This window comes from Pseudomonas sp. PGPPP4 (assembly GCF_002256045.1).
Lineage (GTDB): Bacteria > Pseudomonadota > Gammaproteobacteria > Pseudomonadales > Pseudomonadaceae > Chryseomonas > Chryseomonas oryzihabitans.
Window position 1 is genome coordinate 1 of the sequence record NZ_NKID01000018.1, and the last position, 48,161, is coordinate 48,161.

Genomic DNA, 48,161 nt, shown 5'->3' on the forward strand with positions numbered 1-48,161 from the left:
CAGCACCAAACCTGCGGCCTCGCGCTTGAACTCGGGCGTGAAAGAACGACGTTGTTTGCTCATGGAACACCTCTGTGTGGCGATCATCTTCGCCTAAAAAGGTGTCCGGGGTGAGTGGACCACTACAATTGAGCATCGCCTTACCAACGCTTTCTGTGGTCACGATTACTCCAGGTGCGATCCAGCGGACGAGCGAGAGCAACGGTCTGGCCAAGGCGTAAAAATAGCGGTAGGACGGCGTCTTTGAGCGGAGTCCATGGAGCGGTTCAATCACACCTGGGCGAAACAGGTAGACACCTTTGAAAGGAAGTCTCTGCAAGGCGTTCTCCGTTCTGCCTTTCACGCGAGCCCACATGCTCTTCCCCTTTTCGCTACTGTCTGTTCCAGCTCCAGATACGTATACGAAGGTCATCTGGGGATTCAAGCGTGCGAGTAACTCAGCTACATGTATAGTCAACCCATATGTGATCTGGCTGTATTGCTTTTCGTCCATGCCTGAGGACGACACGCCCAGGCAGAAAAAGCAGGCATCGTAACCCTCTAGCTCAGTCGCTCTACGCTCCAGTGTCATCAGGTCAGCTTGCACGAGCTGTCTGAGTTTGGGGACATCCAGTGGAAGCCGCGAGCGGCCGACGGCAGTGACACTGCTGACGTCCGTCGCCAGAAGACTCTCGCGTAGCACCCCCTGGCCTACCATGCCTGTAGGGCCGAAAATCAAGACCTTCATTCTGTAATCACCTTCTGATTTTCTTCACGCCAACTCGCCGGGGTACTGTCTTCCCACTGCCGGAAAGCACGAAAGAATGAATTCTGATCCTCGTAGCCCAGCATGTAGGCCACTTCTACAAGACTCAGCGTTTGGTCAGCCAGGTATTCCAGCGCTAATTGATGGCGTGTCTCGCCAAGTAAACCCTGAAAAGTCACGCCCTCATCGGTTAGCTTGCGCTGCAATGTACGCCCGCTCATGGCTAGTTCGGAGGCGACCGAACGGATGTCGGGACGACCCGCCGTCAGCCTCTTTCGAAGTACCCACTTGGTCTGCTCGGCTAGGCTTGCACTCTGCGAATGTTGCTCCAGACGACGATCTAATTCTGGAAGCAGTATTTCCAGAAGCTCCGCGTTATAACTTACAAAGGGTTTATCAAGATCACTGCCTCGAACCGTAAGACAGTTACGCTTGGCACCAAACCTTATCTTGCACCCATAAAAGCTTTCGTAAATCTCACGAGAGCTCTCGGAGCGCATCAGTTCTACTGATACGGCGTTTAACTTTTGAGCGGTCCCACGCCGCCCTAGCTCAAGCAGCGAGCTTAGTGTGGCGTCAGCTAGAGCAGGAGCTACGTCCCGCTCTTCGGCATGCAGCCAATGCACCTCGATTTCGCAGTTCTGGTCTACCTCCTTGAGCAGCAACTCCTCAGGTGCACACAGGCGTTTGAAGCGTGCAACTCGCTGCAGGGCATCGCGGAAGTCTCGAGCGTGATAGGCCGCAAGAAAAGAAGGTGGCAAGGTGCTACCTACCAAGGCACTGGTAAGTCGCAAACCGATGACAGGGTCACCACTGATGTCTACCAATGCTCGCCAAAGAGCACAGAACTGTGCCGTCAGAATCGGTGCCCCATCGCGGATAGTGGCAATAGGAAGATTTACAGCGCGAGCCACTTCGGCCCGGCCAATTCCAACGGCTTTTAGCCCTACCCACAAGGCTTCGGGAATCTTGATTTTGTCCGGCACAGTATTTTTCATACGATTACTTCGCCTGGAAGCCACCATCCACGTTCAAAACGTGACCGGTCACGAAGCTGGACTCTTGAGCCAGCAGCCAGCAGATCGCGTTGGCCACCTCGTTTGGATTGCCTACTCGCTGCATCGGGTGCATGGCTTCAAGATCGGCAAGGTTATTGTCCAGCTGATCGGCAATGATATCGGTACGGATCGCCCCCGGGGCCACGGCGTTGACGCGAATGCCCTGAGCAGCGTGATCCAGCGCAGATGACTTGGTCAGGCCGACCACAGCATGTTTGGTCGCCGCGTAGGTGCCACCCCAAGGGATGCCATTCAGGCCCGCGATTGATGCCAGATTAACGATGGAGCCGGCACCCTGCTTGAGCATTTGGGCGACTTCAAACTTCATGCAGAAGTACAGGCCCATTACGTTGATGTCGAGCATAGCGCGGAAATTGGCGCTCTCAGACTGATCTACCGTGCTGTATTCGTTGAAGATGCCTGCGTTGTTGACTGCCATGTCTAAGCGTCCGAACTCAGAAACGATGGCCTGAATCATCTCTTTTACAGCGTTCTCGTCGGAGACATCATTACGGATGAACCGCACCTGAGCGCCATTTTGAGCAACTGCGGTGATCTCCGTGACGGCTGCATCCCCAGCTTCTTGGCGACGGCCACTGATGACCACGGTAGTGCCTTGAGCAGCGAGTTTGAGAGCAACAGCCTTGCCGATGCCGGTTGCACCACCGGTAATGAGGGCGACTTGATTTTGCATTTGAGGCTCCATTGAAGTTGTGAGGTAGGTCGCTCCAATCTATCAAAGGCATTCATTGGTGATATGCGCAAGGCGCCAAGACGCATGCAAATCACGCCTCTGTTCTGCCTATAGAACGTCTGTACGGCGCGCTTGAAACGGTTGGCGTTGTCCATGTGCAGTTCCACGCTGTTAAACAAGGCACTACCTGCGGATTCACGTTGGGCCGCGGATCCTGCCTACCCTAGAGTTGATTAGGTAGCCGGGGAGACACGAGGTGGAAGGTGACTCTTCGAGCAGCTTCACGCAGTGGGGCGACTTTTCTGCCATTGCTCGGCCCGGGGCGACAGGCCCACGCTGAGTGGGTCCTGTCTCCCGGCAGCTTCACGCTGAGGGCGGCGAAATTTTTGAGGAGGCCCTAATAGGGGATCTGGTCGTCGAAGTCGTCACCAATTGAGGCTGGAGCGCGGGCAGGCGCCGTGCTGCTCGGGGCCGGTCGCGCCTGACTTTGCCCCGTGCCCTGGCCCAAGGTGATGGATTCGATCCGCTGCGGCAGGAACGCGATCCGGTTGGCCTGGACCTTCATCGCCGCTTGCTCGACACCGTTGCCGTCCTTCCAGGTATCCAGGACCGCTCGCCCTTCGATCAGCACCCGCATTCCTTTCTGGTATAGCCGGCTATAGTTTTCCGCGTCGCGGTGCCAGAGCTCGACATTGGCCCAGAAGCCGCCGCGATCTTCGTAGCTGCTATCGGGCAGGCGGATGCTGTTATCGAAATACACGTTCAGCCGAAGCAGGTGCCGCGGATCCTGATTGTCCTTCTGGAAGCGCTTGTACTCGGGTGCGGAGCCGATGTTGCCTTCCCATACTACTGCTGTGCCCATGTCAGGCCTCCTGTTGGGATGCGGCGTCTTCGCCGCGGGATTGGATGATCTGTTGCAGCTGTTCGGTGTAAACGGCATCGGCCTGGGCCATCTTCTCGGCGCACTCGGCGGCCTGCCGGCCGATGGCATGGACCAGGCTGATCTGCATATTCAAAGCAATACGCTGTAGCTCCATGGCGTGCAGGTCCTGGAGCAGTGTTTCGGTGACCAGGTCGTGGCGGCACAGGTCCGCCCAGAGCCCCACGCCCATCTTTCGTGTCCCACTCTGCTGCCAGCGCAGAAAGACTGTGCCAGCTGAGGTGTGCTGGTGGGTCATCCGGATCGGCAAGAGCGTGAAGGGGAAGCGCTGGGCCTGGGCGAGAATCCGCTCCCGGGCCAGGGTGTTCAGGTCAGCTTCAAGGGAACAGCACTGCTCGGCTAATTGGTCCAGTGCTCCCTTACCTTTAAAGGGTTTTAAAAGCCCTTTGTAGAAGGGAGCGTGTTGCAGGTTCGCGAAGACTTCCTGTTGCAGGGGCTGGAAGGCCGCCTGTTGCAGGTCTGCTTTTTTCGCGCCTTGAGTGGACTGTTGCAGTGCCATAGCGATCAGGCCTCACTCATCTCGGTGACGGGGTGGGCGCTGGCCATAGCGTCCAAATGCTCATCCTCGTCGGCGGAGTCGCCATCGAAGCCGTCGTCTCCACCGCTGGAAGTGGCCGGGGCGTCACCTGGACGCTGAATGGCCGGGGCGAACTTGCTCCGGCGGGTCCCTTCCAGGACGTCCTTGGGCATTTCCAGGAAGCTGTACATCTGCTGGGCATTGATGGCGCGGGCATTGTTGGCGGCGATGTCGTCGCGCGATGCACCGCTGTAGCCCTTGTAGCGTTGGCCGACGCCGTACAGGCGACGAAGCACGGCGGCGCCCTCATCCAGCCAGGCCTCCTTGGAGCCGTTGTCGATCAAGCCGATGTGAGCGGCCAGCAGGATCCGGCGTACCAGCTCGTCATAGCGGGTAAGCAGGTACACGCCCTTAAAGGCCAGCGGCGAATTCAGGTACAGCGGCAGCTTGAGCGGCTGGATTGAGAGATTGGTGCCCACGTCGAGCTGCTTGGGCAACATGGCCATGACCTGGTCCAGTCGCTCATCTATGGCGGTCAGCTGCTGCTCAGCCTCCTCGATCTTGTCCTCAATGATGATGAGGAAGAGATCGGAATAGGGATCGTCCTTGGCGGCGCCGGCGGAGATGCGGTTGATGATGTTGGAGAAGCCGGACAAGCCGATCATGCCGGGCTTATTGTCGGAGCGCTGCCGGCCGAACCAGAGGCGGGAAGCGTGATGGGTATGCAGGGTGAGATTGACGCTCGATCTGAGCGAGCCCAGGTTGAGCTGGAAGGTATCAGCCATGAGAAAGATTCCTTGGGTTGTGAGATGACGCTCGGGCAGGGTGCCGAGACTGGCGCTGGAGGGCAGCGGAAAACCGTATTTGGGTGCGAGGAGGTTGTTGGATAGCTTTATGGATGCCCAGCGGAGGCGTGATCCGCTGACCACCAATTGCCGGAGTGTTGCCAGTGGCAACACCCTGGAGCTTCACGGCCGGAGTGTTGCCAGTGGCAACACTCTGGAGATTCACGGCTGGAGTGTTGCCAGTGGCAACACCCTGGAGCTTCACGGCTGGAGCATTGCCAGTGGCAACACCCTGGAGCTTCACGGCTGGAGTGTTGCCAGTGGCAACGCTCTGGAGCTTCACGGCTGGAGTGTTGCCAGTGGCAACGCTCTGGAGCTTTACGGCTGGAGTGTTGCCAGTGGCAACGCCCTGGAGCTTCACGGCTGGAGCATTGCCAGTGGCAACACCCTGGAGCTTCACGGTTGAAGTGTTGCCAGTGACAACACTCACGGCCGTCGAGGTGAGGGTTTTGCGGATCAAATGATCATTAATCATTCAACGCCTCCACGCCCCATCAGCTTCCTTAGGCCTTTCAGGGCATTACGGCCAGTCTGAGCATCGGCAACAGCCCTTGGCTGGACAGGGGCTGGCTCAAAACGCGGAATTGTTGGCGCCGAAGGGGCCTGGGTTGGCATGGCTGGAGCGGCGGATTGAACTGCGGTTGGCTGCCAATCGGCGTTGAAGTCACCGGTCTGGGCCTTCTGGATGAGTTTCATCAGGTAGCCAAAGGGCTTCGCTACCCCGCCCGAGGCGCAGCGAACGCCCCATTGCTTGACCAGGGGCGCCCGGATGTCAGAGCGAACAGCCAGGATTGCGAGTTGCGCCCGCTTCTGCTGCTCCCAGGTCATCCGCTGATAGGCACTCGGCCACACAAGGTCCACGTCTGCCTGCTCGCGCAGTACAGAGCTTTTAGATACATCAGTATTTGTATTCGTATACGTACTAGATGAGTTCGGATTCCGAACTAAGGGTGAAACCCCCTGATTTGCACTCAGTTCGGAATCCGAACTGAGGCTCAAGACCTGATCAACAGTGCTTTTTTGACTGAGTTCGGAATCCGAACTCAGGTGATTCATAGCTGCCAAGACCGGCGTTCGGAATCCGAACTCTGCGGGAGGTGTCGCTGCACGTGCCGGATCTTCGAGCCCCTGGGCACGAAAGCGCTCTCTGAATACCTCTACTCGAGTGGGCAGGTCCTGGGTCTCGCTGACCAGCATCTCGTCAAAGGTCAGGCCGGCGATCTCGCGGACTGAGGTGTTGGTGTGCTCGAGACCATTAGCCACGAGTGGCAGAAAGTCGTGATCGAGTTGGATGGCCTCGGAGTAGGCCACGGGCTCGTCGTGCAGAATGTAGATATTGCCCTGGACCTGACCGGTAATCGCGTCGCGAACACGGCGGCCAAGGCTCAGCCAGCGAGTCAGGCGCAGTACGGTCAATGCCTTGGCCACGGTCTCACGCGAAGCAGGACGGCCTGGGTTGTTGCCCAGGTAGGGGCGCAGCTGATCGTAGGTCGGGAACGCAGTAACCCCATCACCGTTCATGAGTAGGCGAAACACCTGCCAGGCATTGCGCTCTAGGGGCGAGAGCCGATCATCGAGCAGCAGTCGGCGAGGAACGGTTTCGTGAGGGTTACCACTGAAGACGATGCCGGCGAAATCCTTCGGTAGGTCTTCGCCGGTTTTTTGTTTGTAGTCGCGCTGGGCTTGGACATGGACGTTCAGGTGTGACGCTGCAACGTCCAGGGCGCGACCGAGTAGATGGGAGCCACGTGGAGCAGTGGTTTTCACCTATTGTCGCCTTCTGCCGAATCCAGTTCGATCAAGCTCATTTGCCCAAGGGCAGCGGACTGATCCTGTTCTTGCGCCTGGGGCAGAGCATTGCCGACGGCCTGCTCATCACCGAGTTGCCGATCTCGCCGCTTACGGGCGTCAGAAATCAGCAAGAGCGGCGCCCGGGCGATCTTGGGCGGGTATAGGCCTTCGTTGAGCCAGGTCTGTACGAGATTCCAGATGAGGCCGAGGGTGATCTGGTCGTGCTTGTCCTTAATGGACTCGAATGGACCGTTGAGCTCTTCAGTGATCATCATGCAGATGTCGAGCAGGGCGATAGCGTCCTTGTGATCCACCTCATGAGCGCTCATCAGATCGAGAAAGCGATACCAGACCTGATCGGTATCGTTAAGCCCTGCCACCCGGCCGGATCGGCCGGGGACGTTCAGGAGCTGGCGCACCACGCTGATCTCGCTGGGGGCCATGCCGAAGAACTCGCGGATCATGCCGTTGGTGGCACCCAGCTGGATGGCGCGATGTACGAGGCGGGTCTCGCGCTCATCGCGTTCGCAGTTCTCCAAAAGCTTCTTGACCATGTCGAGATCGATCTGGATTTTGCACCAACGCGCCGGGGCATTTTTCAGGATGCTGTGAGCCTGCGGCTGACGTAGCAGGTTCAAGACTTCAACGTCCAGGCCAATATCTAGGCAGCGCTGGACCTGACCGTTGCGCAGGTGATGGAGGATCAGATCCATCAGCGCCTGGTTCATGGGGTTGTACTTCGTGGACATATGCGACTTCCTAATGCAGGTCCAGAAGGTGACCGGGCTACTGCCCGGCCTCGAGTTCGATCAGCCGGCGGGCGAGACGGATTACCCGGAACAGCTTCACGACGGCGGCATCGGTCATGCGGCCTTCGGTGCTGGCTGGCTTGCTATCGAAAAGGGGATCGCCGAGGAGCAACTGGCCCAGGTTGAGGGCAAACGTCGCGTTCTCTTCCGCAATGCTTGCCTTCAGCTCCTCGGCAGTCTCGGGATCACGCGACACCACGTAGCTGTACATGCCCGTCAAGGACTGCAGGAATTGCCAAGACGTTTTTCCGCGTGCGGTCAGCTCTGACTGAGGGGTAGAAAGCGTGAAGCCGAGTGCGAAATCGGTGGGCTTGAGCAGCTCACCAGGAACGTCGCAAAGCTGGGCAATTTCGAAGACCAGCGCTCGCAGGACCTTACGCAACTCCTCAGTGGTATCAGTGTTGCGCTCGATGTACCAGACATCCGAGATGGCATGCAGGCCGCCGGCCTGGACAGGGATCGCGCGTAGAGCGTCACTGTTGAAGTCAGGCAGGATCTCGCCGTGCTCGGCCGCGATGCGGCGCTGAACGTCCCTTACCTTCTGGCCGATGCCATCGGGCGTGACGATGTGACCGTTCAGGCGAGCGGCACGCTCCTGTTCGGAGAGCTGCTCGGGATCCGGCGGAGTGTGCTGTGGCGGAGTGGTGTCGACTGCGCCGGAGCCACCGGTACGCTCAGGTAGTGACGGTGGTTTGGAAGGGGAGGCAGCTCCCTGCTTCTGCTTGCTGGACGTTACTGGCGGCTGTTCCAGCGTGGGACTGTTGCCAGGGGCTGGAGGTATGACACCGGTTGCAGGAATCTGCGGAGCTTGACCGTCAGGTACCTGAACACCCACAAGCTGCGAGCGGCGGCTGCTGTCCTGATGGTCCAGAACTGCCTTGAGAACTTCCTCATAGCCGACATTTTGAGTCCTTCGGATTTGACCGATCAGTTCGTCCTGGATGGTCTCGAATACGAAGTTGTCAGTGGGGCCGTCGAAGCTGTTGAGGACATCCTGGTAGAGCATCTCGAAGTCAGCTTCATCACCGTTAAAGCTGATCCAAGCTTTGAGAGCAGCACTGCGCAAATTAAGCAGCTTCTCAATTTGCGGCTTACCCAGCCCTGAATAAAGCAGCCCAGGGATTGCCGGCAATAGAGTGCGGAGTGTCTCCTGCATACGGCTGATATGGGAGTTGGAAATCGAGTAACCGTCTTCCTTCAGCAGTCGCGCTAACTCACGTTGGGAGATGTCCTTCCCTGCCTCCTGGGCATAGAGCTCTCGCGCTGCGTCAATGCTGACAGCGCGCTCGATGAACATCAGGTTGCCACGCAAATCATTCTCAGCAAGGTGCCCGGTCAGTGAGACGATCTCGCCACGGTCTGTCCAAGGACGGAACAGGCAATGGATGCGGTAGTAGCGCTCGTCCCTGGTTTCCTTCCAGAGTTCATTGAGGATGGCCAGGCGGGTGTTGCCGCCGGTTCGAATAATGAAGTGCTCTTCACCAGGCCGTCTGGTCACGGGGGGAGGTGTGTCCAATCCCCTAGCCTGGATGGATGCTTTGATCTCATCGTGCTGCGGGTTTCGGGTGGTTCGGGGGTTGCGGTTATAGGGCGCCAGTTCGTCCAGCGTCAGAACCATGGGCGTTTCCTTGATCGGATCTGCCAGACGCGCGACAAGAGCGTTTGATCCGGCAAAGCCGCCGGCCAACAAACGTTGAGTGACTGCTTCGTTGCTGGGCTTGCTCATGCGTGGATCTCCTGAGCAGCACGACTCACCGGCCGGGTGGGCTCATCATTGGCGGCCAGCAGTTGGTCGATGACGCGCTGCAGGCGAAAGACCTCATCTTCGAGCTCGAGCGTGCGGCCCATGCGGCTGATGATCTCGGCGTTCATCGAACGATGAGCCTGCTTGGCGGCCTCGGCGATCTGAGGACGGAGCCCCTTGGGAAAGCGAACGACGAACTTCTCATCCTCTGTTGCAGATTTCCGTACGGATGGCTTGCGCTTGGTTGCGGTAGTCATAGGGTCTGGTCCAATTCGTTCATAGGCTGGGCACGGCGCAGCAGGGCGCGGGCATTGAGGCCGGCGCGGCGATCGCTGGGCGTGAAAGATGTGAAAATGGGGCAGTAGCCGACTTTCAAGAACTTGACGTGGCCGCCCTTGGTACGGGCGACGATCCAGCCCTCGTCCAGAGCGAACGCCACCAGGTCCTGCAGGTTCTTGTTGGCACCACGTAGCGCATGGGCGGGCGTCGTCATATGCGGCTACCCCCTTTCACGTACCCCACTTTGAAAGGCAGGCGATGCGCCCGGGCAAGGGCATGACAACGCTCCAGGGGCTGCTGTAGGCGCTTGGACGCTGTGCGTAGGGTGTCCCCGAGCAAGGCGCGGGCTCGCAGGAGCTGTACCAGGTTCTCATCGGAAACTTCGGTTGCCGGCTCCGCCTCGGCCAGCAGGCGCAGCTCCTCGCGCTGCGCGCTGATGACGAAACTCGGGCCACCGGCGGCGCGCTCGGTCGGCTTCACTTCGACGACCTGGCCACCATTGGCCAGGAAGTCGTTCAGCGCTGCATCCAGCATCCGGCGGTCACGTTCGCGACCGGTATGAGAGGGGAGATCCTGTTCCGGGGTGTGATAGGGGAGCATGTCATTGGCCTCCCGCCCGTTGCTGGAGCTGGTTGCCCGATTCGATGGCGACGATCTCGGCCAGACCATCGTCCTTGAACAGCAGGTCCAGGGTCTTGATCAGCCCTGCCGCGTCATTGCGAGAGCCGGCGACGCGGAATACCACTGTGGTTTCGTGGTAAGGGCCAGGCTCGGGCTGCTCTACAGGCTCCAGGGGCTCTACATCGAACGAATGGCATACGCTGCAGACGAGGAGCTCATCTGGGGTGAGGGAGCGACGGCAAAAGTGATGGCCGCAGTGGCGGCATTGGTGAGTAACCCCAGACAACATTGCTTGCGGGCTCATCGAGCAGCTCCTTGCCGGCTCCCGCCGGCGAACGATCGAGGGGAAGGGCAGGGAAGAGGGTTGCGACTCATCGGTAACGGACCCGAGTGCATAGGTCTGGAGGGTCATGCGTTCATCTCCTGCCAGGCCTGCGCGCTTAGGTTCTCGAAGCGCGTCTGCTTGGCGATGAAGGCGGCACGGACCGTGCCGACTTCGCCGTTGCGGTGTTTGCCAACGATCAGCTCAGCAATGCCCTTGAACTCGGTATCCGGGTGGTAGTACTCGTCGCGGTACAGGAACATGATCACGTCGGCGTCCTGCTCGATCGCACCGGATTCACGCAGATCGGCTAGGCCAGGGCGCTTGTTCGGCCGAGACTCCAGACCTCGGTTGAGTTGGGAGAGCGCGATGACCGGGCACTTCATCTCTTTGGCGAGCGCCTTGAGCGAGCGAGAGATCTCGGCGATCTCGTTGGCGCGGTTCTCTTGGCCTTCGCAGCGCATCAACTGCAGGTAGTCGACCAGGATAAGCGCGGGCGGGCCGAAACGACGCGCGGCGCGACGGGCTCTGGCACGCAGCATCGTAGGGGACAGGCCAGCCTGGTCATCGATGACCAGGCGATCGCCAAAGCCGTTGATGGTGTTGACGGCCATGGTTAGCTTCGGCCAGTCCTCGTCCTCCAACTGCCCAAGCTTGAGCTTCGTGGCATCGATGTGCCCGATGATCGCCACTAGCCTGAGCATCAGCTGTTCAGCCGGCATCTCCAGGCTGTAGACCTGTACCGATTTGCCAAGCGCATGGTGGAGCGCTTTGGTGATGCAGTTGAGCAAGAAGGCGGTCTTGCCCATGGCAGGACGGGCACCAACAATGATCAGGTCGGTGTCCTGCCATCCCGATGTAAGAGTATCGAGGTCGGTAAGACCTGAAGGAACACCCGTCACCGGCGTAGGGTTATTGAAGCGCTCGTCGATAGTGTCGATCAGCTTGCTCAACGTTGCAGTGACGTTGCAGAACTCGGCGCCCTTGCGGTCTTGTCCGAGCGCGAACAGCCGCTGCTCAGTCTGCTCCTGCACTTCGGCAGCATTGGCACCTGGTGTCGAAGCCTCGCGGCTGCTGGCAAAGCCCAGCAGGATCAGGCGGCGCAGGTGCGCTCGCTGGGCGACGATCTCCGCGTACGCGACGATGTTGGCCACCGAGGGAGTGTCCTTGGCCAAGGTCCCCAAATAGGCAAGGCCGCCCACCTCTTCGACGTCGGGCATCACCTCCGCGAGTGTCACGACATCGAAGGGCCGCGACTGCGAGGCGAGCAGGGCGATTCGCCGGAATATGAGCTGGTGGTGCCGGAAGAAGAAGTCTTCCTCCAGCAACACGTCAGCGATCAGGTCCCAGGTGCTGTTGTCGAGCATCAGTCCGCCTAGGACCGACTGCTCGGCTTCTTGGGAGTGAGGCGGGACCAAGCCGGCTGCTACGCGCTCAGCGTCTGAGACATGCACGGTGTGATCGTGGGCGGGGGCTTCCAGGAGCTGAGCGACGCTCATGACCGGCCTCCCAGCGCTACCTGGTCACGGCGCTGGCCAACGCCGCGGTGGAGCTGCGCTTGAGTCCCCAGCTCGTAGCCCTGGTAGCGCGCCCGCACGTCGTGGCCTTTGGCCTCGAGGTGCTCGAGCTCCACGGTGGTCAGGTCCGGATGGTGAACGGCCAGGTAGGCGTCAATGACGCGCTGGGTCTCATCAGGCTTGCCCTTGGCGAACTGGTGGACCTTGACGCTGACTGCTTCGATCCAGCCTTCGGCGAAGACCTGGCCGCGGCGGCGTTTAGTGGCCAGCTTGCAGCGAGTTTGACTGCGGACGAACACCCTGCGCGCGGCCAGGAGCTGCTGGTGGAGCGCGGAATAGGCGTAGCTGGCCATTTCAGGCCCGACACCGATACCAACGAACTTGAAAGCCCAACCCAGGCGCTGATCGCGAAAGGCCAGAGGATCGCAATCGAAGGCCTGGGCACACACCAGTGCGAGCTGGTGAAGCCAATGGCCGGGCGCTTTGCGGGTGCCGGTGGCAAGGACTGACTCGCTGGCCAGCACTGCCTGGACGTCAACGTCCATGAGGTTGTGCTGCTGCATGAGCTTGCGCGCTTGACGCAGCGCGATCTCAGCTTCGTTCGGCGCGGCGCCGGCGTCCTTGGCCAGAGCGAAGCACTTGGCGACGCGTTCCAGGATCTTCTGCTTGTTGACGTCCATTAGGCGGATCCCTCCTGCGAGGAGGTGATAGACGTCGCTGGACCGGAGGCCTGTGCGACTTCCAGCAGCGCTTCGGTCCAGACCCTGATGGTCTCCTGGGCGCTGGGATTCGAAAGTTTTGCCTCCCGTACCTCAGTGATTCGCTTCTTTAGGGACTCCAGCCGCTGAGAAGGAGACTGGTCCACGAAAACAAGGTGATTTTCGACTGAGGATTTCAGGTCTGCGATGAGGCTGGTTACCTGGTCAAGGCGCCATTTCTTGGTGGTTGTCCAGCTTGGAGCTGGAGACTGCATCATGTCGCGAAGGCGACCATCTTCTTTCAGCAGCCAGCCATCGGTGATGGGCCTGATTGTGATGTACAGCCTCAGTACTTCGATCTGCTGCTCGACTGTCGTGGTTGGCAGCGGGAAGTGCTGGGTGACCAGCTGCTTCGCTTGTCGCTCGCGCTGCTCACGAAGCTTGGCGGCAGCCTTCTCCTCGCGCGCCTTCCGTTCCTTGGCGTGCTCGACGTTGTACTTCACCGAGTCCAGTAGGGCAGCAGCGTTGCTCAGCAGCTCGCGCTGCTCGTGGGAGAGCTGTGCACCGAGGCGGCCGAGGAGCGTGTTGTTGTAATGGGTCAGCGCACGAAGCTCGCGGGCAGCGCTGGAGAGCCCGGTCTGCACCTTGCGGAAATCCTTCGCGTCGTAGAAGTTTCCCTGCTCCAGCACCACATCTGCAGTGATGCTTGTGGCCTGGGTCAGATCATGATTTTGGGTCGTGGCCATCTCACTTGCCCTCTCTCACCAGGGCATGCACGACCGACTCATTCATGGCCGTGAAGCGATCAGCCCACTCAGGGAAGAGTTCGATGGCGAGGTCACGTATGACCTGCAGTGCCGCTGGGGCCTTGCGGTCAGAAGGCTGGCGGTATTCAAGGCGATGAGCTGGGATGCCACGAGTCGCGGACTCACGGTAGACGACCGCCTTAGGAATGATGGTGCTCGTGACCTGAATGTCGGGATGATCTCTGAAGGTCTGGCGGATCGTCGCATCCAGCTGGCGAGCGTCTGAGGTGAGATCAAGGCCGTTCACGACGGCCTTGATGGGCGGTATCGGCAGTCCAAGGCGAGCGTAGGGCCGAAGCCCCTCCAACATCTGGAGAGTGCCGCGGTTGAATTCACGGGCGGACAGCATTTCAGGGGGGAGGGGGGAGACGGCGAGATCCGAAGCGAGCATCACCATCTCGAGTAGCACGGTACGGGCGCCCTGCGTATCGATCAGCACCAGGTCGAAGTCATCCTGGAAGATGTCCTTGAGATGAGCCAGGCGAAGCCGGCCATCAGGTGCCTGCAGGAGGAGGTTGATCAGGTGGTTGTGCGGATCGTTGGAATAGATCAGCGACAGGTTCTGGATATTTGTCTTGGAGACAATGCGATCGAGGCGAGTCTCGTTGCTGGCGATCAGCTCGAAGACGCCGCAGGGGGCGGGCTCGACCAGGTCGTAGTACGAGGAAAGGGAAGGCTGGACGGGGTCCAGATCGATCAGTAGGGTGCGGAGCCCGGCATCGGCGCAGAAAGCGCCTAGGTTGGCTACCGACGTGGTTTTTCCGGTACCGCCCTTGCCCGAAATCTTGGATGTAGTTTTCAAATTTGCAGCCTCTAATGGGTTCATTAGAGGCCGCTTGTTTTCACTGAGAGGTGCGTCGCGCCTGGGTGTAGCGGTGGATCAAAAGCAATTGGCTTTTAACCAATTGGTCGTAGGTTCGAATCCCACACGACCCACCATCTTCACCAGAAACCCTCCGCAAGGAGGGTTTTTGCGTTTCAGGCCTATGTCCAGGAAAACTAAAAGGCTCTCCCGGCTGCGAGGAGTCCTTGCCCTGAGGTGTAATCGCCCAGTCAGGCGTGCCGCTGGCCTTGGGTTGTACGCTAGAAGGCCGGGCCTGCTGCCAACGCGGAAACGTATCTCGCACTAGGCGCTCAGAGGGTGCCCCCTCGCCTGGGGTGGAGCGGCTACCGGTACGATAGTCGCCGAGAAGGTGCCCGGCGCCTGAGGGACGGTTGGAGATTGCCGGACAGGCAGCGTCACCTCGGGCGTCTGGACCGGCGCGGATGTCAGCGCCACGCCGGTGGGCACGGATTCGACTGCGACAGGGGAGAGGTGTTCGGTAGCGGAGGCGTCTTGCGCCCTGGCGTCGCGAAAGGTCGGCTTCATATCGGCAAAAAAAAGCCCCCGCGCAGGGCGGGGGCAGATTCAGTCTGAAGCCTTCAGATAAGCCAACCTGAAAGATGAGCTGGAGCACTCTCTTAAGCTGACTGCGCCATCAGTTTACGGTTCAGGCCAGGCAGCCAGGACGTGCGCAGCGTCACTGTTGAATCATGGTGGCCGCCCGCTGCGTCGCTTCGGACGTGCGCGTCGCCAGCTTGCGAACCTCGTCGGCTACCACCGCAAAGCCTCGTCCGGCCTCGCCGGCTCGTGCCGCTTCGATCGCGGCATTGAGCGCCAGCAGGTTGGTCTGGGCGGCGATGCTCTGGATAGAACTGACGATATCGGTAACGTTCTTAAGGTTTTCTTCCATCTCGCGATGCTGGGCCTGCTGAGCATCGCGAAGGGCATTCTGCTCGTAGGTGGCATGGATATCGGTCAGGGCGCCCACCACCCGTATGGGCGTTCCGTCCTGGGCGCGTCGGGTCTGACCCCGTGCCCGGAACCAGCGGTAGCTGCCATCCTTCAGTTTCAGGCGGTAGGTGATATCGAAGCCCGTCTTGCCACTGCGGTCATTGAGGTGGGCACCAAAGGCCTCGATGCTGCGTTGCTTGTCCTCGGGATGCAGACGGGACGCCCAGCTGTCGAGAACATCGGGAAATTCTTCGACTGTCTCGAATCCCAGCAGACGGCGGAACTGGGGCGACCACCAGAAGGGATTCTGCGGATTGACCGGATCGCCCGCTATCACCTCCATATCCCAGAGACCATCGTTGAGCATTTCGCGGGCAAGCTCGAAGCGCGTCAGGGTCACCTCGAGTTCAGCATCGCGCTGGCGCTGATCATGGATGTCCCTGAGAGAGCCTGCCACACGCAGCGGCGTACCCTTGGCGTCGCAGAGGGTCTCGCCGCTCGCACGGAACCAGCGATATTCGCCGCTTCTGGTCGCTACCCGGTACTCGATGTCATAGGGGGTGTTGCCGCTGCGATCATTCAGGTGCCGGGCGAATGCGTCCAGAGTCGGTTTGCTGTCCTCCGGGGGTAGCCGATTGGCCCAGCTTCCCAGCTCGTTCGGGAAGTCCTGCTCGTTGCGAAAGCCCAGCAGGGCACGAAACTGATCCGACCACCAGAACGCATTGCGCGGGTTCACCGGATCTCCGGCGACCACTTCCATATCCCACAGGCCTTCACTGGTAGCGCGATTGACCAGGTCGAAGCGGGTTGCCAGGCGCTCGACCGCGGCCTCGCGCTCGGCGAGGCGAGCGGTCAGCTGTTCGATCTCACCCTGCATCTCGTGCAACTGGGCGTTGAGGGTCCCCTGGCGCGCCAGCAATACCTTCAGGCCTTCAGCTACCCTGCGCACCGGGGCTGGCCCGGTGAGCGAATCAAGCCTGGCTGCGGCCTCGGGTTGCTCGACAGCGGCAGCGATTACGTCTAGGCCCAGCATGATGGACAGGTGCTGAAGGATGGACATGGGGCAGCTCCAGGTAGGTGATATGGCCGGACATGTGATGTCTGTTTGATATCAACTGTTGGCACGAGCGCAATTATCTTTAACGCGATATTCAAACTGGAGGTGCAGGTCGGACGTGTGGCCAAAAGGCAGCAACGGCTGAGCTGCCTGCCAGCTCAGCTAGCTCGGTAAAGGCGATGTTCACTACCCAGGGCAGCAGCTGAGGTTTCTAACGTCCGTTGAAGGCAGATTCGGGTAGCAGGCGGGTACGATTGGTGAGTGCCCTGAACGAGAATGTCGTGGAGTTGACGACATTCCACGTCGACCTGCATAGGCACACGCCGGTCTTGAGGCGAGTGAAGGATGCCGTGTTTCCCAAAGGGACGTACGCCTGGACCTGCAGCGGCGTCACCGAACTGGCATGTGCGAGACTACTCGGAGATAAACCGCATCGCCGTGCAGGGATAAACGTTGCCGCTCCCGGCTGTTCGGCCTGATGGCCCTGCTTTTGCTGGGCCTCGCTCGGCCAAATGTGTTGGGGTTTTAGCGGCTGTGAAAGCGCAGCGGACTTTTCGTGAGGGCGTTCTTTCTTGTCTCCAGCATGGCATCGCCGGCAGAGTGTCGGCTACGCCTTGTTCGGATTGCGGAAACGGATGAAGGGCTGCAGCGCTCAGGATCGGATGGTCAGGTGAGCACTCATGCATTCGCCTCCACGAACCCTGGGTGTAATCTTTTCAACCCATTCAGGAAGCACCGTGATGAAGTCAGATGGTAGCGAAACTTCAGCAGGCTACCTCTTGCTGGGCTACGTCGACGCCCGCCTGTTGGCGCTGTACCAGGCCGGGATAGTGCCCAGTCTCGAACTCGCGCGCACCCAGGCTGCACTGACCGCTACGGGCCAGGGCGACGAAGCGGCGGTCCCTCTGTACATCCCGCAGGGCGCTGCGCACGACGGCCTGCCCAAGTCGGGCCGAGGCGAGTTCGATCACGCGGTTGACGTGGATGAGCCGGCGTCTGTCCCTTCTCTGGACAGCCTGGCCCGCCCTGTCGCCGAGGGGCGCGCCGAGGATGCCGAATGGCATTCCTTCAGTGCACTCGAACAACAGCTGGAGCTGCCGGACGAGGAGGTGGAGGACTACTCCTTGGACGATCGGCTCGAAGCCACCCGCCTGGCGTTGGCGGAGCTCGAGGCGGGAGAGGATGTCAGTGTTCCGCTGCTCAGACAGGTCACAGCAAAGTAATGGCAAATAGCCATGTATAGGGCTAATGTTAATAGTCTTAACCCCAGTCTGTGTCATCCTAAGCACCTTCTCCGCCGTTTCTTGCACTATGACCGCCTCACGAAGACCTCCTCGCGGTGCAGGCCGCACGGCCAAGCCCGATTCCCTCCGCGCTGCTCACGAGCAGATCACCCGCAACAGCGGCACCCTCGCCGATATCGCCAACCTGATCGAGATGGAAGGCAAGTCCAGGCCCGGGCGTGAGCAGCCTGCGCCCGCCACGCGCTCCCGTGCCGACGCCGGCAACCCGGCAGCGGCGCCCAAGGCCAAGGCGGCCGGGCAGACCGACCCTGGCCACTTTCTGGTGCAGCCCGTGCTGGGGATACCGCTAGTGGCGTTGCTGGTCTGCGCCCTGATCCTGGGCGCTGCGGTGGGGGTGCCGCTCGGCGTGGTCACCTACGGGACCGCGCTCTACACGGCGGTCCTGGATAGCCTGGCGATCTTCTAAACGGGCCGGCGGCCGCTCTGTAGGCTGCCGTCTTGGGGTGAGCGGGTGGCCAGCGGCCGTGCCTCAGGCCTCCAGGGACGCCATCAGCTGCAATTGCTGACCGCTCGGCGCGGCCGCGGGCCTGCCCAGCAGATAGCCCTGGGCGAGCCGGACCCCCAGTTGCTGCAGCAGCGCCAGTTGTTCCGGGGTTTCCACGCCTTCGCAGAGCACTTCCAGCTTCATGGCCTTGCCCAGCAGCAACAGGGAGCTCAGCACCTCGCCCCGCTGTTCCTCATCCTGGATCGCCAGGATCCGCCGATCGATCTTGATCAGCTGGAAGGGCAATTCGAGGATGGGGCCCAGGCCGGCGAAGCCACTGCCGAAGTCATCCAGGGCCATGCGAATGCCCAGTAACTGGAGGAGGGCGAAGGACTGGCGGGTCCGGGTGTCTATGACCAGTTCCACCCCTTCGGTGACCTCCAGCACCAGGCGATTGGGCGCCAGGCGCGAGAGTCGGAGGGCCGCGGACACCCGCTCGTGCAGCATGGGATCGGCGAATTGCAGCGGCGAAAGATTGATGGAGACGCTCAGGTGCGGGGGCCATTGACTGGCCGCAAGACAGGCCTCCTTCACCACCCATTCGCCCAGGGCGATGATGAAGTTGCCCTGTTCGGCCAGCGGGATGAACACCTCCGGCGAGACCAGGCCCAGGGTCGGATGCTGCCAGCGCAGCAGCGCCTCGTAACCCGTCACCTGCTTGGGCTCGACGCGGTAGATGGGTTGGTAGTGCAGCAGGAATTCATTGCCCACCAGCCCCTTGCGGACATCTTCCGGCGTGAGCAGCTCGGCATGGTCCAGGGGTGCGCCGAGGATGGCATCGATGCCGCCCTCGAAGACCCGGTCACGGCCATCACGCTTGGCGCGATAGAGGGCACGATCCGCACAGTCCAGCAGGTCTTCCGCGGTACTCAGGCCGGCAAGACCGCTGCGGGCGATGCCGATGCTGACGGTGACCTGGCTCTTGTCATCCTGGCGGCCCTGGTGCGGGATCTGCAGGTCGCGAACGCGCTGCAGGATGTTCTCGGCCACGTCCAGCGCGGTGGCTGGATCGACCCGGTCCAGCAGCACGACGAATTCCTCGCCGCCATAGCGACCGATCCTGTCACCCGGGCCCAACCCGACCGCCAGTGCCCTGGCCACGGTGCGCAGGCAATCATCCCCGGCAAGGTGGCCGTAGTAGTCGTTGTAGCGCTTGAAGTGATCCACGTCGATCAGTAGCACGGCCCCCTGTTCGCCGGCCAGGCGTCGTTGCCAGAAGGCCTCCAGCAGCAGATGCAGCTGGCGCCGATTGGCGAGGCCGGTGAGGGAATCCGTTTCCGAGAGGATTTGCAGGTCCTGGTTGGCCGAATTGAGTGACGCCAGGCGGACTTCTTCACGCAGCTTATAGAGATAGGAGCGACGGCCTTCGACGTTGAGCCAGTAGCTGGCCAACAGCGAAAAGAACGCCATGACGATGGCGTTGGTCATCATCAGCCCACCCACGATCGGTGACACCGGCGCTTCATGGACGGCAAGGGCGATCATCGACAGGGCGAAGCCGTTGAACACCAGGGCCGGCAGCAGCGGACTCTTCATGCAGGTGTTAACGAAGGCCAGCATCAGCGGCCAGGTGAAGATGAACAGCGTCTGATTCATCTCCCTGCCCGGGGGGCCGTTGATCACCATGTTGTAGACCACCACCAGGCCGACATAGAACGGCAGCGACGCCAGGGTTTCGCGCCAGCGCGTCGGCACCACCTGCAGCAGCAATACGACCAGCAGCGCGAAGGGGGTGGCGATCCCCAGCATCTGAGTGGCAGCCCAGGGCAGGGCGTCCTGTAGCAGGAGCCACCACCAGATCAGAAAGCTGTCGTAGCTCAGGGTGCCGATGAGCAGGCAGCGCGTGAGGTGACGGGTGCGCTGCTTGTGGATGTCCAGCTGGAACAGGCGCTCCAGTACCGAGGAGAAGGCAAAGGGCCCTACCGGCTCGGCAAGTGCTTGATCGACGAGCCGACCCAGCTCTGGTGAGGTTTTCATGGCAAGCCCGGGCTGACAGAGTGGGTAACGACGTCCGAAGATAGACGTGTAATGTCAATATGATGGCATTTTGTGACCGCCTTCTCGTTTGGAGATTCGTCCCAGATGACCAGTGGTTGAGTTGGAGAACCTGACGGTCCGAGCCCCTGCCACAGACCGCTATGGCAGGGGGCTCGGGCGTTTTCAGACCTTGAAGCGGGTGGTCTTCTCTTGCAGGCTTACGCCAATGCGGGCCAGCTCCATGCTCGAGGAGGCCGTCCTTTCGCTGGCGCCCGCGGTCTGGTCGGAAATGTCGCGGACATTGATGACGTTGCGACTGATCTCTTCGCCCGCCGCATCCTGCTGTTGCTGCGCGGCGCAGGCGATCTGATCGTTCATCGATTCGATGTCCTTCACCGAGCGGGTGATGCGCTCGAGCATCCGCCCGCCTCACGCGACAGGCCGACGCTGCTGTCGGTCAACTGCACATTGAGTTCGAGCGCCGTCGCCATGCGATCGGTGCTCTGGTGCAGGCCGGTGATGAGCTGGGTGATCTCGTCCGTCGAGGAACGGGTGCGCTGGGCCAGGCCGCGGACTTCGTCGGCGACCACGGCAAAGCCGCGGCCCGCCTCGCCGGCGCGAGCGGCTTCGATGGCCGCATTGAGCGCCAGCAGATTGGTCTGCTCGGAGACGGCCTTGATCACGTCGAGCACGTCGCCGATGCTGTCGGCATGGCGGCGCAGGGTAGCCATGGCCGCCTTGGTGGATGCCGTCTCCTGCGCCAGCAGTTCGATCTGGGCGACGGCCTTGTCGACCGCCTGGTCGCCCTGCTGGGCCTGCTGACTGGCCTCCTGCGCCGAGCGGGCGGCTGCCCCGGCATTGCGCGCCACCTCGTGGGTGGTCGCCGTCATCTCCTGCATGGCGGTGGCGATCTGATCGGTCTCGATCTTTTGCGCCTGTACGCCAGCGCTGGTCTGCTAGGTCACCGCCGACAGCTGCTCGGCGGCACTGGCGACCTGGACGACGCCGTCCTTCATCTCGCCAATGAGTCCGCGCAGGTTCCTGGTCATCTGCAACATGCTGAGCTGCAGCGCGCCCAATTCATCCTTGCGGGTCACCTCCAGCTGATGGGTGAAGTCGCCGTGAGCGACCGTCTGGGCCAGCAGGACGGTGTCCTTCAGGGGGCGGACGATAGAGCGGGTGATCAGCCAGGCGCCGCCGGCGGATCGAGGTTCCTGGCAACTTGCCAATTGTCCGGGTCGAGAACTACTGTATAAAAGAACAGTTAAGGAGCCTGCGCTCATGGCCCAGAGCCAGCCATCCCCATTGACCTCCTATGATCGCCTGACGATGCGGGTGTCGCGGCTGGTGAACAACGCGCGCGGGGTCATCGACAAGCACGTCCATGTGGAGCGCCTGGAAGCGAGCAGCGAGGACTGGGAACTGTTGCTTGAAGCCTTTGGCGAGACCGAAGGGCTGATCGTGGCCCATCGTGATGACGGCAGCATCGATCTGTTCTGGAAGGTCAGCTACGACGAATTCTGAGCCGTCGTGACCCAGCGTGTCCGCCTTGGCTTCAGCCAGCGTCTTGTTGTTGGAAAAGGAGATTGGCCATGAATATCCAGCGTCTGGGGCCTACCTGGGCCCCTGCCTACCGGCAACTGATGCTGGACGCCTATGCCCGACATCCGGAAGCCTTCACCTCCAGCCCCGACGAGCGCGCGGCGTTACCGCTCGACTGGTGGGAGCGTCGGTTGCGAGAGGGCGACCAGGCGCAAGAGCGTGTCTGGGGCTTGACCCAGGGCACCGATTTGCTGGGCGTTGTCGGCCTGAGCTGCACCATGCGGGAAAAAGTCCGGCACAAAGCGACTCTGTTCGGATTGTACGTACCCGATCAGCACCGGCGTTTGGGTTTGGCGATGCGCTTGCTGGAGGAGTTACTTGCCCAGGCGGCGCTGCAGGCCGAACTCAGAGTCATTCAACTCACGGTGACCCAGGGCAACCACGCCGCTCTGGCGCTATATGAGCGGGCAGGCTTTACCGTCTTCGGCAACGAGCCGCTTGCGGTCGCCATGGGGAACACCTTCCTCGCCAAACTGCATCTCTGGTATGACCTGGAGAATTCACGCCGCGCCTCGCGCAGCCTTACCGCCCGCTAGGGGAGACGGTAGCTGTCTGCGTTGGGGGCTCCAGGCGGCGGTTCTACGCGCGATAGGATGTCGTAAAACTGCCTTTAAACAGCCGCCATAGCGTCACATCGCCACTCTAGGCTCGCCGCCCAAAGACAACTTGTAACAAGTTGTATCCATGGGGATAAGGGGAAAAGTTGGTGAAACGTTCAGGTAACAGACCCGCAGTGGTGGCCGTTGCATTCACAGCGTCGCTGTTGGCGCTTTCGGTGCAGGCAGCCAGTCGGGCGAGCAGTAATGCCACCAACGGTATCGATCTGCTGTCGGGTTACAGCAAGCTCTGGACACCAGGGGCGACTTGGAACACCGGTTCGCCGACTGCTCTAGGTGCGCCCATTCTGCAGCGCAACGTGCAGTACGTGATCGATCTGTCCCATACCCGCACCCACGATCAGGAGGTGGCGGCCTACTATGACGACCGTCGCGATCAGAGCTACAGCTTGATCAGCGGCCTGGGTTCGCTGGCTGAGGCCTATCGCGCCGGCTCGGGGGCTTTCACCACCATTCCGGTATTCGATGATTCGACTCAAAGGGTGAAGTACGAAGACCAGGGCAACGGCTCTGGTGACGTCAATTCCCGTTTGGGCAAGGTCGCCCAGTTGGTCAAGGCGATTCGCGATGATGCCTCTACCAGTTCGGCAAAGAATTTCTATCAGTATCCTCGGCCCTGGCGGCAGACCAGCGAAGACATCGTGGCGCCTTCCCTGCATCCGGCGCGAGGCCAAACGCCACAAAGCGACGGCGGCTTTCCCAGTGGCCACACCAACGCCGCCTATCTTGCCGGGATCGGCTTCGGCTATGCCGTGCCCCAGCGCCTGGGCGAGGAACTGTTCCGCGCCTCGGAGCTAGGCAACAACCGCATCGTCGCCGGCATGCACTCGCCGCTGGATGTGATCGGCGGGCGCATCACCGCCACCTATTTCGCCATCGACAACCTGGTCAACAACGCCCAGCTGCGCAGCGAAGCTTTCGCCCAGGCCCAGGCCTACTTCGCCCAGCAATGTGGCGGCGACATCAACAACTGCGTGGACAGGATCGATCCGGCCACCGATCGGCAATCCCAGCATGCCCAGGACAAGGCGCTGTACACCACCCGCATGACCTACGGCTTCGCCCCCGTCGGCCCGACCCACCTGGCGCCGGTGGTGCCCGTCAACGCCGAGGTCTTGCTGGAAACGCGCTTCCCCTATCTGACCGCCAGCCAGCGCCGCAACATCCTGGCCAGCACCGAGCTGTCTTCGGGCTATGTGGTCATCGACGAATCCAACGGCTACGGCCGCCTCAATCTGATGGCCGCGGCTGACGGCTACGCCGCCTTCAATGGCAATGTCAGCGTGAGCATGGATGCGAGCCAGGGTGGCTTCAACGCCCGCGATGCCTGGCGCAACGACATCGGCGGCAGCGGCAGCCTGACCAAGAACGGCAGCGGCGAACTCACCCTCAGCGGCTTCAATAGCTACAGCGGCGGCACGCTGATCAATGGCGGTACCCTACGCGGTTATGCCCGGGCCTTCGGCAGCGGAGACATCACCGACAACGCCACCCTGGTGCTGGATCAGTCGGTCAACGACAGCCTGGCCAACAACCTGCACGGCAGCGGCAGCCTGGTAAAGACCGGGGTCGGCTCCCTGAGCCTGACCGGCAACGGCGACTTCTCAGGCACCACCCGCGTCGACCAGGGCCGCCTGGCCATCAACGGCAACCTCGGCAATTCGGCAGTCACCGTCAACTCGGGTGCCACCCTGGGTGGCAATGGCAGTCTCGGCAGCCTGCGCGTGGCCCAGGGCGGCATCCTCGCGCCCGGCAACTCGGTGGGCCAGCTCAACGTCAACGGCAACGTGACCCTCGACCAGGGCTCGATCTACCAGGTCGAGACCGATGCCAGCGGCCGCGCCGATCGCCTGGTAGCCACGGGCAGCATCACCGTCAAGGGCGCTACCCTGGCATTGGTTTCCAGTCCCTACTGGCAGCCGCTGGGCAGCTATCAGCTGCTGAGCGCGGGCAACGGCCTGAGTGGCCGCTTCGGCCCCATCCAGTCCGACTTCGCCTTCCTGACCCCGACCCTGAGCTATGGCGCCAACCAGGCGACCCTGAGCCTGGCGCGCAATGGCGTGGCCTTCGCCGACCTGGCCGAGGGTCGTAACGCCCGGGCCGCCGCTGCGGGCCTGGATCGCGCCGGCGCCGGCAATGCCCTCTGGAACCAGGTCGCTGCGACCAATGCCGCGGGTGCAGGCTCGACGTTCCAGAGCCTGGGCAACGAATTGCACGCCTCGACCAAGACCGTGCTGGTGGAAAACAGCCGGCTGGTGCGCGCTGCCATGAGCGATCGCCTGAGCGATGCCCAGGACGAGCTGCCCTTCAGTTCCGGCATCCAGGGTCTGGCCGGCAGTCGCGAGCGCGGACTGGTCTGGACCCAGGCCCTCGGCGCCTGGGGCCACAACGACGGCAACCACGACGCCAGCAGCCTGGACAGCCATAGCCATGGCCTGCTGATCGGCGCCGACCTCCCGCTGGACAGCGGCTGGCGCGCCGGTGGCCTGGTGGGCTTCGGCCACAGCGATCTGGATCTGCGTGACGAGTCGGGCTCGGCCACCAGCACCGACTACCATCTGGGTCTCTACGCCGGTAACCTGTGGAATGCGCTGAATCTCAAGCTCGGCCTGGCCCATACCTGGCATTCGGTGGAAGCCCGCCGTGATCTGGCGATCCTGGGGGCAAACCAGCACCTGGCGCCGGACTACGACGCCGGCACCACCCAGGCCTTTGGCGAGCTGGCCTATCGGATCGACGCGGGAAGCCTGAATCTTTCGCCCTTCGCCAACCTGGCCCATGTGCACCTGCAGACCGACGGCTTCCACGAGCGTAGCGGGGCGCTGGACCTGGACAATCCGCGGCAGAACACCGACGTGACCTTCAGCACCCTCGGCCTGCGCCTGGTGAGCAAACCGCTGGGTGACTGGAAACTGGTCCCGAGTGCCACCCTGGGCTGGCGCCATGCCTTCGGCGACACCACCCCCGAGCATGAAGCGGCCTTCGCCGGCGGTCCGGTGTTCAAGGTGGTGGGGGCGCCCATCGCGCGTGACGCGGCCGTGGTGCGCGGGGCGCTGGACCTGGCGCTGAGCGAGAGGGTCTCGCTGGGCCTGGGCTATGACGGGCAACTGAGCGGTCGGACCAGAGACCAGGACCTCGACGCGCGACTCAGCTGGCGCTTCTGAAGATAGGCGTCCCGAGTGCCCGAGCGAGTCGGGCATCTGGTACTGGAGACGGGCGAGGCCACCGGAGACGGATGGCCTCGGTTGCTTTCCGGGCTAGAAGGACGCCAGGTTGTCCGGCGTGATCAGCTGGAAGGGGACCCGGGTGAGATTGCTGCTGGTGGAGCCATTGGCCAGGCGCAAGGCCATGTCCACCGCGCCCTGACCCTGGCCCTTGGCATCCTGCAGCACGCTGACGGCCAACTTGCCCTCGCGCATCTCCTGCAACCCGTCGGGCGTGCCGTCGATGCCGCCCACCAGAAACTTCGCCAGCGGCTTGCCCGCCTTTTCCAGACCACGGATGGCTCCGATGGCCATCTCATCGTTGTTGGCGGCGACGATGTCGAAGGCCACGCCCTTGTCGACCCACTGCAGGACGCGTTCGGTCGCCTCGCTGCGCTGCCAGTTGGCCGAGGCCTTCACCACCACCTGCATGTCGGGATACTTGGCCACTACCTTCTCGACGCTCTCGGTGCGCAGCTTGGTCGCCGGGTGACCCGGCTCGCCCATGAGGATCGCCACCTTGCCCTTGTAGCCGGCGCGACGCGCCAGCTCCTCCATCTGCATCGTCGCGGCTTCCACCTCGTCGGAGCCGACGAAGCCGGCATAGGCGGGCAGGGGAGAGACGCTGGGACGGTAGTTGATGAACACCAGCGGCACCTTGCTGCTCATCGCCAGGGACAGCATCTCCTGGGTGTTGCTGTCGTCGATGAGATTGACGATGACCGCATCGACGTGGGCGGCGATCAGGTTGCGGTACTGGCGCAGCTGCAGGGCGCTGTCACTGTTGGCGTTTTCCAGGAAGAGGTCCGCGTCCAGGGTATGGGCGCGCTCCTCGACGTTGTTGATCAACAGGGTGCGGAAGTTGTCGCGCTTGGAGGTCAGGACGCCGATGAGCGGCGCGCTGGCCTGGGCCAGGTTGACCCAGGTGGCCGCCAGGACGAGACCGGCGAGAAGACGAAGCTTGGGCTTGAACATGAGTCGGTCCCCGATCAGACACTGAAGCGTTGCAGCAGCTCGCGCTGCCGGCTGGCCATGAGCGAAAGGTCCTCGCTGCTGCGGGCGGCGCTGTCGGCGCCTTCCGCGGCGCGGAGCGCGGCGTCGTTGATCTGCACCATCATGCGACTGGTCTCCTGAACGGTGGCGCTCTGTTCTTCGGTGGCGGCGGCGATCTGGGTGTTCATCTCGCGGATGGTGCCGACTGCCTGGCTCATGCTCTGCAGGGCTTCCCGGGCGGAGGAGGCCAGTTGCACGCACTCGCCGGACTGAGCGCGACTCACCCCCATGATTTCCACCACCGAGTGGATCTTCTGCTGCATCTGTTCGATCTGCTGCTGGATCTCGCTGGTGGAGGCCTGGGTACGACTGGCGAGGGAACGCACCTCATCGGCGACCACGGCGAAGCCGCGGCCCTGTTCACCGGCGCGAGCCGCCTCGATGGCGGCGTTGAGGGCGAGCAGATTGGTCTGCTCGGCGATGTTGCGGATGGCATCGACGATGCCGTCGATGCTCTGGCCATAGCCCTGCAGCTCATCGGTGGCCTGGGCGGCGACCTGGATCTGCCGGGCCTGGCGCTGGATGCTGTCGATGGTCTCGGCGACGGTGGTGCCGGTCGTGGTGCTCAGCGCGAAGGTGTGGTCGACGGCATCCTTGGTGTCGAGGGCGCGCTGGGCCACCTCGGCCACGGTGCTTTCCATCTGGGTCATCGCCGAGGCGGCGGAGCCGAGACGCTCGGTCTGCTCCTCCACGGCGCGGGTGGTGCTGGCACTGATGTCGGCATTGGCCTGGGCGGTACCCCGGAGGTCGTCGGCCGACTGGGTAAGGGTCTGCACCGTGGTCTGCAGCGAGCGGATCAGTTCATTGAGATAGCCGCCGAGTTCGCTGAATTCGTCCTTGCGGCGCACATCGAACTGGACCCGCAGATCGCCGGCGGTGACCTGACGCAGCGACTCGCGGAAAGCCAGCAGCGGGCGCCGCAGACCACGCGCGACCCAGACGCCGATGATCAGGGCCGCGCCAATCGCCAGCAGGGCGACGATGGAGAGCACCTGGCGGCTGGTGGCCACGGTGGCGTCGGTATCATTCTTGGCCTGCTGGGCCACGGCCACGGCGCCGGCGCTGAGGGTGCGCAGGGCGTCCAGGGTCGCCTGCAGGGCGGTGCCGGTGCGCTGGCGCTGGGCGTCGAACTGGCCTTCGGCCGAGGCCTGTCGCTGGTAGGCCTGGCGCAGGCCATCGGGCGCGGTCATTTCGTGCAGGAGGCGCGTGACCATCACCCCGACGATGCGCGCGCTGCGCTCGTCGATGGCGGCCAGGGCGCGCAGCCGATCGGTAATGACATCCTGCTGCTGGTTGAGCACCACATCCAGCCCTGGCAGATCCAGGCGTGCCGCCTGGGCGGCAAAGGCGGCGTAGGTCTTGTCCGTTTCGATCAGCAGCATCTGGGCGGCGCGGACGGCGGCGGTGGCGCCTTCGGCCTTCTGTTGCGCGCTGTAGGCCTGCAGATAGCTGGACAGCCGATTGGCCTCCGGCGTGGCATAGCCCTGCAGGGTGCGGGTTTCGCGGCGGATGGCGACCAGCTGGCGGTAGCTGTCGATGAGGGTCTTCGCCTGGTCCCCATAGGCATTGCCCAGCTTCTGCTCCTGATCGAGCGCCTGGGTCAGCTGGTCATGGTCGCGCAACAGCGCTGGCAGGCGCTGGTGCAGCTGCAGATAATCGGCGAACTGCTGCTGGAATTGCTTTTCACGCGTGGCGATCGCCGCGGCATCGGTCTCGGCCAGCAGACCGAGCAGGGTCTGGTTGGCCCCTAGCAACTGCACGTTGATCTCGCTGACGGCCTGGCCGAGCGGGGCGGACTGCTCGGTGATGACCATCAGCCGCTCATGGATGGACTGGGTACTGTTGAAGCTCACCGCGACGATGCCCAGCAGCAGGAACACCAGAAGTGCAATGCCGCCGACCACACGTTGAAGAATCGTCATGCTGGTTCCCTGCTTTTGTTATCGATGTCGAGGCAGGAGGCCATCAGCGCCGGGACCTGATCGAGCGTCCCGCTACCGTCCATGGCCAACGTGCTGTCAGCCTAGTCCTATCACCGGACCTACCCGCATCGTCCACGGACGTGCGGCTCTGGTCAGGCGATCAACTGTCGTCCGCCACCCGTGCCAGAGCCTGGCGCGCCGGTTTGCTCGTGCGGCACGCAGCGAGGGGGGGGGCTGGCGACCCTTAGCTCGCCACGTCCATGCATGCGGCGCGCGTTCCGCCGTGGCCGCGGTGCGACGGACACCTCAGGTCGCAAAGCCGGCGCGGCGGGCCAGAAACCAACCCGTGCTTCTCCAGGTCCCTGAAAGGTCTCTTTTCTCAGGAATACCCGATGTCCAAAGCTCTGCTGTGCTCCCTCGTACTGGCTACCGCCGCAACCCTGACCGCGTGCGACAAGACCTCCGAAGACCATGCTCAGGACGCCCGGGCCCATAGCCAGAAGGCCCAGGAGAAGGCGGCCGAGGGCAAGGTCGAGCGGGCTTCCCAGGAGCAGGCCAAGGCGCAGGAAGACCGGGCCCAGGCCAATGAGGCCGCGGCCACCGAAGGGCGCAACACGCCCCCCGATTCCGCCGTGCCCGGCTATATCAAGACGCCCAGCAAGGAAAATCCCTGACGTAGGCTCTGCCTCCCTTGGCGGCCGGCAGGGGGCGCATTGCCGCGCTGCTCGCGGCCGCTGGGGGCCGGGTAGGGCGGCCACCGTTGCCGGTGGCTCAGGCGGATGACGAAGCCCGCCGGCTGCCGCGCCCCGGGATCCCGGGGCGGATGGTCAGGGTGGCGCACTGACGGGCTGCCAACCGGCGGCCGTTGACGAGCCGACGACAGCTGTCGTCCAGGCGAGCAACGGCTGTTTACATCCGGGCCAGGACGATTAGAGTAGGAGCCACTTCGCCACTATTCGTCCACCCTCCGGAGCCGCCATGAGCCCTTCGCGACCGATCCACTGGTATCGTGCCCGCAGCACGTTCGAAATCGTCGCCCTGGGCCTGGGGGTCATCGCCCTGGTGGTGGCGCTCGATCAGGGCCTGCGCAATTCGCCCTCCGAGCACCTCGCCGATTACCACGCTGCAAGGGTGACGGTGGTCTGGCGCGGATGAATGCCATCGGCGAAATCGTCTGCCGGCTGCCCAGTCCGGTGATTGGTCAGGTAGCGGCCAAGACGCCGGCGGTTTCCGGTCTCTAACGACCGCCGGGCTTCTCCCTCCGGCCCACTCACGGCTGGCCTGCGCTCGTGATTGGACCTTCCCGGTCCGGTCGATCCCTCTTTTTCCGCATCCTTTCCTGATGCCGTCCTGACCTCCGGGCGTGGATCACGGCTGCCTGGCGTTGGCAATGCGAACAGCTATTGCTTAACGTAACATTTGATAATGAGAGTTTTTATCATTTAAAGTGCTGGCCCTCGCGCGACGACGCGAACAGCAGCCTTCCAGTGCACGGCGTCGGCTGCAACGCCACGGTCACAAGGATCACCATGAACACCCAAGGAACCCTCTGCCAGCCTGTCCGCCTTTGCCGCGGGGCTCTCCGTCAGCTGCTTCTGATCGGCGCGCTGATTCCCTTTCCGTTGACGGCGCTGGCCGCCACGGTGGCCGAGCAGAACGCCACGGAACTGGACACCCTGACCATCGAAGGCAATCGCCTCTACGACATGGCGCCCTCGGAACAGACCGGCGGCTATACCGTGGATTCGGCGACCGTGGGCACCAAGACGCCGGCGGCCCTGCGCGACATCCCCCAGTCGATCACCTCCTATACCAGCGACTACATCAAGGATCGCAACTTCAACACCCTGGACGAGCTGGCCAAGTCCACCGCCGGCCTGCGGGTGTTGACCAACGACAGCGGGCGCTCCTCCATCTATTCGCGTGGCTACGAATACGACGAATACAACATCGACGGCCTGCCGGCACCCATGACCAGCATCTTCGGCACCGTGCCCATCCTCTCGCCCTTCGACCGGGTCGAGATCATGCGCGGGCCCTCGGGGCTGTTCAATAGCACCAGCGAACTGGGCGGCATCGTCAACATGGTGCGCAAGCGTGGTACCGAGGAGTTCCAGGGGCACATCACCGGACGCTACGGCTCCTGGGACACCAACTACCAGGAGATCGACCTGGCCGGTCCGCTCACCGAGAGCAAGAACGTGCGCGGTCGTTTCGTTGCCTCCCGCGCCGACACCAATGGCGAGGTGGACTACAACGCCAACACCGACCAGAGCTACTACGGCGACCTGGACATCGACCTGTCCGACGCCACCCAGATCTCCTTCGGCCTGATCCATCAGGTCAAGAACGTCACTCCGCACAACGGCTATCCCACCGATGCCCAGGGCAATCTGCTGGACTTCAGTCAGTCGCGTTTCCTGGGGGCGGACTGGAACTACTTCGACGGCAAGACCACCGACGGCATCTTCGAGCTGACCCACAAGTTCGATAACGGCGGCTACGGGCGCATCGCCGCCCGGGCCTCGCACCGCGAGGCGGACTACCTCTATGCCTTCACCGGCGGGGCGGTGCAGGCCAATGGCAATGTAAACATCAACGGGACCACGCGCAGCTTCGACCAGGATGCCTATTCGTTGGATGCCAGCTATAGCCAACCTTTCGAGGCTCTGGGGCAGGTCAGCGAGTTCGTCGTGGGAACCGACTACAAACACTATGAAACCGACTACAAGAGCGGCAACTACAACGGCTCGCCCACGGGAGCACCGCGGCTGGCTACCGTAAACGTCAATACCTATCGCCCTGACTCCATTGCCAAGCCGGCACGTGTCTACCAGACCGACTACAGCGGCGAGGATCGTGAATTCGGCCTCTATTCCAAGGTCACCTTCCGCCCCATCGAGCGCCTGGCGCTGATCGGCGGTGCGCGCGTTTCCTGGTACCGGGGCGAGGCCTATACCACCACCCTGGCCAGTGGCGCCGAGGCGGGGGAGAGCCAGAAGCACAGCGGCTTCGTCACTCCTTATCTGGGTACCATCTACGACCTGGACGACTACCACTCCCTCTATGCCAGCTACTCCAAGGTCTACAAGCCGCAGAGCGAGCTGGACGCCCAGGGCAAAGCCCTGGATCCGCGGGAGGGTGACCAGTACGAGGTCGGCATCAAGGGCAGCTACTTCAACGGCGACATGAATGCGCGGCTGTCGATCTTCCAGCTGACCGACGAGAATCGTGCAGCTCGGCCTTTCGATGCCAATGGCGTGGCCATCACGGACTATTCCGACAGCTCGGGTAAGACGCGGGTGAAGGGCGCCGAGATCGAGGTCAGCGGCAAGCTCACCGAGCAGTGGGAAATGCTCGCCGGCTACACCTACATGGATACCCAGAACCTCAGCGGCGATGGCAACACCCTGTTCGAAGCCATGCCCAAGCACATGGCCTCGCTGTGGACCAAGTACACCCTGGCGGGCGGTCCGCTGACCGGCCTGAGCATCGGTGGCGGGGTGACCGCCATGAGCGATTTCTCCCAGACCAACCAGACCTCCGGCGTCACCGTCTCCGCCCCGGGCTATGCCACGGTGGATGCCAAGTTCTCCTATCCGGTCACCAAGCAACTGACCGCGACCCTGGACGTGAACAACCTCCTCGACAAGGAATACTGGTCGCGCGTAGGTTCGGTTTCCACCTTCAACTTCCAGGGCCCCTCGCGCAGCGTGATGGTCGGGGCGCGCTACGACTTCTGAGTCCTAGGCCGACCCGGGCAGGGCCCAGGTCGGCCGGCGCGATGCAGGCCATGACGATCCTTGCGACGATGTACCTTGATGCGATGAAAGATTCACTTTTCCAGCGAGACGACGTGGGCAGCGAGCCCTGGTGGCAGGCCGTGGCCTGCCGTGGTACGCCGCTGATCGAACCCACTGCAGACGGACGCTATCGCCTGACCTTTGTCTGGCGCGATCCGGAAGGGCTGGCCGGGCGCTCCGGCACCCAGCGGGTCTGGCTCAACATCACCGGGGTCACCGACCATCATCAACCGGGCCTGCCGCAGAGCCTGCGGCGCCTGCCAGGCACCGATGTCTGGGCTTGGGAAACCGAACTGGATGGCCGCTGGCGCGGCAGCTACTGCCTGATCCCCAGCGGGGAGCCGGCGCCTTTCGAGAGCGAGGCCCAACCCGACCCCCAAGGCATCCGCCTCTGGTGGCGCAGCGTCTTTCCCCTGGCCCAGGCCGATCGGCTCAATCCGCGGCGTGCCTGGCAGGGTGGGCGGGGGCTGGCGGTGTCGGGCGTCCACCTGCCGGAGGCACCTGCCCAGCCGGCCTGGGCGGCCTTCGATGCCGACCGCAGCCTGGCGCCAGCGGCGTGGCCGAGTCTGCAACAGTACGAGTGGCAGAGTACGCGGTTGGGCAACAGCCGCCCGGTATGGGTCTTTGCTACCGGCAATAACACCCCTATAGAGCGGCCGCTGGCCATTCTGCTGGATGGGCAGTTCTGGGCGCAGACGATGCCCATCGGCGCGCCGCTGCAGCAGCTTACCGAGGCCGGGCAACTGCCGGAGGCGGTCTATCTGCTGATCGACAACAGCGACCGCGCCCTGCGTGGTAGCGAGTTGCCCTGCAATGCGGAATTCTGGCTGGCGCTGCAGGAAGAACTGCTACCCCAGGTGCGCGACTGGGCGCCCCATGCGCAGTCGCCGTCCTCGACCGTGGTCGCCGGGCAGAGCTTTGGCGGACTGGCGGCGCTCTATGCCGCGTTGCACTGGCCGGAGCGCTTCGGCTGTGCCCTGAGCCAGTCCGGGTCCTTCTGGTGGCCGCAGCGAGGCGCGCCAGGACGGCTGTTCGAAGCATTGGCGAGCGGGTGGGGAAGCACCCGCCCCTTGCGGCTGTTCATTGAGGCCGGGTTGCGCGAACCGGCCATCCTCGAAGCCTCCCGGGCCCTGGTCCCGCGCCTGCGCGAGCAGGGCCACGTGCTCGACTATCGGGAGATCGATGGGGGCCACGACGCCCTCTGGTGGCGCGGCGGGCTACTCGATGGCCTGGTCCAGCTCTGGCGACCGCTGGTCGCCGCCGACGCCTAGCGCTAATCCCTATTGCCAGGAGGTCCGATGGACACCCCCAACCCCTTCGACGATCCTGCCCAGGTGCTGCTGATCCTGCGCAATGCCCGAGGTCAGTGCAGCCTCTGGCCGGAAGCCATGGCCGTTCCCGCCGGCTGGGAGCCGGTGTTCGGACCGGCGCCGCGCGCGGCCTGCGACGACTGGCTCACCAGCCACTGGCGCGATATCCGCCCGGTCGCCTCCCTGCTTTCCTGACTGGAGTTCCTGTGTCCTCTACGCCGCTTTCTCTTTCGCGCCCACTGCCCCTGGTCGCCGCCCAGCCCGGTATCTGGATGGCCGATCAGCTGTCCCCCCATGCCAATGCCTTCGCCGTGGCCCATCTGGTCGAGTTGCGCGGGCCGATCGATGCCCAGGCGCTGCAGGCGGCCATCGTCCAGGGCCTGGGCGAGCTGGACAGCCTGCAACTGAAGTTCGCCGAGCGCGAGGGCGAGCTGGTGCAGTGGATCGACAGCGACATGGTCATCCCTGCGCCCGAGTGGCTGGACCTGCGTGGGGCAGCCGATCCGAATGGCGCGGCGCGGGCAGCCATCCGCGCCGACCTCGACGGCGACCTGAGAGCCACCAGTGGCGGGCCGCTGTGGCTCAACCGGATCTACCAGCTGGGTGACGATCACCTGTTCTGGTATCAGCGCTATCACCACCTGCTGATCGACGGCTATGGCTTCGCCGCCCTGGCCAAACGGGTGGCAACCCTGTACAGCGCCGCGGTGCGCGGCGAGACCGCCGAGGCGTCGCCCTTCGTCTCCTTTGCCGAGGTGGTGCGTGAATACCAGGATTATCGGCAGTCGCCCGTGCGCGAGCGTGACGAAGCCTTCTGGCGTGAGCGCGGCGCGGCCTTGCCGCCGGCGGCCTCCATGGCACCCGGTGGCCTGGCGGGTCAGGTGCCCACGCCGCGCGTCGTGGAAGCCCGCGCCCGGGTGCCCGCCGCAGTCTTTGCCGGGCTGGCCGAGCAGGGCAAGGCACTGGGCGTGACGCCGGCCGATCTGGCCGTGGCCCTGGCCGCCACCTGGTTCGCCCGTCTCAGCGGCCAGCCGGCCTTCAGCGCCGGCTTCATCTTCATGAGGCGCATGGGGTCGGTGGCGCTCAAATCCGGCGGCGCGACGCTCAACGTCCTGCCCCTGGGCGTGCATACCGACTCGACCCAGACGCTGCCGCAACTCGCCGCCGTGCTGGCCGCCGAACTCAAGAAGGTGCGTCGCCACCAGCGCTACGACGCCGAGCAGATCGCTCGCGATCTCGGCCGGCCGGGTGATGCCGAGCCCCTGACCGGACCGGTCATCAACCTCAAGCTGTTCGATTTCGCGCTGGATTTCGCCGGGGTGCCGGGCATCACCCACGAACTGGCCTCGGGGCCAGTGCGCGACCTGGAGATCGCTCTCTATCTGGAAGGCGGTGGCGCCCTGGATATCAAGCTGCTGGGCAATGCCGAGCGCTATGCCGCCGACCTGCTGCAGGGACACGCCGAGCGCTTCGCCCTGTTGGCCGAGCAATTCGCCGGGCAGCCCGGCCTGGCCTTGGGCGAGGCGGACCTGCTGGCGCCGGCGGACCGCACGTGGTTGGCCGCGATCAACGCCACCGAACGGTCGCTGCCCGAAGCCACCCTGGCGACCTTGCTCGCCGACCAGGCAGCGCGCACCCCGGATGCACCGGCGCTGGCCGATCTGCAGCACGCCTTTACCTATGAGGAAACACGCCAGCAGGTGCTGGCCCTGACCCAGCGCCTGAGCCAGGCCGGCGTCGGTCGCGGCGACATCGTCGCGGTGGCCCTGCCACGCTCGGTGTTCCTGTCCCTGGCGCTGCTGGCGACGATCGAGCTGGGCGCGGCCTACCTGCCGCTGGACAGCGGCTATCCCGACGAGCGCCTGCAACTGATGCTCGACGATGCCCGGCCCCGGGTGCTGGTGACCGATGCCAGCCAGCGGGGACGTTTCCCGGGGCTGCGCGAGGAGCAGGTGCTGATTCTCGATGCGCCGCTGGAGGGGTTGGACCACGAGCCCACATTCGAAGGGCCGCGTCCCGGTGATCCGGCCTATCTGCTCTATACCTCCGGCTCGACCGGCCGGCCCAAGGGCGTGGTGGTCGGGCATGCGGCCATCGTCAATCGCCTGCTGTGGATGCAGGACAGCTATCCCCTCGGCGCCGGCGACACCGTCCTGCAGAAGACGCCGAGCAGCTTCGATGTCTCGGTCTGGGAATTCTTCTGGCCGCTGCTGGTGGGCGCCCGGCTGTACCTGGCGCCGCCCGAGGCCCATCGCGATCCCCTGGCGCTGCAGGAGCTGTTCGCCCGCGAGCGGGTGACCACGGTGCATTTCGTGCCCTCGATGCTGGCGGCCTTCGTCGCCAGCCTGGACGAGCCGGCCGCGGTGGCCCGCTGCGCCAGTCTGCGTCAGGTGTTCTGCAGTGGCGAGGCGCTGCCCACCGAACTGGCTCGCACCTGGGAGCGCCGGGTCGGCGCGCCTCTGCACAATCTCTATGGCCCCACCGAGGCCGCGGTGGACGTCTCCTATCATCCCGCCCATGGCGCCGCCCTGGCGGCCGTCAGCGGCAGCAGCGTGCCCATCGGCAAGCCGGTGTGGAACACCGGGCTGCACATCCTCGACGAGCGTCTGCGCCCGGTACCGCCGGGTGTGGCCGGCGAGCTCTATCTGAGCGGGGTGCAACTCGCCGATGGCTACCTGGGCCGTCCCGAGCTGACCGCCGCGCGCTTCATCGCCGCGCCGGACGGGCAGGGCGAGCGCCTCTATCGCACCGGTGACGTGGCGCGCTGGCTACCCGAGGGCGTCGTCGAATACCTCGGCCGCAGCGACGACCAGGTCAAGTTGCGCGGGCAGCGCATCGAACTGGCGGAAATCGACCACGCCCTGCTGGCGCTGCCCGGCGTGGCCCAGGCGGTCACCCATGCTCGGGTGCTGGGCGAGGCGGCCACCGCCACCGGCGGCGATGCCCGCCAACTGGTGGGCTATCTGGTCGCCCAGCCCGGCGCCGCGCTGGACCTGGAGCGCCTGCGGGCGCGCCTGGGCGAAAGCCTGCCGCCGCACCTGGTGCCGGTGGCCCTGGTGGAGCTGGACGCCTTGCCCCTCGGCGCCACCGGCAAGCTCGATCGCAAGGCCCTGCCGGCGCCCCAGGGCGTGGCCAGGGCCGCCAGCCGGCCCCTGGCGCCCGGATTGGAAAGCGACCTAGCGGCGGCGTTTTCCGAGGTGCTCGGCTGCGCCATCGTCGGTGCCGACGACGACTTCTTTGCCCTGGGCGGCCATTCGCTGCTGGCCATGACCCTCGCCGCCACGCTGCGCCGGCGCCTGGGGCGGCCGGTGTCCATTGGCCAGATCATGGTGGCCTCCAGTGTCGCCCGCCTGGCACGACAGTTGGAGCAGGATGCGGCCAGCGCGACCCGCGCCGGCTTCGAGACCCTGCTGCCGCTGCGTCCGGGCGACGGCCCGACGCTGTTCTGCTTCCACCCGGCCTCGGGCTTCGCCTGGCAATTCAGCGTGCTGGCGCGGCACCTGGATCCGCGCTGGTCGCTGCTCGGCATCCAGTCGCCACGGCCGGACGGCCCCCTGGCCCAAGGCGCCGATCTGGAGGCCGTCATCCAGCGCCATCTGCGCACCCTGCGCGAAGTGCAGCCGCAGGGGCCCTATCATCTGCTCGGCTACTCCCTGGGTGGCACCCTGGCCCAGGGCCTGGCGGCGCGACTGCAGGCGGCAGGGGAGCAGGTCGCCTTCCTCGGCCTGCTCGACACCTATCCACCGGAAACCCAGAACTGGCAGGATCGCGAAGGCCAGCGCGAGCTGGACCCGGAGGTGCTGGCCGAGGTCAATCGCGAGCGCGAGGCCTTCCTGGCGGCCCAGCAGGGCCTGGCCGATCCCGCGCTGGGGGAGGGGGCGGAGCTGTTCGCCACCATCGAGGGTAACTACGCCGATTCGGTGCGGCTGCTGGCCACGGCGCGCAGCGCGCGTTTCGATGGCGAGGCGCTGATGTTCGTCGCCCGGCGCACCCTGCCGGCGGGCATGGACGTCAAGGCCACCTGGGCGTCCTGGATCACCCGCCTGCAGGCCCACGAGGTGGATTGCGCCCACGTCGACATCATCGCCCCGGCCCAGCTGGCGCAGATCGGCCCGGTGCTCAATCGGGCGTTGAAGGCGCTCTAGGCTTTGCCTGAAAAGTGCCTGCACTCGGTCATGCGGCGTTAAAAATGCGCTGGATCGCCAGCCCGGTCGGAATGCTCATTTACCACTCGTAAACTCCGCTTCCTCACGGATTTTTGCCTTGCCTGACCTTCGCTCGGCGACTTTTCAGAAAAGCCTTAGACGGCCGAACGCCGCGCCAGGGGCACCACCATGGGCGTGCCGGCCACCGGATCGTCGATGATCAGGCAGTCCAGGTCGTAGACGGCCTTGATCAGCGGGGGGGTGACCACGTCGCGCGGGCGGCCGGTGGCCAGCACCTTGCCGTCGCGCATGGCCACCAGGTGGGTGGCGTAGCGACAGGCGTGGTTGAGGTCGTGCAGCACCATGACCAGGGTGTGGCCCTGCTGGCGATTGAGGTCTTCCAGCAATTCCAGCAGGTCGATCTGGTGGGTGATGTCGAGCCAGGTGGTGGGCTCGTCGAGCAGCAGCAGCGGGGTTTCCTGGGCCAGGGCCATGGCGATCCATACCCGCTGGCGCTGGCCGCCGGAGAGGGTGTCCACCGCCCGGTCGGCCAGTTCGAAGACACCGGTGGCCTGCATGGCGTGAGTCACCGCGCGCTCGTCCTCGGCGCGCACGCCGCCGAACAGCGTCTGGTGCGGATAGCGCCCGCGGGCCACCAGGTCGCGTACCGAGATGTCGCCCGGGGCCTGGGAGCTCTGCGGCAGCAGGCCCAGGCGCCGGGCCACCTCCTTGGTGCGATAGCTCTGGATCGCCTGGCCGTCCAGCCAGACCTGGCCCTGGCTGGGCGCCAGCAGTCGGCTCAGGGTACGCAGCAGGGTCGACTTGCCGCAGCCGTTGGGGCCGATGATGACCGTCAGCTCGCCATCGGGGATGGTCAGCGACAGGTCTTCGGCGATCAGCTTGCGGCCGTAGCCCAGGGTCAGGCGCTCGGCGTGCAGGCGCGAAGCGGGGGCGTCGTTCATGAGCGGCGGGACTCCCAGATGAGCAGGCCGATCAGGTAGAGCCCACCCAGGCTCACCGTGACCAGGCCGACCGGCAGGACATAGGGCAGGAACAGGCGCTGGGCGAGCAGGTCCGCGCCCAGCAGCAGGACCGCGCCGGTAAGGGCGGCGGCGGGCAGCGCCAGGCGCTGGGTGCCGGTCAGGCGGCGGGCGATCTGCGGCGCGGCCAGGGCGATGAAGGAGATCGGACCGGCCACCGCGGTGCCGGCGGCGGTGAGCACCACGCCCAGGCCTAGCAGCGACAGCCGGGTGCGCTCCACCGGCACGCCCAGGGCGCAGGCGGTGTCGTCGCCCATCTCCAGCAGGAACAGCCGGCGACTCAGCGCCAGGCTGGCCGCACCCGCCAGCAGGATGAAGACCACCGCCGGCCAGGCCTTGGCCCAGGTGATACCGTTGAGCGAACCGGCGCTCCACAGGCCGGCGCTGAAGGCGGCTTCCAGGGAGGCGTGGACGATCAGCCAGGTATTGAGCGCCATCAACAGGGCGCGCACGCCGATGCCGACGATGATGAGTCTGAGGGTATCCACACCGCTGCCGCGCCAGGTCAGGGCATAGACCAGCGCCGCGCTGAGCAGGCCGCCGATCAGGGCGGCGGTGGTGCTCCAGAGGATGCTGGCCTGGAACAGCACCAGGGCGACCAGCACCCCGCTATAGGCGCCGGTGTTGAAGCCCATGATATCCGGGCTGCCGAGAGGATTGCGCAGCAGCGACTGGAACAGCGCCCCGCTCAGGCCCAGGGCGGCGCCGATCAGCAGGGCCAGGGCCACCCGCGGCAGGCGCCACTGGGTGACCACCAGTTCGATGCCGCGCGGCGCCTCGCCGAGCAGCGCGGCCAGCACCTGGGCGGGACTCAAGGCGAGGCTGCCGCTGCCCAGGGCGAGCAGGGCCAGCAACAGGGCGCCGCCGAGCAGGGCGAGCAGCACCCCAGGCAGGCGCAGGCGACTGGGACGGTTCATGCCCGACCTCCCTGGCGCTGACGGCGGGCCAGCCAGATCAGCAGCGGCGCGCCGAGGAAGGCGGTCACCACCGAGACGCGCAGCTCGTTGGTCACCAGCAGGCGGCCGACGATGTCGGCGGTCAGCAACAGGCTGGGGGTGAACAGCAGGACGAAGGGCAGCAGCCAGCGATGATCTTCGCCGATGGCCCAGCGACCCAGGTGCGGCACCATCAGGCCGACGAAGGCGATGGGGCCGACCGCCGCGGCGGCGGCCCCACAGAGCAGGGTAATGGCCAACAGGCCAAGCAACTGGGTCTGGCGGACCCGGGTACCCAGGGCCACGGCCAGGTCGCTGCCCAGGCTCAGGGCATTGAGCGCCGGTGATAGCACCAGGGCGATGATGACGCCGCCCAACACCGGCAGGCTGGCACTACGCAGCAAGTCGAGCTGGCGCACATCCAGGGAGCCGAATTGCCAGAATCTCAGCTGATCGTAGACCTGGGGATCGAGCAGGGCGATGCCCGAGCTGACGCCTTCGAGCATGGCGCCCAGGGCCACCCCGACCAGCACCAGGCGCATCGGGTTGAAGCCGCCGCCACCGGCGATGCCGGCCAGCAGCACCACCAGGCTGGCCAGCAGGGCGCCGCCGAAGGCGAAGCCTAGGTACTGTTCGGGACCGCTGGCACCGAACAGGGCGATGCCCAGCACCACGGCGAAACTGGCACCGGCATTGACGCCGAGGATGCCCGGGTCGGCGAGGGGATTGCGCGTCAGCGCCTGCATCAGGGTGCCGGCCACGCCCAGCGCCGCTCCGGCGAGCAGCCCGGCGAGGGTGCGGGGCAGCCGCGCCTCGCGCACGATCAGGCAGGCCGGCTCGCTGCAGCCCTGGCCCAGCGCCTGCCAGACTTCGGCCAGCGAGATGGCGGTAGCGCCGAGCGCCAGGCTGGCAGCCATCACCAGGAGCAGCAGGAGCGCGGCGCAGCCGAGGATGAGGAGGCGGCGCGGGGTCATCCGCGACGACCGAAGGGGAGGGGAGTGGATGAGAACAAGGCGTATTAACACATGATAGTCTGTATTACATGCTAACAGCCTTGCCCCGGCGGCTCGATAGCGTCCCCTGTGTTTTTCCGGTGATTCATGTCCAAGACGTCCTTCCTGCTCGACTTCGGCCTGCTCAGGTCCCACGCCGCCTTTCGCACCCTGTTCATCGCCCGGCTGGTCTCCGTGCTGTCCCTCGGCCTCCTGGCCGTGGCCATCCCCATCCAGGTCCAGGCGCTGACCGACTCGCCGCTCAAGGTGGGCCTGGCGCTGAGCATGGCCGGCATCGGCATGTTCGTCGGCCTGCTCACCGGCGGGGTACTGGCCGACCGCCTGGAGCGGCGCCGGCTGATCCTGGCCGCGCGTTCCATCTGCGGCCTGGGCTTCATCGGCCTGGCGGTCAATGCCAGCCTGCCCGAGCCGTCGCTGACCGCCATCTACCTGCTGGCGCTGTGGGACGGCTTCTTTGGCGCCCTGGGCGTCACCGCGCTGCTGGCGGTCACGCCGATCCTGGTCGGCCGCGAATCCATGGTGCAGGCCGGCGCCCTGAACATGCTGAGCGTGCGGGTGGCGGCCATCGTCGCGCCGCCGCTGGGCACCCTGCTGATCGCCCAGAGCGGCGTGGCCTGGAACTACGGCCTGACCGCCGGCGGTACCCTCATCACCCTGCTGGTGCTCTTGCGCCTGCCGCCGCTGCCTCCACCGGAGCAACCGCGCGAGACGCCTTGGCAGGCCCTGGGCGGCGGGATCGCCTTCCTGTTCGAGAATCGCCTGCTGGGCGCGGTCGCCCTGGTCGGCGCCCTGGTGACCATGGCCAATGCGGTGCGGGTGCTCTATCCGTCGCTGGGCGAGGACTGGGGGCTGGATACCGGACACCTGGGCTGGCTCTATGCCGCCGCACCCCTGGGCGCGGCCATCGGCGCCCTCACCAGTGGGCGACTGAACCAGGCACCACGCCCCGGCCGTACCCTGCTGATGACCGCGGTGGCCACCTTTCTGGCGGTAGCGGTGTTCGCGCTGCTGCCCGGCTTCTGGCTGTCAGCGCTGTGCCTGGTGCTGTTCGGCTATCTGGGCGCGCTCAATTCCCTGGTGCAGTACGCGCTGATTCAGCGCCTGACCCCGGATCGCCTGCTGGGGCGCATCAATGCGCTGTGGACGGCGCAAAACATCGGCGGTGAAGCCATCGGTGCAGCGCTGTTCGGCGGCCTGGCCAGCCTGATGCTGCCGGCGCAGGCGTCCTGCGTCTTCGGTCTGGTCTCCACCGGGGTAGCTGCCCTCTGCTGGGCGCTGGCCCGCGGCCTGCGCCGGGCGGAAAGCCTCGGCGCCTGATCGGCTTCAGGGCGTCTTGCGTAGCGTGGAAAACCGCGCAGCGTTTTCCACTGGGGCTCATGACAGGGACAGGTGGACAAGGCTGCGCCGTTGTCCACCCTACGGGTGCTCAAGGCCTGGCGTAGTGTGGAAAACCGCGCAGCGTTTTCCACTGGGGCTCATGGCAGGGACTGGTGGACAAGGCTGCGCCGTTGTCCACCCTACGGGTGCTAGAGGTCCGGTGTAGCGTGGAAGCCGCGCAGCGTTTTCCACGATTGCCCGGTTCAAGGCTTGGCGTAGCGCTGTTCCAGGCGATCCAGCAGCAGGTTGGCGCTGTAGGGGTCGAGACGGAAGGTCTCGGCGCCCAGGGCTTCCACGCGGTTGTCCTTGACCGCCGGCAGGTGCGTCAGCAACGGATTACTACGTACTGCCTCGGCTTCCTTGGCGTCCGCGGCGAACAGCAGGAAGGTCTGGCCCGTGAGACCGGTGGCGACGTTCTCGCCGGCGAGCTGCAGGATGTCGTGGCGCTGCCCCTGGCTATGGCCGGTCTCCAGCCCCGCCGGCAGCGCCGCCAGTTTGAAGCCCAGGCTTTCCAGCAACTGGCCCTGGGAAGAGGCGGCGGTCCAGAGGTTGGCCTGGCGGGTCGCCGGGTTGTAGACGAAGGCGGACACCGGTTGCGGCGGCAGCTGCAGGCGCGCCTTGAGATCGGCGACGCGCCGGTCGAAGTCACCGACCACCTTGCGGGCGGCGTCCTCGCGGCCGGTGGCCTGGCCGAGCAGTTCCACCACCTGTTGCCAGCTGCGATTGTCGTAACCCACCACCAGCACCGGGGCGATGGCTTTGAGTTGCTCGACCAGGCGCAGCGCCGAGTCGTTGCCGGCGGCGCTGACCAGGATCAGATCCGGCGCCTCGGCGGCCACGGCCTCGGCATTGGCCTCGCCGATGTACAACCGCTTCACGTCGCGCTGCCTGGCGACCGCGCCCCACTGGCGCAGGAAGCCCTGGTCATCGGCGAATCTGTTGTTGGGCGAGGTGGCGCCGCTGGCCACCACCGGCGCGCCGATGGCGAGCAGGGAGCCGGTAAGGGTGACGCTGGTGGAGACGATGCGTTGCGGCTTGGCCGGCAGGGTCACCTGGCTGCCGTCGGCGCTGATCTGCCGCGGCCAGTCCGCCGCCTGAGCGGGGCCACCCAGGGCCAGGCTGGCGACCGCCAGAGTGGTGAGAATGCGAAACACTGACAACAAGCTGAACATGGACGCCTTCCAGTTGTAAGATAATCACTCTCATTTTCAAAGAACCAGCCCCTGGGCAGCAAGTCGTTCCTTTCCCGTAGCCGACAGGGCCAGGGGAGGAGGCGCGGAGCCGGTACCTGCCGGCGCTCTGCCCAGTGGAGATTCAATAGGGATTTCAAGGGGTTGCTAGCCATTTGGCGAGATCGTTCGGTCCCTAACGAATTGACTTTCCGGCAGGCAACCTTTAGCTTCTGCTTATTGATAAGCATTATCATTCGTGTAGAGGTCCATCGAAATGACGAGCAAGAGGGCTGAGGTGGTCGGCGGAGTCGCCGCCGATCGTCGGGAACAGGCCGCATTTCTGTTCCAGTCGGGTGATCGCGTCCTGCAGGGGCGGGGCATCTGTGCCCGGGTCGAGACACCGGCCAGTGGCGGCGCGCACCGGGACAGCCTGTTCCTGCACGCCGTGGATGAGGCCTTCGCCCGTGCCCGCCAGGCCGGCATCGCCGAGCCGGTGATCATGGGGGCCATTCCCTTTGATACCACCAGGCCCTCCTGCCTCTATGTGCCTCGGGAACATGCCTGGACGGCGCGCCCGGCGCCGGTCAGCAGCGCAGCGGTCGCCCCGGCGCAGGTGCGCGAGGTGCGCAACCTGCCCAGCGCGGACGGCTTCTGCCTGGCGGTAGAGGAGGCCATCGAGGCCTTCCGTCGCGGCGAGCTGAGCAAGGCGGTGCTGTCGCGCATCCAGGAAATCCGCCTGGCCGAACCGGCCGACGTGGAGGCCATCCTCGCCAATCTGGCGCGGCAGAATCCCACCGGCTATCAATTCCGCATCCCCACCGCCGAGGGCGGCGAGCTGGTCGGGGTCAGCCCCGAGTTGCTGGTGCGCAAGCAGGGTGCCCAGGTCCATACCAATCCCCTGGCCGGTTCGGCCAGGCGTCGCGCCGATCCGCAGGAAGACCAGCGCGTCGCCCGCGAGCTGCTGGAGTCCAGCAAGGACCACTACGAGCACCGTCTAGTGATCGAGGACATCCGCGAGCAGCTGGCGCCGCTGTGCAGCCGGCTGGACGTGCCCGAAGGCCCCTCGCTGCTCAGCACCAACGCCATGTGGCACCTGTCCACCGCCATCGACGGCGAGCTGGCCGACAGCCGCACCTCGGCGCTGCAACTGGCCTGCCGCCTGCATCCGACCCCGGCGGTCTGCGGCTTTCCCACGGCCGCGGCGCGCCAGTTGATCCAGCGCATCGAGCCCTTCGACCGCGGCCTGTTCACCGGCATGGTCGGCTGGTGCGATGCCCAGGGCAACGGCGAGTGGGTGGTCACCATCCGCTGCGGCACGGTGCAGGGCGACTGGCTGCGGCTGTTTGCCGGCGCCGGCATCGTCGAAGCCTCCGACCCCGCGGCCGAGTGGGCCGAGGTCACCGCCAAACTGGGCACCATGCGTGCCGCCTGTGGCTTGCTCGACGAGGAGAACCCCACGTGAGTCTGGAATTCACCCCCTGGCCGGACGACCTGGCGGCGCGTTATCGCGCCCTGGGTTACTGGCCCGATCTGCCGATGACCGAGATCCTGGCGCGCAGCCGCGCGGCCCTGCCGGATGCGCCGGCGATCCTCTGCGGCGAGCGGCAGCTGAGCTATGCCGAGCTGGACGAGTGCTCCAGTCGCCTCGCCGCCCACCTGCAGGCCGCCGGGCTGCGCCGCCACGACACGGCCCTGGTGCAGCTGCCCAACGTGGCCGAGTTCTATGTGGTGTTCTTTGCCCTGCTCAAGGCCGGCATCGCTCCGGTCAATGCGCTGTTCAGCCACCAGAAGCTGGAGCTGCTCGCCTATGCGCAGCAGATCCAGCCCCGGCTGCTGATCGCCTCCCGCGAGCACAACCTGTTCCGTGACGACAACTTCCTTGCCGAGTTGCGCGACGTGGCGCCGGGCCTCGGCGAGGTACTGCTGGATGGCGCCGACGATGCGCGCAGTCTGCAGCAGCGCCTGGATACCCCGCTGGACGGTTTTCAGCTGACCCCCACCGCCGGTGGCGAGGTGGCCTTCTTCCAGCTATCCGGGGGTAGCACCGGCACGCCCAAGCTGATCCCGCGCACCCACAACGACTACTACTACAGCCTCAGACGCAGCGTCGAGATCTGCCGCCTGAGCCCGGCGACGCGCTTTCTCTGCGCGCTGCCGGCGGGCCACAACTACACCCTCAGCTCCCCAGGCGCCCTGGGCGTCTTCATCGCCGGTGGCTGCGTGGTCATGGCCCGCGATCCCGAGCCGCTGCGCTGCTTCGCGCTGATCGAACGCCATCAGGTGGACTGGGTGGCCCTGGTACCGCCGGCGGTGGCGCTCTGGCTGCAGGCCGCGACCGCACCCGAGCAGCGTGCGCGACTCGCCAGCCTGCGCGTGGTGCAGGTGGGTGGTGCCAGCTTCGCCGAAGCCCAGGCTCGCCGCGTGCCCGCGGAACTGGGTTGCCAGTTGCAGCAGGTGTTTGGCATGGCCGAAGGCCTGGTCAACTACACCCGCCTGGACGACGAACCCGAGCGCATCTTCACCACCCAGGGCCGGCCCATGAGCCCGGACGACGAGGTGCGCATCACCGACGAGGACGGCAATCCCGTGCCCGAGGGCGAACCCGGCCTGCTGTCCACCCGCGGCCCCTACACCTTCCGCGGCTACTACCGCAGTCCCGAGCACAACGCCCAGGTATTCGACGCCGAGGGCTTCTATTTCTCCGGCGACGTGGTCCAGCGCGATGCCGCCGGCTACCTCAAGGTGGTCGGGCGGGTAAAGGACCAGATCAACCGCGGCGGCGAAAAGATCGCCGCGGCCGAGATCGAGGGCCTGCTGCTGCGCCATCCCGGCATCACCCACGCGGCCCTGGTGGCCATCGCCGACGACTTGATGGGCGAGAAGAGCTGCGCCTGCCTGGTGGTGAGCGATCCGGCGCTCAAGCCGGTGGCGCTGCGCCGCTACCTGCGCGAGCAGGGCGTGGCCGAGTACAAGTTGCCCGACCGTTTCCAGTTCCTTGACCAGCTGCCGCTCACCGCCGTCGGCAAGATCGACAAGCGCCGCCTGCGCGAGCAGCTGCAGACCCCATCCACCGAGCGTCCCTAAGGTTTCCCATGGCTATTCCCCGTCTTGCCTCCTATCCCTTGCCCCAGCCCGACGGCTTTCCCGCCAACAAGGTCGACTGGATGCCCGTGGCCGATCGCGCCGTGCTGCTGATCCACGACATGCAGCGCTATTTCGTCGAGTTCTATGGCGACAACAGCCCGCTGATCGACCAGGTGGTGGCCAACATCGCCGCCCTGCGCACCTGGGCCGATGCCCAGGGCGTGCCGGTGGTCTACACCGCCCAGCCCACCGACCAGCCGCCGGCCGATCGCGCCCTGCTCAACGACATGTGGGGTCCGGGCCTGACCCAGGCCGATCCCGCGCTGCAGCAGGTGGTGGACGCGCTGGCGCCCAGGGGCGACGACGTGGTGCTGACCAAGTGGCGCTACAGCGCCTTCCACCGTTCCAACCTGCAGGACCTGATGACCGAATGGCGACGCGATCAGCTGATCGTCTGCGGCGTCTATGCCCACATCGGTTGCCTGACCACCTGCACCGATGCCTTCATGAGGGACATCCAGGCCTTCCTGATTGGCGACGCCGTGGCCGACTTCAGCGAAGAAGAGCACCGCATGGCGCTGCGCTACGTGGCCACCCGCTGCGGCAGCACCCTGAGCACCGCCCAGGTCACCGGCGCGGGTGCGGCCGTGCTCGACGAAGCCTGGCTGCGCGCCCAGGTCCAGCCGCTGCTGGACGCCGACGACGAAGAACCGGCGCTGGACGACAACCTCACCGACTTCGGCCTGGATTCGGTGCAGGTCATGACCCTGGTGGGCGAGTGGCAGAAGCGCGGTCTGCCTGTGACCTTCGCCGATCTCGCCGCCCAGCCGACCCTGCAGGGCTGGCTGGCTCTGCTGCGCGCTCGCGCCTGAGGGACTCGCTGATGACGCAACTGGATTTCACCGGCAAGCGCGTCTGGGTGACCGGCGCAGGGCAGGGCATCGGGCTGCAGGTGGCGCGGCGCTTCCAGGAAGCGGGTGCCGAGGTGATCGGCCTCGACCGGCAATTCGCCGAAGGCAGCTATCCGTTCCGCACCCAGTTGCTGGACGTCGCCGACGCGGCCCAGGTGGAGGAAGTCTGCCAGTCCCTGTTGGCGGAAGAACGCCGCCTGGACGTGCTGGTCAATGGCGCCGGCGTGTTGCGCCTAGGCACCAGCGACAGCCTGAGCCTGGACGACTGGCAGGCGCTGCTGGACGTCAACGTCTCCGGCCCCTTCTACCTGTTCCGCCAACTGGTGCCGCTGTTCAAGGCCCAGGGCCGGGGCGCCATCGTCAACATCGCCTCCAATGCCGCCCATGTGCCGCGCCTGCAGATGGCCGGCTACTGCACCTCCAAGGCGGCGCTGGTGTCCCTGAGTCACTGCGTGGCCCTGGAACTGGCCGGGTCCGGGGTGCGCTGCAACGTGGTCTCGCCAGGGTCGACTGCGACGCCCATGCTGGCCGGCATGCTCGGCTCGCCCGAGGGCTATCAGCGCCTGGTGGACGGCCTGCCGGAAGACTTCAAGCTGGGCATCCCGCTGCGCAAGATCGCCCAGCCCGACGAGATCGCCAACACCGTGCTGTTCCTCGCTTCGGACCTGGCCAGCCATATCACCATGCAGGACATCGTGGTGGACGGCGGCGCGACCCTGGCGGCGTGAGGGGTTTCGTCGGTTGGGTCGAGCGCCAGCGAAGCCCAATGCGGCGGGTTCGACTTCGCCTGTTGGGCTTCGACGATGGGGCTGCCTCAACTCAGCCTACGGCTCGCCTCGCAACCGATCCCGGGCTTGCCAGGGCGTGTAGTGGTCCACTCACCCCGGACACCTTTTTAGGCGAAGATGATCGCCACACAGAGGTGTTCCATGAGCAAACAACGTCGTTCTTTCACGCCCGAGTTCAAGCGCGAGGCCGCAGGTTTGGTGCTG

The 48,161-nt window shown here is 64.7% G+C and carries 44 protein-coding genes and 2 pseudogenes; 17 read left to right on the top strand and 29 right to left on the bottom strand.

Features of this window, described 5'->3' with window-relative positions; all coding sequences use genetic code 11:
- Positions 1–106: 106 nt before the first annotated feature.
- The 6 genes and pseudogenes from CFE50_RS21410 to CFE50_RS21435 all read right to left on the bottom strand — a co-directional run.
- A pseudogene (locus CFE50_RS21410) lies at positions 107–727 on the bottom strand (NAD-dependent epimerase/dehydratase family protein); the annotation flags it as partial.
- Positions 724–1,743 (bottom strand): AraC family transcriptional regulator, encoded by a 1,020-nt coding sequence (locus CFE50_RS21415; protein WP_044340818.1) that lies wholly within the window; start codon positions 1,741–1,743, stop codon positions 724–726. The gene CFE50_RS21415 and the pseudogene CFE50_RS21410, both read right to left, overlap by 4 nt.
- A 4-nt stretch (positions 1,744–1,747) precedes the next feature.
- The gene (locus CFE50_RS21420) at positions 1,748–2,497 is read right to left on the bottom strand and encodes an SDR family NAD(P)-dependent oxidoreductase (protein WP_052504076.1); all 750 of its coding nucleotides are present in this window, start codon (positions 2,495–2,497) and stop codon (positions 1,748–1,750) included.
- A 397-nt stretch (positions 2,498–2,894) separates the two neighbouring features.
- Positions 2,895–3,359, bottom strand: a complete 465-nt coding sequence (locus CFE50_RS21425) for a single-stranded DNA-binding protein (RefSeq protein WP_044340816.1) — start codon at positions 3,357–3,359, stop codon at positions 2,895–2,897.
- Between the two features lies 1 nt (position 3,360).
- Positions 3,361–3,936 carry a DUF3158 family protein gene (locus CFE50_RS21430; protein WP_044340815.1) on the bottom strand — a complete coding sequence of 192 codons (576 nt, stop codon included), beginning with the start codon at positions 3,934–3,936 and terminating at the stop codon, positions 3,361–3,363.
- A 5-nt stretch (positions 3,937–3,941) separates the two neighbouring features.
- On the bottom strand, positions 3,942–4,739 hold the full coding sequence (locus CFE50_RS21435) for a PFL_4669 family integrating conjugative element protein (protein ID WP_044340814.1): 798 nt from the start codon (positions 4,737–4,739) through the stop codon (positions 3,942–3,944).
- A gap of 97 nt (positions 4,740–4,836) precedes the next feature.
- Here CFE50_RS21435 and CFE50_RS21440 point away from each other — a divergent pair, with 97 nt between their 5' ends.
- On the top strand, positions 4,837–5,205 hold the full coding sequence (locus CFE50_RS21440; protein ID WP_152643569.1) for a hypothetical protein: 369 nt from the start codon (positions 4,837–4,839) through the stop codon (positions 5,203–5,205).
- Between the two features lie 65 nt (positions 5,206–5,270).
- On the opposite strand, the gene CFE50_RS21445 is transcribed toward CFE50_RS21440, so the two are convergent.
- The 12 genes from CFE50_RS21445 to CFE50_RS21500 form a co-directional block, all read right to left on the bottom strand.
- Positions 5,271–6,566, bottom strand: a complete 1,296-nt coding sequence (locus CFE50_RS21445) for an STY4528 family pathogenicity island replication protein (RefSeq protein WP_286737164.1) — start codon at positions 6,564–6,566, stop codon at positions 5,271–5,273.
- Positions 6,563–7,339, bottom strand: a complete 777-nt coding sequence (locus tag CFE50_RS21450; protein WP_044340811.1) for an STY4526/YPO1902 family pathogenicity island replication protein — start codon at positions 7,337–7,339, stop codon at positions 6,563–6,565. The genes CFE50_RS21445 and CFE50_RS21450 overlap by 4 nt, the downstream gene beginning before the upstream one ends.
- A gap of 37 nt (positions 7,340–7,376) precedes the next feature.
- The gene (locus CFE50_RS21455) at positions 7,377–9,125 is read right to left on the bottom strand and encodes a ParB family protein (RefSeq protein ID WP_286737165.1); all 1,749 of its coding nucleotides are present in this window, start codon (positions 9,123–9,125) and stop codon (positions 7,377–7,379) included.
- A complete protein-coding gene (locus CFE50_RS21460) occupies positions 9,122–9,400 on the bottom strand; it encodes an Arc family DNA-binding protein (protein ID WP_082066225.1) in 279 nt (92 codons plus the stop codon). Before CFE50_RS21460 ends, CFE50_RS21455 begins: the two co-directional genes overlap by 4 nt.
- Positions 9,397–9,636, bottom strand: a complete 240-nt coding sequence (locus CFE50_RS21465) for a hypothetical protein (RefSeq protein WP_044340809.1) — start codon at positions 9,634–9,636, stop codon at positions 9,397–9,399. The genes CFE50_RS21460 and CFE50_RS21465 overlap by 4 nt, the downstream gene beginning before the upstream one ends.
- Positions 9,633–10,022, bottom strand: a complete 390-nt coding sequence (locus tag CFE50_RS21470) for a hypothetical protein (RefSeq protein WP_044340808.1) — start codon at positions 10,020–10,022, stop codon at positions 9,633–9,635. The genes CFE50_RS21465 and CFE50_RS21470 overlap by 4 nt, the downstream gene beginning before the upstream one ends.
- Position 10,023: 1 nt before the next feature.
- Complete coding sequence (locus tag CFE50_RS21475; RefSeq protein ID WP_286737166.1) at positions 10,024–10,455, bottom strand: FYVE zinc finger domain-containing protein; 432 nt, start codon at positions 10,453–10,455, stop codon at positions 10,024–10,026.
- Complete coding sequence (gene dnaB, locus CFE50_RS21480; RefSeq protein ID WP_286737167.1) at positions 10,452–11,864, bottom strand: replicative DNA helicase; 1,413 nt, start codon at positions 11,862–11,864, stop codon at positions 10,452–10,454. Before dnaB ends, CFE50_RS21475 begins: the two co-directional genes overlap by 4 nt.
- Entirely contained in the window at positions 11,861–12,562 is a 702-nt protein-coding gene (locus CFE50_RS21485) for a DUF2786 domain-containing protein (protein ID WP_286737168.1), read from the bottom strand. Before CFE50_RS21485 ends, dnaB begins: the two co-directional genes overlap by 4 nt.
- Positions 12,562–13,326, bottom strand: a complete 765-nt coding sequence (locus tag CFE50_RS21490; RefSeq protein WP_286737169.1) for a hypothetical protein — start codon at positions 13,324–13,326, stop codon at positions 12,562–12,564. Before CFE50_RS21490 ends, CFE50_RS21485 begins: the two co-directional genes overlap by 1 nt.
- A 1-nt stretch (position 13,327) precedes the next feature.
- The gene (locus CFE50_RS21495) at positions 13,328–14,188 is read right to left on the bottom strand and encodes a ParA family protein (protein ID WP_286737187.1); all 861 of its coding nucleotides are present in this window, start codon (positions 14,186–14,188) and stop codon (positions 13,328–13,330) included.
- A 718-nt stretch (positions 14,189–14,906) separates the two neighbouring features.
- Positions 14,907–16,220, bottom strand: a complete 1,314-nt coding sequence (locus tag CFE50_RS21500) for a methyl-accepting chemotaxis protein (protein WP_286737170.1) — start codon at positions 16,218–16,220, stop codon at positions 14,907–14,909.
- Between the two features lie 734 nt (positions 16,221–16,954).
- Here CFE50_RS21500 and CFE50_RS21505 point away from each other — a divergent pair.
- Positions 16,955–17,440: a hypothetical protein gene (locus CFE50_RS21505; RefSeq protein ID WP_286737171.1), complete on the top strand. Its 486-nt coding sequence runs from the start codon at positions 16,955–16,957 to the stop codon at positions 17,438–17,440.
- 88 nt (positions 17,441–17,528) lie between these two features.
- Entirely contained in the window at positions 17,529–17,927 is a 399-nt protein-coding gene (locus tag CFE50_RS21510; protein ID WP_286737172.1) for a hypothetical protein, read from the top strand.
- Positions 17,928–17,990: 63 nt separating this feature from the next.
- Here the strand turns inward: CFE50_RS21510 and CFE50_RS21515 are convergent, their stop codons facing one another.
- The 4 genes from CFE50_RS21515 to CFE50_RS22955 all read right to left on the bottom strand — a co-directional run bounded on the left by CFE50_RS21515 (position 17,991) and on the right by CFE50_RS22955 (position 21,211).
- On the bottom strand, positions 17,991–19,982 hold the full coding sequence (locus tag CFE50_RS21515; protein ID WP_241810339.1) for a putative bifunctional diguanylate cyclase/phosphodiesterase: 1,992 nt from the start codon (positions 19,980–19,982) through the stop codon (positions 17,991–17,993).
- 183 nt (positions 19,983–20,165) lie between these two features.
- Positions 20,166–20,402 carry a hypothetical protein gene (locus CFE50_RS22945; protein ID WP_502694722.1) on the bottom strand — a complete coding sequence of 79 codons (237 nt, stop codon included), beginning with the start codon at positions 20,400–20,402 and terminating at the stop codon, positions 20,166–20,168.
- Entirely contained in the window at positions 20,375–20,881 is a 507-nt protein-coding gene (locus tag CFE50_RS22950; RefSeq protein ID WP_502694723.1) for a methyl-accepting chemotaxis protein, read from the bottom strand. The genes CFE50_RS22945 and CFE50_RS22950 overlap by 28 nt, the downstream gene beginning before the upstream one ends.
- A 57-nt stretch (positions 20,882–20,938) precedes the next feature.
- On the bottom strand, positions 20,939–21,211 hold the full coding sequence (locus tag CFE50_RS22955; RefSeq protein ID WP_430695113.1) for a HAMP domain-containing protein: 273 nt from the start codon (positions 21,209–21,211) through the stop codon (positions 20,939–20,941).
- A gap of 52 nt (positions 21,212–21,263) precedes the next feature.
- On the opposite strand from CFE50_RS22955, the gene CFE50_RS21525 reads away from it, so the two are divergent.
- From CFE50_RS21525 to CFE50_RS21535, 3 genes are all read left to right on the top strand, one after another.
- Complete coding sequence (locus tag CFE50_RS21525) at positions 21,264–21,506, top strand: DUF1654 domain-containing protein (RefSeq protein WP_241808506.1); 243 nt, start codon at positions 21,264–21,266, stop codon at positions 21,504–21,506.
- Positions 21,507–21,568: 62 nt separating this feature from the next.
- Positions 21,569–22,120: a GNAT family N-acetyltransferase gene (locus tag CFE50_RS21530; RefSeq protein ID WP_286737173.1), complete on the top strand. Its 552-nt coding sequence runs from the start codon at positions 21,569–21,571 to the stop codon at positions 22,118–22,120.
- 200 nt (positions 22,121–22,320) lie between these two features.
- Positions 22,321–25,365: an autotransporter domain-containing protein gene (locus CFE50_RS21535; protein WP_502694724.1), complete on the top strand. Its 3,045-nt coding sequence runs from the start codon at positions 22,321–22,323 to the stop codon at positions 25,363–25,365.
- 93 nt (positions 25,366–25,458) lie between these two features.
- Here CFE50_RS21535 and CFE50_RS21540 read toward each other — a convergent pair whose 3' ends face one another.
- The 3 genes and pseudogenes from CFE50_RS21540 to CFE50_RS22965 all read right to left on the bottom strand — a co-directional run.
- On the bottom strand, positions 25,459–26,379 hold the full coding sequence (locus tag CFE50_RS21540; protein ID WP_241808509.1) for a substrate-binding domain-containing protein: 921 nt from the start codon (positions 26,377–26,379) through the stop codon (positions 25,459–25,461).
- Between the two features lie 14 nt (positions 26,380–26,393).
- Positions 26,394–27,107, bottom strand: coding sequence for a methyl-accepting chemotaxis protein (locus CFE50_RS22960; protein ID WP_430695117.1), 714 nt, complete (start codon positions 27,105–27,107; stop codon positions 26,394–26,396).
- Positions 27,108–27,251: 144 nt separating this feature from the next.
- A pseudogene (locus tag CFE50_RS22965) lies at positions 27,252–28,379 on the bottom strand (HAMP domain-containing protein); the annotation flags it as partial.
- Positions 28,380–28,771: 392 nt separating this feature from the next.
- Between CFE50_RS22965 and CFE50_RS21550 the strand changes: the two are divergent.
- The 6 genes from CFE50_RS21550 to CFE50_RS21575 all read left to right on the top strand — a co-directional run bounded on the left by CFE50_RS21550 (position 28,772) and on the right by CFE50_RS21575 (position 37,637).
- Positions 28,772–29,053 carry a hypothetical protein gene (locus CFE50_RS21550; RefSeq protein ID WP_286737174.1) on the top strand — a complete coding sequence of 94 codons (282 nt, stop codon included), beginning with the start codon at positions 28,772–28,774 and terminating at the stop codon, positions 29,051–29,053.
- 304 nt (positions 29,054–29,357) lie between these two features.
- Complete coding sequence (locus CFE50_RS21555) at positions 29,358–29,534, top strand: hypothetical protein (RefSeq protein ID WP_286737175.1); 177 nt, start codon at positions 29,358–29,360, stop codon at positions 29,532–29,534.
- Between the two features lie 374 nt (positions 29,535–29,908).
- The gene (locus tag CFE50_RS21560) at positions 29,909–32,122 is read left to right on the top strand and encodes a TonB-dependent siderophore receptor (protein WP_286737176.1); all 2,214 of its coding nucleotides are present in this window, start codon (positions 29,909–29,911) and stop codon (positions 32,120–32,122) included.
- Positions 32,123–32,205: 83 nt separating this feature from the next.
- Positions 32,206–33,453: an enterochelin esterase gene (gene fes / locus CFE50_RS21565; RefSeq protein WP_286737177.1), complete on the top strand. Its 1,248-nt coding sequence runs from the start codon at positions 32,206–32,208 to the stop codon at positions 33,451–33,453.
- Positions 33,454–33,480: 27 nt separating this feature from the next.
- Positions 33,481–33,687: an MbtH family protein gene (locus CFE50_RS21570; RefSeq protein WP_286737178.1), complete on the top strand. Its 207-nt coding sequence runs from the start codon at positions 33,481–33,483 to the stop codon at positions 33,685–33,687.
- Between the two features lie 11 nt (positions 33,688–33,698).
- Positions 33,699–37,637, top strand: a complete 3,939-nt coding sequence (locus CFE50_RS21575; RefSeq protein WP_286737179.1) for an enterobactin synthase subunit F — start codon at positions 33,699–33,701, stop codon at positions 37,635–37,637.
- Between the two features lie 155 nt (positions 37,638–37,792).
- On the opposite strand, the gene CFE50_RS21580 is transcribed toward CFE50_RS21575, so the two are convergent.
- Genes CFE50_RS21580 through fepD form a run of 3 tightly spaced genes read right to left on the bottom strand, consistent with a single transcriptional unit; the run spans position 37,793 to position 40,586 of the window.
- A complete protein-coding gene (locus CFE50_RS21580) occupies positions 37,793–38,599 on the bottom strand; it encodes an ATP-binding cassette domain-containing protein (RefSeq protein WP_241808517.1) in 807 nt (268 codons plus the stop codon).
- On the bottom strand, positions 38,596–39,594 hold the full coding sequence (gene fepG / locus CFE50_RS21585; protein ID WP_286737180.1) for an iron-enterobactin ABC transporter permease: 999 nt from the start codon (positions 39,592–39,594) through the stop codon (positions 38,596–38,598). The genes CFE50_RS21580 and fepG overlap by 4 nt, the downstream gene beginning before the upstream one ends.
- Positions 39,591–40,586: a Fe(3+)-siderophore ABC transporter permease gene (gene fepD, locus CFE50_RS21590; protein WP_286737181.1), complete on the bottom strand. Its 996-nt coding sequence runs from the start codon at positions 40,584–40,586 to the stop codon at positions 39,591–39,593. Before fepD ends, fepG begins: the two co-directional genes overlap by 4 nt.
- A gap of 126 nt (positions 40,587–40,712) precedes the next feature.
- On the opposite strand from fepD, the gene entS reads away from it, so the two are divergent.
- Positions 40,713–41,942, top strand: coding sequence for an enterobactin transporter EntS (gene entS, locus CFE50_RS21595; RefSeq protein ID WP_286737182.1), 1,230 nt, complete (start codon positions 40,713–40,715; stop codon positions 41,940–41,942).
- A gap of 263 nt (positions 41,943–42,205) precedes the next feature.
- Here the strand turns inward: entS and fepB are convergent, their stop codons facing one another.
- A complete protein-coding gene (gene fepB / locus CFE50_RS21600) occupies positions 42,206–43,174 on the bottom strand; it encodes a Fe2+-enterobactin ABC transporter substrate-binding protein (RefSeq protein WP_286737183.1) in 969 nt (322 codons plus the stop codon).
- Positions 43,175–43,448: 274 nt separating this feature from the next.
- Between fepB and CFE50_RS21605 the strand changes: the two genes are divergently transcribed.
- Genes CFE50_RS21605 through dhbA form a run of 4 tightly spaced genes read left to right on the top strand, consistent with a single transcriptional unit; the run spans position 43,449 to position 47,897 of the window.
- Positions 43,449–44,636, top strand: coding sequence for an isochorismate synthase (locus CFE50_RS21605; protein WP_286737184.1), 1,188 nt, complete (start codon positions 43,449–43,451; stop codon positions 44,634–44,636).
- Positions 44,633–46,258, top strand: a complete 1,626-nt coding sequence (locus tag CFE50_RS21610; RefSeq protein WP_286737185.1) for a (2,3-dihydroxybenzoyl)adenylate synthase — start codon at positions 44,633–44,635, stop codon at positions 46,256–46,258. Before CFE50_RS21605 ends, CFE50_RS21610 begins: the two co-directional genes overlap by 4 nt.
- Positions 46,259–46,266: 8 nt before the next feature.
- Entirely contained in the window at positions 46,267–47,130 is an 864-nt protein-coding gene (locus tag CFE50_RS21615; RefSeq protein ID WP_286737186.1) for an isochorismatase, read from the top strand.
- Between the two features lie 11 nt (positions 47,131–47,141).
- Positions 47,142–47,897: a 2,3-dihydro-2,3-dihydroxybenzoate dehydrogenase gene (dhbA, locus tag CFE50_RS21620; protein WP_353744017.1), complete on the top strand. Its 756-nt coding sequence runs from the start codon at positions 47,142–47,144 to the stop codon at positions 47,895–47,897.
- Positions 47,898–48,161 lie beyond the last annotated feature (264 nt).

Bases quoted from the DNA above. Each gene is read 5' to 3' on its own strand.
- CFE50_RS21415 (WP_044340818.1), bottom strand. From the start codon at position 1,743: ATGAAAAATACTGTGCCGGACAAAATCAAGATTCCCGAAGCCTTGTGG.
- CFE50_RS21420 (WP_052504076.1), bottom strand. From the start codon at position 2,497: ATGCAAAATCAAGTCGCCCTCATTACCGGTGGTGCAACCGGCATCGGC.
- CFE50_RS21425 (WP_044340816.1), bottom strand. From the start codon at position 3,359: ATGGGCACAGCAGTAGTATGGGAAGGCAACATCGGCTCCGCACCCGAG.
- CFE50_RS21430 (WP_044340815.1), bottom strand. From the start codon at position 3,936: ATGGCACTGCAACAGTCCACTCAAGGCGCGAAAAAAGCAGACCTGCAA.
- CFE50_RS21435 (WP_044340814.1), bottom strand. From the start codon at position 4,739: ATGGCTGATACCTTCCAGCTCAACCTGGGCTCGCTCAGATCGAGCGTC.
- CFE50_RS21450 (WP_044340811.1), bottom strand. From the start codon at position 7,339: ATGTCCACGAAGTACAACCCCATGAACCAGGCGCTGATGGATCTGATC.
- CFE50_RS21455 (WP_286737165.1), bottom strand. From the start codon at position 9,125: ATGAGCAAGCCCAGCAACGAAGCAGTCACTCAACGTTTGTTGGCCGGC.
- CFE50_RS21460 (WP_082066225.1), bottom strand. From the start codon at position 9,400: ATGACTACCGCAACCAAGCGCAAGCCATCCGTACGGAAATCTGCAACA.
- CFE50_RS21465 (WP_044340809.1), bottom strand. From the start codon at position 9,636: ATGACGACGCCCGCCCATGCGCTACGTGGTGCCAACAAGAACCTGCAG.
- CFE50_RS21470 (WP_044340808.1), bottom strand. From the start codon at position 10,022: ATGCTCCCCTATCACACCCCGGAACAGGATCTCCCCTCTCATACCGGT.
- CFE50_RS21475 (WP_286737166.1), bottom strand. From the start codon at position 10,455: ATGACCCTCCAGACCTATGCACTCGGGTCCGTTACCGATGAGTCGCAA.
- dnaB (WP_286737167.1), bottom strand. From the start codon at position 11,864: ATGAGCGTCGCTCAGCTCCTGGAAGCCCCCGCCCACGATCACACCGTG.
- CFE50_RS21485 (WP_286737168.1), bottom strand. From the start codon at position 12,562: ATGGACGTCAACAAGCAGAAGATCCTGGAACGCGTCGCCAAGTGCTTC.
- CFE50_RS21490 (WP_286737169.1), bottom strand. From the start codon at position 13,326: ATGGCCACGACCCAAAATCATGATCTGACCCAGGCCACAAGCATCACT.
- CFE50_RS21500 (WP_286737170.1), bottom strand. From the start codon at position 16,220: ATGTCCATCCTTCAGCACCTGTCCATCATGCTGGGCCTAGACGTAATC.
- CFE50_RS21510 (WP_286737172.1), top strand. From the start codon at position 17,529: ATGACCGCCTCACGAAGACCTCCTCGCGGTGCAGGCCGCACGGCCAAG.
- CFE50_RS21515 (WP_241810339.1), bottom strand. From the start codon at position 19,982: ATGAAAACCTCACCAGAGCTGGGTCGGCTCGTCGATCAAGCACTTGCC.
- CFE50_RS22945 (WP_502694722.1), bottom strand. From the start codon at position 20,402: ATGCTCGAGCGCATCACCCGCTCGGTGAAGGACATCGAATCGATGAAC.
- CFE50_RS22950 (WP_502694723.1), bottom strand. From the start codon at position 20,881: ATGCAGGAGATGACGGCGACCACCCACGAGGTGGCGCGCAATGCCGGG.
- CFE50_RS21525 (WP_241808506.1), top strand. From the start codon at position 21,264: ATGGCCCAGAGCCAGCCATCCCCATTGACCTCCTATGATCGCCTGACG.
- CFE50_RS21540 (WP_241808509.1), bottom strand. From the start codon at position 26,379: ATGTTCAAGCCCAAGCTTCGTCTTCTCGCCGGTCTCGTCCTGGCGGCC.
- CFE50_RS22960 (WP_430695117.1), bottom strand. From the start codon at position 27,107: ATGACCCAGATGGAAAGCACCGTGGCCGAGGTGGCCCAGCGCGCCCTC.
- CFE50_RS21550 (WP_286737174.1), top strand. From the start codon at position 28,772: ATGTCCAAAGCTCTGCTGTGCTCCCTCGTACTGGCTACCGCCGCAACC.
- CFE50_RS21555 (WP_286737175.1), top strand. From the start codon at position 29,358: ATGAGCCCTTCGCGACCGATCCACTGGTATCGTGCCCGCAGCACGTTC.
- CFE50_RS21560 (WP_286737176.1), top strand. From the start codon at position 29,909: ATGAACACCCAAGGAACCCTCTGCCAGCCTGTCCGCCTTTGCCGCGGG.
- fes (WP_286737177.1), top strand. From the start codon at position 32,206: ATGAAAGATTCACTTTTCCAGCGAGACGACGTGGGCAGCGAGCCCTGG.
- CFE50_RS21570 (WP_286737178.1), top strand. From the start codon at position 33,481: ATGGACACCCCCAACCCCTTCGACGATCCTGCCCAGGTGCTGCTGATC.
- CFE50_RS21580 (WP_241808517.1), bottom strand. From the start codon at position 38,599: ATGAACGACGCCCCCGCTTCGCGCCTGCACGCCGAGCGCCTGACCCTG.
- fepG (WP_286737180.1), bottom strand. From the start codon at position 39,594: ATGAACCGTCCCAGTCGCCTGCGCCTGCCTGGGGTGCTGCTCGCCCTG.
- fepD (WP_286737181.1), bottom strand. From the start codon at position 40,586: ATGACCCCGCGCCGCCTCCTCATCCTCGGCTGCGCCGCGCTCCTGCTG.
- entS (WP_286737182.1), top strand. From the start codon at position 40,713: ATGTCCAAGACGTCCTTCCTGCTCGACTTCGGCCTGCTCAGGTCCCAC.
- fepB (WP_286737183.1), bottom strand. From the start codon at position 43,174: ATGTTCAGCTTGTTGTCAGTGTTTCGCATTCTCACCACTCTGGCGGTC.
- CFE50_RS21605 (WP_286737184.1), top strand. From the start codon at position 43,449: ATGACGAGCAAGAGGGCTGAGGTGGTCGGCGGAGTCGCCGCCGATCGT.
- CFE50_RS21615 (WP_286737186.1), top strand. From the start codon at position 46,267: ATGGCTATTCCCCGTCTTGCCTCCTATCCCTTGCCCCAGCCCGACGGC.
- dhbA (WP_353744017.1), top strand. From the start codon at position 47,142: ATGACGCAACTGGATTTCACCGGCAAGCGCGTCTGGGTGACCGGCGCA.